The sequence below is a fragment of the Peribacillus sp. B65 genome (assembly GCF_058513295.1).
The window spans coordinates 5202383-5252382 of sequence record NZ_CP195840.1 but is presented as its reverse complement, the minus strand read 5'-3'; the positions used below and the strand labels follow the sequence as shown (position 1 = coordinate 5252382).

The following is a 50000-nucleotide window of genomic DNA, read 5'->3' as shown; positions in this document are numbered from 1 at the left end:
AAGGGCGATGTGATGAAGGAAATTGAACGATTGGAAAACGTGTCGCAAGTCATAAGGATGGTTGAATGATAAGTGCTGGCATAGATATGGAGGTAAAAACATGTTCCGAAATGTAGCAGAGTTAGTAGAACTTGCTGAAAGTAAACAGGTAAAAATCGCGGAAATCATGATTTTACAAGAAATGGAGTTCTCAGGCCTGTCGAGAGAACAGATCATCGAAAAGATGGACAGGAATTTGACAGTGATGGAACAAGCGGTGGAAAGAGGCCTGAAAGGTGTGCAATCCGTGACAGGCCTAACGGGCGGAGACGCTGTTCTTTTGCAAAATTATATCAAGTCGGGCAAGGCACTGGCAGGTAATTTATTATTGGATGCCGTCAGTAAAGCTGTTGCGACGAACGAAGTGAACGCAGCAATGGGAATGATTTGTGCCACTCCGACTGCAGGTTCTGCGGGCGTTGTGCCCGGTACATTATTTGCCGTGAAAGAAAAATTAAACCCGACCCGGGCAGAGATGATTGAATTTCTTTTCACTTCCGCTGCCTTCGGATTCGTGGTTGCAAACAACGCTTCCATTTCTGGAGCGGCTGGCGGCTGCCAAGCAGAAGTGGGCTCGGCAAGCGGAATGGCCGCAGCTGCGATAGTGGAACTGGCCGGCGGTACACCAAGCCAAGCCGCAGAAGCGATGGCAATCACATTGAAAAATATGCTTGGACTGGTTTGTGATCCAGTGGCTGGATTGGTCGAAGTTCCTTGCGTGAAACGTAACGCAATGGGTGCCTCCAACGCGATAACGGCAGCTGATATGGCGCTTGCAGGCATTACGAGCCGCATTCCATGTGACGAAGTTATCGATGCCATGTATAAAATAGGCTTGACCATGCCAGTTGCACTTCGTGAAACGGCAGAGGGCGGCCTGGCTGCGACTCCTACTGGGCGTAGATTGGCAAAGGAAATTTTCGGTTCATATAAATAAACATTCAGTCCCATTAACAACAGGTTTGTTAATGGGATTTTTAATTTGTCTTAAAAAAACAACTCCAATCCCTTAACCTGCTCAATAATAAGATTATCTTTTTGTGAATGAAAAAAGGAAATTAGAGGAAGGTGGAGGAATTTGGCGTTTATGGACACGGAGATGGAAAGAGTCGTTAAAAATTCTGAATTATCAGTGAATATGGAGCCATAGCAACTTTGTTAGTTATCAATTTCAATGATAAGATGAGTACGAAATTCACTATGGGAAGGATTGATTCTTCATTAATTTTCTCGAATTAACGTACACGTCGGCAATGGAAAAAGCGATGTTTCAGGCTCATGGAATCGGCTATGCACTATATGCTCAAAAACTGGAGCAGCGCATGATGGTTGAACAAGAACGGGAACAGGATTATCTAAAAAGCAGGCGTATATCAGACGAGATGAGAGCCAATCTTTTTTTGGGTAGTTAATTTCGAAGATATCGAATAACATAAAACGAAAAAACATGAACAAGCGAAAGAGCAATCTTAAAGATTGCTCTTTTTGTCTTGCCCTAAAGGGGTATTTTCTATTAAAAAGGAGGTGACACCAATTTTAAATAGAATGTATGTTGATGAAGAGGAGGATTGATCTTAGTGGAGAGAAGAGCATTACTGGTATCAGCATTACCGGGATATGAAGAAGAAATTGGGCGGTGGCTATGGTGTTTAGAAGATGTTCGCCGTACGCTGATAACGAAATTGACTGGAATCAGCCAAAATATACTTGATACGAAATTCGATGAAAGGCAAACGATTGGCTCGATGTTGTATCACATAGCTCTGATAGAGGCAGATTGGTTATACGAGGAGGTCCTTGTTTCGGAATGGGATTCGGAAATACGCGCGTTGTTTCCATTAGGATGTCGTGCCGAAGATGGCTCCCTAAACCACATTGAAGGACAAACATTAGAAGAACATTTCTACCGCCTCAATAATGTACGTGAAGTATTTCTTTCAAACTTTCGCACAATGGACCTAACGGATTGGCGTAAACCGAGGGTACTTGAACAATATGACGTCACGCCTGAATGGGTCGTTTACCATTTGGTTGAACATGAATCACATCATCGAGGACAGATTTTTCAGTTGCTGAAGAAATTAGAATGAATAAGAAATTAAAGAATGTGTTTTTTTAATGGCCTGCAATCCATATCAGTTTGTCGACAAATCTGCCGAATAACTGCTTGGCAGACGATCGCTGAAACGTTTGTCAAAGAAAAAAACTGTAGGCAAACTCGCTTTTCTTCGAATTTGTCTACAGTCAATATTCCTGGTCTGATTTATATCATTAATCTATTTGGTGATTGAATTTCGACTTTAAGACGCTGCTGGCATACCCAATGAATCCTCCAACAATGGCAGGAATGACCCATCCTAGTCCTGCCTCATACATAGGAAGTATTGCAGTGAAGAAATCATTGATGAATGAAATGTGTACACCTGCTCCATTTAATCCATCAAATAAACTGACGATGAATGTTAAAAGTAAGCTGCCTTGATAAACTTCAGGTCTTCCTTTAAATAAAGAATGAAGAAATGTTAGGAAAATCAAAACAATGGCCAATGGATAAATGGCTGTCATAACAGGTACGGAAATGGCAATTAACTCGGTAAGTCCAATATTGGCAATAATTGCACTGAATATGGATAAACTTATGGCAATCGTTTTGTAAGGCAGATTTGGAAATAGCTTATGGAAGTATGTCGAGCAAGATGTAATGAGTCCTACGCTTGTCGTTATGCAAGCCACTGTGATCATTAATCCTAATAATAGCCCACCATATGCTCCAAAGTAATAATCCGAGACTTTCGCCAAGACAATGCCTCCATTATCCAAGCGTCCAAGTTCCCCAACGCTTGAAGCACCCATATAAGAAAGAGCTGTATAAATGGTGGCAAGAATAACAGCCGCAATGGCAGTCGCTTTCCCACAAACAATCATTATTTGTTTTTTTGTTTTAGCCCCTTTTTCTTTGATGGCATTAATGATGATGATTCCAAAAACAAAAGATGCAAGGGTATCCATGGTTAAATAACCTTCTCTGAACCCATTGAAAAATGGTTGAACCATATAGTGCTCTGCAGGTGCTTGAAAATCTCCAATTGGATTAACGAAAGCGACTACTACCAGGATTCCAATGAATGTCAACTTGATCGGTGTTAAAACTTTCCCCACAATTTCGACAATTTTCGCAGGATTGAGCGAAAGAAGGCACGAAACTGTAAAAAAGATGATGGTGAAAATAAGTAAAGGCAATGGACCTGAATCTTCAGGTAAAAAAGGTTTTACACCGATCTCAAAAGAAACGTTTCCTGTTCTAGGCATTGCGAATAATGGACCAATGGCTAAGTAAAGAACGGTTGTGAATACAATACCAAAGACTGGATGGACACGGCTCGCTAATGATTGTAAGTCATCTTTTCCAGAAAAACCGAGTGCCAGCACACCAAGTAACGGTAATCCTACTCCTGTGACCAAAAATCCTGCATTAGCTGACCAGATATTCATACCTGCTGATTGACCAAGCATTGGCGGGAAAATTAAATTCCCTGCCCCAAAGAAAAGGGCAAATAACATGAACCCAATCACTACTATAAATGAAGATGGTACCTTATTAGACAAAATAAACCCTCCGAAAAACCAAAATTTGCTATTTTAGAAAATTATTAAATTTTCTAAAAATTATATAAACAGTAATACTAAGACCGTACAGTATTATAACTAAATTAAATTGATATTTCAATATATTTTTTGTTTTTTATTAATTACCTTGATGTTAAGTGATCCGCCCTTATCTTATTTTGAACATCTAAAGGCTGCTCATACTCATGAAATTTGAAATGTTAAAGAAATAAGGGTGCGGAAAAAAATGCTTAGCGTCGCGAACCTGCTTGAGCTCACGATAAAGATTGACGGTTTAGACGGCGGACTTTATTTTAATTTAGAGTGGAAAAATTAAGGGGTGTTTTAAATGGGAGTATTTTTTGAAAAAATACTGGGGTTGTTTTTTGAAAAACGGAAACAAAGCAAAAAAGATGTTTTATTACTAATTTTCATATTCGCGCTTCCTATAGCTAATATGGTTGGGTATATCACGGATATGGACTTATTTTGGTTAACTGACATTGTATTAATTGCAATCATTGTTCTTTCGGCATTCATATATTTTGAAGGAAAACGAAACAGGGTAAATGAACATTAAAATTTGTTTTTTTGGTGAGCGGACGATAGGTTAAATGTTGTAGTAAAGTAAAATAGTGGTGTTAAAATAACACACATGTCCACTCATTGTGTTAAATAAGGAACAATTTTAGTTGTTAAAAGTGAGTTTTATAATATCGTTCTGGTATTAATATGCTAAAGATTTTAGTGGCCTTCGCTGGATAGTTTGCGCAGAAAATATTCCTGGCTAATAAAATTGGCACGTTAAATGCAAGGATAATTAATATGAATTGTCTTAATTAAACGGGGAAAGCGAACATGTTAATTTAATTATTTATTGAAAAAGGCTTGGATAAGGAAGGTTCAGAAATGCTATTGGATGCCCGGGAGCTAGGGATTTCTATAGAAGAAATTAGAGAATTCTTGAATCGGTCGCAATCTTTGAGACCTGAATAAGGTCTGAGTTTGTAGACAAAAGGGGTTCCATCCAAATTTATAAACAATGTTGATTGGATCGGGTGTTCGAGACTGCTGCGGGAAAAGCGCGCCGAGGAGGCTCCCGGACCGCCCGCGGAAAGCGAGTGCCTGTAATGGAAATCGATTCGAGGTTTTATAAACCCAAATATAAGCTGAGAAAAACTTAATTTTCAAAGAGTTTGTCTACAGTCTGGGCTGATTATGCAGCTCTTTTTTTATGGGGCCATAGAGGCAGCTATATTGCGCAGTATGCCGGAACTATAAAAAGTGAATCGAAGCTCTAAGTTATCTCCTAACAAGGGGAGTCAGGATTTATAAAACACATTATTTCTAATTTTTCAAACTGCCTGCGGCTTGAAGTGGCAAAAAAATAACTTGTATTCAGCAGGGTTTGTATATTCTTCTTCTGTCAATTATGGTTATGGAATCAGAATTTCTGCCTTTTGTATATAACTTTACCGTTTTGTCGTGAAAGGAACTTATGAAAATGCTCGAGAAGGGTAAAATCGGAAGCCGTCAACTGACGATATTAGTGATTTTATATACGCTTGGAGATTCTATATTAGTCATTCCCTCCATTGTCGCTTCTGAAGCTAAACAAGATGGTTGGATTTCGGGTATTATAAGCGTGGTGATAGCACCGTTATTGGTTGTTTTTATATATGACGCTTTAAGGAAATGCTATCCTGATTTAACATTAGTGGAATACAGCCAAAAAATTCTGGGTAAGTGGCTGGGAATAGCAATTTCTCTTTTATTTATAAGCTACTTTTTTATAACCACAGCGACTTATCTGAGTGAAATTGGGGATTTTATGATAAGTCATATTATGCCTGATACTCCAAATCAAGTGATCATGATTCTATTTATGAGTGTCGTCCTCATGGCCGCACGTCTTGGTTTGGAACCTTTGGCCCGAAGCGCAGAAATATTTTTCCCATTTGTTGTATTACTTGTATCAACATTGATGATTCTTCTACTTCCTGAGATTAAATTTCAAAACCTGCAACCCATATGGGAGGGGGGATTGAAACCGGTTATACGGGGATCTATACCATTTATTGTTTTTCCGTTTATTGAACCGGTTGCGATTCTAATGATTCTCCCGTTCGTAAGTCAAAAAGACAGAATAAGAAAAAGCCTTTTTGTCGGTCAAGTGTTGGCTGGAAGTGTTTTGATCATTATAACCATGTTAGCACTTCTTGTACTTGGTCCAGAGTCAACAGCAAGACAAAATTATCCAATCTATATGTTGGCTAAGAAAATAAATATTGGTGATTTCATGATGCGGCTGGAAGCAATACTAGCCATAATATGGTTCATCACCATTTTTATTAGATTTAGTTTGTTTTTTTATGTGACCGTTTTAGGCTTGGCACAAACGTTTAAATTGCAAGATTATCGTCCTCTGATTTTTCCGTTTGGTATCCTTTTGATTGCCTTTACATTGATTATGACACCCAATATAGTCCATTATAGTAAATTCATTTCAGAAATCTGGCCGTTTTATGCAATGACATTCGGGTTTCTGCTTCCGGTGATATTACTAATAATCTCCAAAGTTCAGAAAAATGATGGACCAAACTAAGGGGTCTTATTTGTTAAGAAACTTGTGTAAATTTCTAGAAGGTTTTTATAGTTATCTAGAAGCTTAGGTGTTATTCCATAAAAGTGCGCAATTCTTTACTTTATCTCAGTTTTTATGAGGGTTTATAAAACCCCTCGACGCGCTTTTCCCGCAGGAGTCTCGCACACCCGATCCAATCAACTGTACTAGATTATCCTTCATGTTTTTTTACAGTTATCCTTAATGGATGGAAGAAATTCGCGACACTCCTGCCGAATAACTGGCTAGCCGAGACCCCACAGACGCTTGCGTCGAGGAGGCTTGGCAGACAGTCGGCGGAAAGGGAGCGGATTTCTGAAATCAACTGTAGACAAATTCAAAGAAAATAACTGTAGGCAAACTGCTTTCTTCGAATCTGTCTACAGTCTGGGAGTTGCTTTTGCAGCTCTTTTTCTTATGGAGCTAAAGGGGCAGCTAGTGTAACAAGAATAGGTGGATTTAATTTAATAGAGGAGGATTGAAAGAAAAGGCTAATTTGATCAAAAAGAGGATTCGATAGACAATAAAAAATAGTTTGACTTTTCTTACAACTATGTTTATATTTGGTTTAATACTAACTACCGTTAGTTAATAAAATTCTAAAAGTAGGTGTTAGAAATAAAAAGTAATTTAATGAATCATAGGTTGTAAGCGATTACACCTTGTGTTTGTAAATTTATATGAAAAGATTTTTATTTAAAACCAGGAGATGATACTTATGAAATATCCACTTACACCAGATGTAAAGCCAGAGTTTTGTACAACAGGAACCTTTATGCGTTTACCTTCTCAAATGCATGATGCAAAGCTGGCAATTGTGGGTATGCCCTTTGATACAGCAGCTTCTTTTAGGGTGGGAGCCAGGTTTGCTCCTCAAGCCATTCGCCAAGCATCCATGACCCTGTTTCCTTATCATCCTATTCATAAGGTATATCCTTTTGAACAATTGAATGCCATTGATATAGGGGATATCCCTGTTATTCCCCATAATATTCATCGAAGTTATGATCTAATGAAGGAATCCATGTTTGAATTGATGTCCAAAGGGGTCATACCTATTGGATTAGGGGGAGATCATTCTGTCACTTTAGCTAGTTTACGAGCTGCGGCAAAGGTATATGGCCCGGTAGCCATGATTCATTTTGATTCCCATACAGATACTTGGGATACATATTATGAGGAAAAATATTGGCATGGATCTCCATTTATACGTGCACACGAAGAAGGTTTGCTGCAGGCAGATAAAGTATTTCAAGTAGGAATCCGAGGTACGCTAAACCACTCTGGAGATTTACAGGCAAGTCTTGATTTAGGTTATCGTTTGATTACAACTGGTGAACTTTCCAATCGTGGATTTGAAGATGTTTTGAAAGAGATTAGAAAAACCATTGGTAACACACCTTGTTTCTTGACATTTGATATAGATTTCGTTGATCCTTCTTTTGCTCCAGGTACAGGTACACCTGAAGCAGGCGGTTTTAGCAGCTTTGAAACACTTAAAATGATTCGTGCCCTAACTGACTTTAACTTTATAGGATATGATGTGGTTGAAGTGCTGCCATCATATGATCCAAGTCAAATCACTTCACTTTTAGCAGCAACACTTGTACATGAGTTTGCCAGCCTAGCAGCATTAAGTACGAAAGAAGTCAATCAATAAAAAGCAGTCATTACATTAGATAAAGGGGGCAGCTCTTTGCGATGAAAGGATTACCCGAGCTTAAGCGTTCACTAAATACAAGATATGTTATTGTATTTGGACTTTCCTTTATGGCGCCTGTGACAGTCTTTAGCACATATGGTATCGCCATTGATCGTACCCAGGGAATGATTCCGACAGCATATATAATTGCTTTAATTGTCATGCTGTTCACTTCATATAGTTACGCAAAAATGGTTCAGGTGTATCCGACTACAGGTTCAGCTTATACCTTTGTGCAGAAAGGAATTAATTCACATCTTGGTTTTCTGGTAGGATGGGTAATTTTATTGGATTATCTTTTCAGTCCTATGATCAGTGCTTTACTTTTTGGGATTATGGTGAATGCTTACTTCCCTGGTATTCCTATCATTGCAGTTATTATTTCTTTTATTATAGGTGTGACTACCATTAATATTTTTGGGATTAAGGTTGCTGCAAATGTGAATACCTTTTTGGTGTTATTTCAATTTCTTTTTATCATTATCTTCAGCCTGCTTTGTATAAATGGACTTTTAGCAGGAAAAGGTACCGGAGAGTTGTTTTCGAAGGATCCGTTTTTTAGTCCTGACGTAAATTTTAATAATCTGCTCTCGATTGTACCTCTATTATGTTTTAGTTTTCTTGGGTTTGATGCGGTTACAACATTAGCTGAAGAAACCAAAAATCCGAAAAAAACACTTCCTAAAGCTATTTATGCTACGACATTGATCGGGGGGGTATTATTTGTTGCATCTACCTATTTTGCACAATCCATTTTCCCGAACTTCAATGCTTTTAAGAACCCTGATACAGCTATAGTGGATATCATGATTTATACCGGGGGTAATTTTCTGAATAGTTTGTTTATTTCTGTGGTAGTGACATCTGCTACTGCTTCTGCAATAGCTTCAGGAGGCAGCGGAGCTAGGATCTTATATGCAATGGGGAGAGATAATGTTCTGCCTAAGAGGGTTTTCGGATATGTTTCTCCAAAATTCCAAACGCCCATTTTCAATATCCTAATCATTGCTTGTGTTGCAATGAGTGCTGTATTTTTGGATATCGCAACAGCTACTTCTTTCATTAACTTTGGAGCCCTGTTTGCTTTTACATTCGTTAACCTTTCAGTGCTTATCCATTATTTTGTGAGGCAGAAGCAGAGATCGCCTAAAAGTATCGTTTTATATTTACTTCTTCCCTTAATAGGCACCGGTATAACTATATTGTTTATGACAAAGTTAGATATCCATTCTTTAGTATTAGGGATTACTTGGATGGCAGTAGGGTTCATATATTTATTGTACTTAACTAAAATGTTTAAGGAACGTCCTCCTGAACTGAATTTTGCAGAGCAAAAAGAAGAATTTGATGTAAAACTAGTGCAATGATCAGTTACTTTTTATTATTTTGAATGAAAAGAGGTAAACTCCATGGCTATTAAAAACGCGGATATTGTTCTTTCCAGTGATGCTATTTTTACAGGGCTTGCACAAGAGCCGACGTCTGGTGCAATTGCTATCTTAGGTGACAAAATTATGAGTGTAGGATCAAAAGCGGAGATTGAACCTTTTATAGGTAGTGAGACAAAAGTATTTAACTATGGAAATCAATTAATTATGCCTGGTTTTCATGATTTTCATCTCCACATCATGTTTAGTGCCCTAAGTTTAAATAGTGTAAATTTATTTGAAGCCAGGTCAGCTCATGAAGTAGCTGCAAAAGTACGGGGATTTTCTAAAGACTGTTCTGAGGAAGAATGGATTATTGGTATGCAATGGGACGCAGGTTATTGGCATGATAAACAAGAGCCCCATTATAAAATACTTGATGCTGTTATTCCAGATCGTCCTGTTGTTCTTTTTCATGCTGAGGGTCATTATACATGGGTGAACAGTAAGGCCATGGATTTAGCAGGAGTTACTGAGGATATACGTGATCCGGATTTTGGTCGCTATGAAAGAGATAAGAATGGTTTACTTACTGGGATTTTATATGAAGAAGCCCAGCAAATCGTTTTAAAAGAGGCATTACGGTTAACACAAGATAAAAAAGAAATGATACTAAAAAAGTATTTAAGATTGTTATCGCAATATGGGATTACTTCTGTAAACGATTTGTTTGCTCCAATAGATGACTTCCTTCAAGACTATGACCTTTTCGAGAAATTAGATAAGCAAGGAGGATTAACGACTAGATTTCATATCACTCCTGAATTAGATGGCAATTTGGATAAAGCCCAAAAGCTGAGAAATAAATATGAATCAAAGAAACTTCAATTTTCAGGATTAAAGCAATTTGTTGATGGAACAGTCACGGGTCATACCGCTTACTTCCTGAAACCTTACTCCGATCAAGTGGATATCTGTGGTCATCCAGCTCTAAATCCAGAAGTATTGATTGATCGAGTTGTTAAAGCAGATGAATTTGGATTTAGAATCCGGTTTCACGCTATTGGAGATGCGGCAATTCGTTTAGCTTTAGACGCTTTTGAAGAAGCAGTACGTAAGAATGGAAAAAGAGACTCAAGGCATACAATAGAACATATTGAAGTAATCGATTCGGATGACATTGAACGTTTTTCCAAACTAGGGGTCATTGCCTCGATGCAGCCTGATCACATGGCTGCTTCATCAAGAGAGGTATATTCTTCAATTATAGGTCCTGAAAGGGAAAAAAATGTTTTCCTGACGAAGTCGCTTTTAAATTCAGGTGCATCTTTAGCATTAGGAACAGACTTTCCGGTTTCCATCTCATTAAATCCAATGCGGCAAATATATACTGCCATTACAAGAGTTGATAGCAGTGGAGATCCAAAAAATACATGGCATCCTGAACAAAAGCTCACTTTGGCAGAGGCATTGCAAGCATATACATATGGCTCAGCCTATGGGAGTTTCAGGGAGGATGAGCTAGGTACAATAGAAGAGGGAAAACTTGCTGATCTTGTGGTTTTAGACAGAAATCTTTTCGATATTCCAGAAAGTGAAGTGCTCAAAGCTAAAGTGGAACTTACAATAAACGATGGGGAAATTGTGTATAAAAGTGAAGAAACATCTTTATCCAGCATATTCTAATTCTCTAATCATTTAGAGAAACAGAGGTATCAAATATTTAGTTTAAAAAGGGAAATGAGTTTATAATGATATTAACTAACGTTAGATAGTTTGGGGGATCATTATGACAAAAAATGAAATTAAAAACATTTCCTTAACGCTTTTTACCAAGTATGGATACGAGGGAACCGCTTTATCGGAAATTGCCAAGAGGGTAGGAATACAAAAACCCTCAATCTATAACCATTTCAAAAATAAGGATGACCTTTTCTTGTGTCTGTTTGAAGAAATACTAGAAGAGCATATAAACCAGGTCGAACAATTTGTCGAAGAAATAAATACACTCTCTTCTGAAGAAAAGTTAAAGCATATCCTTCTTGATACTTGTAACTATTATAAAAACCATGAAGATAAAGCAACTTTTTTAAAGAGGGCAATGATTTTCCCGCCGGAGCATTTGAAGCACATATTAAATGATAAATTCCTTAGATCTGAAGAATCATTTTCCGCTATCTTACATGATATCTTTGTCGAAGGAATTGACAAAAAAGAAATACGCCAAGGGACAATCGAGAACTTAATCATGTCCTATCTCTGTTTGATTGATGGGATATTCATGGAATTTTCTTATTATGGAAAAGAGAATATGGAACCTAGAATTCAGAATATATGGGAAAATTTTTGGTATGGACTAAGTGGATGATACGTTCAAACAGTTCATGCTCTAAAAGCTATCTAATAGGAATACATTATTTGCTCATATAGAGTAAGTGAGTTTGTCGACAAAAGGGATTCCATCTAAACAAAGTTGATTGGATCGGGTGTTCGAGACCCCTGCGGAAAAAGCGTATTCAGGGGAGACACCGCAATGCGCATAGGCGCCGGGGAGGCTCCCGGAACGCCCGCGGAAAGCGAGTGCCTGGAGTGGAAATCAACGTTCATATTCTAACACTCCCTCAAAAAAATGTAGGCAATCCTAATTAATATCAAATTTGTCTACAGTCTGCCTTGCTCATACCGAGTATGTTTTTTAAATATAATAAAAGCTATGTGAATATAAGGTTTCACATAGCTTTATTATTATTTTTGGTTATGTGATTAGCATGGTCGCCATCTACACGTAAATCTTATTTTTAATCTGAAGCTAGGAATACCTGCCAAAAATCCTGCTTTAAAGTAAACTTACAATTCCTTTGACTTAATCCTTTTAATTAACTCTTCAAACCAATATATTGTGTGATCAGTCCTGGTCGAAAAATAGCTACCCAAAAATTCACGAATATTCTCGTTGCCATTAGGTTCTGACTCGAAATTCCCTAGCTGCTCCCAAATAGCCTTGATGGACTTTACTTTTTTTTCTAGTATTTCCACTACTTTGTCCCGATCTACATACTTGATGTTGGCTAAACCTACAATCATATCCTTAATTTCATCCGCACTTTCAAATAATTTATAGATTTTCTTTGGTAGTTCTTCGCGACCCTTAGCCGTAATCGCAAATACTTGTTTATCAGGCCGATGTTCTTCTTTTATGACTTCAACTGGTTCGACTAAACCTTGTTTTACTAATGATTCAAAATGGTAGTACAGTTTACTTTCAGTTAACCCACCCAGGCGATCCAACGGAATGGGTTCTGAAAGCTGTTTTTTTAATTTATAAGGATAGTTTTTATCCTCCATCAGCTTGCTCAATATAAAAATTTGAATAGACATTTACTACGCTCCTTTAAGAAGTACTATCTCCTTATTGTAGCAAAAACTAAGCTGAGATTTCTGCCGCTTTCTTTTCAACTTCTGTTTCAGAAACCTGTACTGGCATTGGTTTTTGTAAAAACGCGACAATAGCCATATTAATTAACATTGCAACGGCACCTACCGCAGCCATTGACCAAATATATGGACTTGGACTGATGCTGCCAAATAGGTTTGCAAAGTATGCTTGCACCGAGTAATACATCGGTGAAATGTGGCTCATCCATTCATACGGTAAATGCATCATATCACGTGTGATAGTGGCACCATTAGCTATTGTTTGCATTAATAAAATCGGTAAGTTTAAAATCATGCCGCCTTCACCAAATAAGAAGATTAAAATCGCAGTGAAATTAAAACATACCATATAGTTTAGTATTTGTTGACCTACTATACCGAAGAATAGGTCACCGCTCGGCTTGTCAATTAAATATGCTACACCTACAGCGATGATTGATGAAACCACTGCAATCAATAATGCAGCCATTTGCACATAAGTGAATAACCGTGTTTTGCTTGCTTTTCCCCGGCTGGCTCTAAATGCACCCACTAATTGCATCGCCCCGATCATCGCCCCTACATAACCGGCCATTGTTAAGAACATAGGCAGCATATTATGATTCATGCCATCCGGTATTTCGTTGATTGTAACGACATTTCCTACATAGGATTTCTCAATCTTTTCGGCTAATTCAGCGGCTTGCTTTTCTGGTACATTAAAGTTCATCAATACGCCCTGAGCTGTTTGTTGCGAGAATTGTGTGCTTAACTGACTGTTAATTTCAGTTACGATCGCATTCATGGTAGAAGAAACGACCGTTGCCCCTGCCTCATTGATTGTAAAATCGATGCTTGATGACGCTTCACCTTTTTGTATATTCTCAGAGAAGGTTTTTGGGATGTGAACGACTAATGCTAAATCATTGTGCTCCAAATCCTTTAAGGCTTGTTTATTGGTTATATCCGTCTCGATTTCTTTAAAGGGTAAATTTTCTTGTAAATTTTCGGCGATCATCGCTCCATTTTTACCAGCATCATCATTGATGATGGCGATCGGTAATTTATCGACATTTCCTGGAATGGCTGTATACCCAGGCAAGAAGATGCCTAGCATGGCAACTGCATAGAAAATCCCCATAAAGATTGCCGCTGTTGCACCTCTTGTTTTTAAGAATGCAGTAAATTTCATATGTTGAATCCATCCTTTTAATTTCAGTATTTTACTCAATTTTGAGTACTCTAATTAGAGTAGTTTAAATTGAAGTACTTTGAATTTTATTTTATTTTATATAAAAAGTCAATTGAAAAATTTTATGTATATGAAAAAACTCGCAACAAAGCAGAACGTCAAAACTTCTGCTTTGTTGCGAGTAACTATTAGGGAGGGAGGCATTTTGATTCCTTCGGCACTTCTCTGACTAGCATATATGACAACGTTTTAGATACTCATTTTCTCAGTGTCATTAAACCTGTTTAATACAACTTCAACAAATGCCTCTACTGCTGGAGACAGCCATTTCTTCTTTTTTATCAGCATATAGGAATAAATGGGATCGAGATTTTCTGAATGATTAAGTATTTTCAGCTTGCCGCTCTCCACTTCATCTTTCACTGTAATATAAGGCAATACCGAAAATCCAAGTCCGCTCATGACAATCTGTTTGATTGCTTCAATACTCCATAACTCCATGGTTTGAAAGATATCCATTTCATGCTTTATTAAATATTTTTCAAACATGGTCCGATAACTGCAGCCTTCTTCATTTGTGATGAAGAAATGGTTGGTATTTGTGCCGATATTTTTATATGCATCAAAATGATCAGGACCGTCAGGACTGCTCACAAGAACGATTCTCTCCTCAATTAAAGAATAATGAATGCATTTTTCCAGTTTAATTTCCGGATAGACCATTAAAGCGACATCAACCCGCCCACTTATTAAATCGATTTGGTTTTGGCCACATGGACCGTTGGTTAATATGATTTTGACATTGGGATGTTTCAAGGAAAAATCCCTTATGATTGGACCTAACCTGGAGATTGTTAAAGACTCTGGTGCTGCCACTTTTAAAACACCTTTAACTTCATTGGTGCAACGCATGTTCTTGATCTGTTCGTGAGTGGAAAGTAAATCTTCCGCTAACGGTATTAAGTCTCTGCCTAGAGTAGTAAGCTGCAAATTTCTATTTGTATAAGTGAAAATTTCCCCGCCAATCTCATGCTCGAGCGCCTGAATATGTGAAGTTATCGTGGATTGAGTGTAACCCAACTTAGAAGCTGCCCTTGTATAACTTCCTATTTCAACAATAGTCTGAAACGTTTTAAGGTGTCTAATTTCCATATCTTTCTCCTTAAGTTGGATCATGTATCGAAAAAAATGATAATGAATTTTTTAATTTCAATTTTATTTATAGTTATAGTCATCTTACAATAAAGACTGTTCGTTAGGAAATAGTGAATGAAGGTGAGATTATGAGTATAGTAGCGTTTCTTTCATATGTGATGATTACTTCGATTACGCCGGGTCCAAGTAACATCTTATTGATGAATGAAGCAAGGAGGTTTGGCTTCTTTGGGTCTTGGAGGTTCACTAGCGGCATCATGGCAGGATTTGCAGTATTAGGGATCATGAGCGGAGTATTTACAACAAGCCTCTACAATTGGATACCTATCGTGGAGCCATATTTTAAAATGGCCGGTGCCGCATATCTTCTTTACTTAGCTTGGCAGATTAGTTTGCCCAAAGGTTCAAAGAAGGAATCCAGAGATGTGCAGTCTTCTTTTATATCAGGCTTCATTCTTCAAATCATCAATGTTAAAAGCATTTTGTTCTATTTAACCGTGTTGAGTGTGTTTATTTTACCGTTTAATGAGTCGCTTAAATTCGTTGCTATATATTTAGCTTTAACGATTTTTCTGGGATGGATGGCATTGCTTCTGTGGTCTGGATTCGGCTCGCTTTTTAAAGATTTTTTTGCTAAACATGATAAGTCCTTTCGGTTAATTATGTGTCTATTATTGATTTACTCTGCCGGTACAATTTATCTGTGATTAATCAAAAAGTAGCTGTCTTTAAGTTCTTAGCTTGCTTAAAAACGATAAGCTTTAAAAAAAATAAGCAATCTTAATTTATGAACAATGACATTAATGCGGTCTTTTTTTCATACGATATTTTTGGGGTGAAAAAATGGCAAGAGTAAGTTACCGGAGCTCAGATGTCGACTTAATGGCAAGGATGATGAGAGCAGAAGCCGAAGGTGAAGGAAAACAAGGGATGTTATATGTTGGAAATGTAATTGTTAATCGTCTTAAAGCGAATTGTATAGACTTTATAGATTTAAGAACAATTCCACAGGTCATTTATCAAGTACAAGGAGGAAATTATTCTTTTGAAGCAGTTCAAAAAGGTAATGTATTTTATCAAAGAGCAAGATCTGCTGAAAAAAGATTAGCAAAACAGAATTTGGATTATTGGAGGGAACACCCAGGGAAATATGCCCTTTGGTATTTTAATCCATATGCCCCGTGTCCTCCAACATGGTACGATCAACCTTTTGCTGGTCAATTTAAAAATCATTGTTATTATGAACCAAAACCTGGAACATGTGAAAGTGTTTATACCGGAGGTTGACTGGGAGCTATTATTTCATTTCAAGGAGCTGATCAGCAGCTCCTTTTTTTTATTCAACAATCGGGCATTTCAAAAAGGTAATATGGATTATATGGTAAAATATAGTAAAAAAACGGATTATTGTTTGGGGGACTTTTAGTGGAGGCTATAATATTTTTTGTTTATTTTACTGTTGGGTTATTCATTCTCTATATAGTTATTGAAACAGCAGTAAGAAAAGGAATTAACAATTCAATTATCGGTCAATTTCTTGAAAAAAAATATGGGGTTAAAGAAGATAAAAAGTCTTTTCTTGATGATGATTTAGATAATGAAAATAAAACGGATCATTAAAATAAGGGAGGTTGCTACGGTAACCTTTTTTTAGTGGGAATCTTTTAAAAATAAATTCAAAAAGAAAACAATGATCTTACTCAAACAGACGCCAGTTTGTGGAAAAGCACACCTATTCAGTGTCTTTCCGAGGGCGACTAAATTCTCCGTAGTAGACCTTCCGCTTTTCTCGTTCGGATTCAATATTTTCGATGAAAGCCGTTTTTACTTCCTCCAGTAACAACCCCTTTAATTTCCGAAGCTTTATTGGTCCCACTCCTGGTAACTTATCAGGTATAAGAACTTCGAAATTCCCCTGCCGTTTATAAAAACGAACGCTGCCAAGCCCCGTCCTTTCGACTTCCCCCAAGGTATATGCGAATTCAAATCGTTGCTGAATGAATGAAGATAACTCAGGCAGCCCTAAACCTTCATAGAGGGGAGGGAATTCATGATAAACTGGAGGTTCTTTGAATGATATTGAAGAGATCTTCAAATTGATACCCCTCCTTTGGTGGAATAATGACAGACATACATTGCCTATATTATTGTGCTATGGGCCGTTTTTTTAAACATCCTTACAGTGATGGTGCTTTCCTGTAACCAGGAAAAATGCAGATTTTTATTAATGAAAATATTTTATAATCTAGAAGAATTTTACAGGAATCGAGATAGTTATCAATCTTTTAAATTAATTGGGGCTAAAGTTCAATATGTAATGACAATAAATCTTCAGCAAACGTGCGCGATTCTTTAATAGGATCGCTTTTTTCATTGAACTAACGGGACACCTCAATAAGAAGTCTACGGTATTAAAAATAGATAAAACGATAAAACTTTAAATGGAAGGTTATTAGATGGTACATAAGTTGAAGGGGGCTAAATGATGACCGAATTAAATGGGAAAGTAATTATAGTAACAGGTGGGGGCAGCGGAATCGGAAAGGAGACTGCATTGCAGCTATCAACAAAAGGTGCATCCGTAGTAATTGCAGATTATAATGAAAATTCTGCTAAGGAAGTGGTTGCTGAGATAGAAGCCGCATCTGGTATGGCAGCTTCCTATAAAGTTGATGTATCAAAAGGTGATGAAGTTAGTGCTCTTATTGATTGGACAGTAGAAAGATTCAGTACTTTAAACGGGATCTTTAACAATGCTGGAATTGGTCTGGTAAAGCCTTTCTTGGAGATGGATCCAGAATCATATCATCGGGTCATTGATGTTGACCAACACAGTGTATATTATGGGATGTATTTTGGAGCTAAAAAGATGGTTGAATTAAATGTAAAAGGAACTATCGTTAATACAGCATCAATTTATGGAACAATGGCAGCAGTTGGCAGCTTTAATTATAACGCAGCTAAGGCAGCTGTGGTCATGATGTCTAAATCCGGGGCATTAGAGTTAGCTGAACATGGTATCCGAGTCGTAGGAGTTGCTCCAGGATTCATCGATACGCCAATACTTGGTGACAATGAAGAAGTGAAAAATGCTCTAGCTGCACAGCATATGCGGGAAAAGCTCATCCAACCGAAGCAAGTAGCTAGCGTAGTTACGTTCTTGTTTAGTGAAGGGGCCAGTGCAATTAATGGTCAAACAATCCCTGTTGACGATGGTTTCCTAAGCTTCAAATCTAAATAAGAATTCTTAAAAAAAGACTTAACGGTGTAAATTTTTTACGCCGTATTTTTATGTGAATTAGCTTTTAACCTTCAATTGAGAAGCAAACCTAAGATTTTTTAGATCTTAGAAGAGAAGGTTAAAGGAATGTAACCTTCCTTTAAGTTGTTGTTGAAATCCGAATAATTCTAGAGCAGTCGCGAGATTGTGATTCGGTACTTAACGTTTATATCCTTTGAATAAATTACTCCTGTAAAAGCCAGATTATTAACATAGGAAATATAAGTGATATAAATGAGGGTCCTGTATGAACCAAGCTGGTGTGAATGAAAAGTATAAGGTAGAGCCATTTTATGTGTTTTTTTTACTGCATTCCATGCAAACTGGGTTAGGTGTGTTAAATTTTCAAAGAGATTTAGCCAAGACGACGGGAACCGATGGCTGGATCTCCATACTCCTAGCCGGACTGATTGTTCATATATTAATTTGGCTTATATATAAGATTTTCAGTATTGTTCCTGGTGATATCATTTCTGCTAATAATCATGCATTTGGTAAATGGATCGGAAATATCTTTAGTCTCTTATTCATTCTGTACTTTTTCGCCCTTGGAATGACGGTCATAATCGGCTATATAAATGTTATTCATGTTTGGATGTTTGAAGAGATACCTTCTTGGGCATTTGCTTTGGTTTTCCTGATCCTGATTTATTATATATGTACGGGAGGTTTCCGAACCATTACGGGTATAGCCTTTTTAACCGTAATCGTTTCATACTGGCTATTATTTGTACCATTATATGGTTTTAAATACGCAGATTTCAATGGTTTTCTTCCTATTTTCGATCATACTTTAATGGAAATAATGAAAGGAACTAGAAGTACTTCATTATCAATGCTTGGTTTTGAAATGATCCTGATGTTTTATCCATTCATCAAAAATCCTGAAACATCACAAAAATATGCTCATGGAGGAGCCTTGGCCACTACGTTATTGATCCTATTACTTTATTTTGTTTCGACAGTCTTCTATTCACAGAAACAGTTGGTCCTTACCCTATGGCCAACACTCTCATTGACCAGTGTCATTGAATTCCCCTTTATTCAACGTTTCGAATACATAACTGTTTCTTGGTGGGCCATCGTCATCATTCCCAACATGGTCATTCCTTTGTGGGCTGCCAGCAGGGGTGTCAAGCGCTTATTCAACGTCCAGCAAATGTATCCCTTATGGGTAATGTCCATAATCATATTGCTTGTCAGTATATTTTTTTTCGATGTCGATTCCTTATATGTATTAAATAAAATAATCAATCCATACAGCGTGGGCTTCCTTGTTTTATACTTGCCGCTTCTTTTTGTATTAATAAGCATAAAAAAATCGAGAAAACGTTTATGACAAATTATCATTTATATAAATATATTACTCAGACTGTAGACAAACTTGAAAAAAAGAGAGTTTGCCCGCAGTTTTTTATTTTAAAAACCGTTCCAGGTGATTTCAGAAATCCGCTCCCTTTCCGCCGACTGTCTGCCAAGCCGCATCAAAGCAAGCGTCTATTTTTAAATGAGCTATTACAGAACTTCTATCAGCTTAGTTTGGGGTTAAATTCACAATATCTTATGGAGTTAACGGCAGGTTAGTAACCCAGTATCTTCACATTTACATCCAATATTTATGGCACTATTCTGATCTTTTCAGAAAAAAGCAATTACTCATTTTTGTATATTAATTTGAAAGTATTTAATAAAAAAAAGCCAGGAAACCCTGCCTATATATTTATCTTTTTATGAAATACTTCATATAGGAGAAGGCAGCATAAAAGGGTCATCTTTTTTAATTCGTTAATGATATCCCTTCTAAAACCTGATCCCAAATGGCATTATTACTGGGATCATTACGAGGAACTCGTACAAAGCATATCCCATCATGTGGCCAGTTCATGTCTGTAACTCCTTTTAAACCATCTACCGGCTGCATAAACAATAGGTTAAACTTACCCGTTGTAAGTTGAGATAAAATAGATTGTAATTCAATAATATCTTCATAGTTCGCCGTTGACCACTCATATCTGATGAATAAAGTATTTTTACTTTGTTCGATTTTTGTAAGGAAGTTTTGGATGCGATGATTCAGCTTATTTTTAAATGCTGGATATTGAACAATCCAATCTTGGTTTGGTTTCTTCGGAAAATCATGAACGGAATCAATCTTATATTGGCTATCATGAATAAAATGGGCTTTTGATGGTTGAGTACCCCCTGGTTCAAGAACAACATTTCCTTCATCAACAAAATGAGCGAGTATATTTTTCTCATGCATATTTTCTAACTCCATATATCCCTCGAATTTATTCTTTAATAATCTATTTACTTCAGGGAGAAAACCAGACTGAACCCAATCCAAGGGAAATGAATTCCTTCTTAAATCATGCCTCTTTGTATGGAGGGCAGGACCACACCAGCTGCCCAAACCAGCGATCAATTCATATGATCCTTTTATGTCCAATAAATTCAAATAATCACTCCTCTGCTTTTTAATATTCTATATCAGAGCAATTCTATTTGATTGGACAATTAAAAAATGTGTGTAAAAAAAGATGTCAACATAAGAAAAGTTTATAACTTTAAATCTCTCTGTTTAAAAGGTTTCCACGGAAGCCTTTATTCATTGTTGAACCAGAGGAGTAAGATACCAAACTTTTCTTTTATCGAAAGCAAGTTAGTAAATTCTTGTACTTAAAGCATAGGGTGCGTTACTGAAGATCGGTGCTGTCTTTAAGGCAGCTTTTTCTTATGGCTCTAACGGGGAAGGATAGTTGAAGAGTGCTCTTTGACCTTTCTTCAACAATTGGGACAGTTTGTTAAAGAAGGATATTTTCTGTTGTTAGAGAATTAAGATTTAAGAATACAGGATATTGCAAAATAACAGGAACATAGGAGGTATGAAATATGAAAATCCACAGAATAGATCATGTAGGTGTAATCGTAAATGATCTCTCTGCTGCTAAAGAGTTTTTTCTCGATTTTGGACTTGAAGTGCAAGGGGAATGGGAGATGGAAGGAGAATTGATGGATAAGATGAGTGGGCTTAATGACGTTAAAGTAGCATGTGTAGGATTGGGGAAGCCAGACGGTCAGGCATGGATAGAGCTAATTAAATTTTATACGCCGTCAGATGAAAAAGATAGTCAGCAACCTTTTGCAAATACCCTGGGTATCCGGCATATTGCATTTGCTGTTGAAGATATTGAAGCACTTGTTGCCAAATTGAAAAAGAAAGGTACGGAAATCTTTAGTGAGATACAACAATATGAAGATAGTTATAAGTTATGCTACTGTCGTGGACCAGAGGGAATTATTTTAGAGTTGGCGGAGCAAATCAAATGAATTAAGGGTAATTAATAGTTGTTGGGTCAATTGTGGATTTAGAATAAAGTCACGATGCTTTGCCCCTTTAGATGTTATCAAAAGGATTATTTTTATAGTGAAAGGAAAAGTACATCTGAATTAAAAGTGGATAGGTAATTGTTGAGTGACAATAGAGTTGTTCCGCAATCGGGCAATTATATTGAATAAGAGGTTAGATAAAACTCCACATTTTTATGCAGCAACCAGGCTTTTTCAGAAGCCAAAAACGTTGATGTGAAAAAATGTATAAAATCATGCATGAATGATAAAAAACGAACAGGTGCCAAACCCTTTAACTGTATGGGATTTACATTACTTTGTTTACTGGATATAAAAAAAGCCACCTTCAAAATGGTGGCTTGTGATATTTGTCATTCTTGTTTTATAAATAAAGAACCTGCTGTATCAAAGTCATTGATGGTATACCCTCTGTTAATTTTCATGAACAGCAATTCTTCCAATTACTTAGGAAACTTTATAAATAATAACACCACTAATCCTGAGATATATTAATAACAGCAATAATGCAACAATGCATATCGTTCCGATCAAAGCTAAAACATTAAGGATTTTATTTGCTTTTGTACTAAACAGCTTACAAAATACAATATAAACTCCAACTCCAATAATTCCACCTAATGTATTTCCCATAAAGTCAGTTATATCGCTAGCTCCTATAGCAAAGCTGAATTGCAATACTTCAAATAACAAACTAACTCCTGCTATTACTGCAATCTTATTCAAGAAAGACCAATTTGGTTTTAGCATACTGATATAAATTCCAAATGGGATAAATGCAAGTACATTATAGATTATTTCATTAAAATCTATTTGATTATTAACATTAGCTGACCCAGCAAAAGGGATTAAGTTGATTTCCCTAAAATCCGGCAAGCCTTGAAATGAAAATTGCATTTTAAAGACTATAATCCAGGTTAATGCAAATAAATATACGGCCAACAAGCCAGCAGTTATTTTTTTTTGATTTTTTTTTGATTCTTCCATATAAATCCTCAATTCCTAATTCTTTTTCAAATTTATAATCTAAGCTATATCCTACTTACTTTACACTATGCTATCATCTCCGGAAATTTTAGCTATTTTTTCTGATAATTTTATTTCACTATTAAGTAATTGGTATCCGGTTGTTAATTCTTTGTGTGTAAATAGATTTATGTTTTGATTTCTGCTCTTCTTCATTTTTAGTCTCCTCCTTGATGTAATTTGTTTATAGGATAGGAAAAACTTTTAAAATAAAAAGTGGGGTAAATATAAAATTTTTCTTAAATTTATACTTGGATTTTATTATTAATCTTCTTAGGAATCCGCCATTGGTAATTGTGTCTTTAAAATGAAATTGCGATGTTTGTAAGAAAGATGCAAATTTTTGATAAAGTAATGATACTTTATCTTTTCAATCAAAGATTTCTAAATGAGTTTTGATTAAAAAATTATGCCAGATTGCGAAGGAAGAATTGCTGACTTTACAAAAGTGAACCGAAAAGAAGGCGCTTTTGAGTGGAGCTATTATTTGGAATTTAATGCATACGATTGGAACCAATGCCCATTTCAAACGTAAGTAATGTAAAAGACTTAAGGTTGGGAGGCATAAGTATGAGGCAGCTTTATATAAAGCAGAAGGTATTCAGTCTTAGCGGGAAATTTACAGTAAAGGATCAGCAGGAGAAGGATATATATTACGTGGAGGGAAGTTTTATGCAAGTTCCAAAGACTTTCTCCATTATGAATACAGCAAGGGATGAAGTAGCTCTCATTACGAAAAAGGTGTTCAGCTTTTTACCAAAGTTTTTGGTTGAGGTGAATGGTCGAGAGGTATTAACAATAAAGAAGGAATTTTCCTTCTTTAAAGCACGTTATACAATTGATGCGGCAGGCATTGAAGTACATGGTAATTGGTGGGATATGGATTTTCAAATTTTACAGAATGGTAAAATCGTAGGCAAAGTGGGCAAGGAGTGGTTCACTTGGGGGGATAGCTACAAGGTTCAAATAATAGATGAAGAGATGGAAACCATTATTATCGCACTCGTTGTTGCTATTGATTGTGTGAGGGCTGATCAAGCAGCTGCTTCCTCAGCAGCGTCGATTTAAAGTGGAAAAATCATGGCTTGAATAGGTGCGGTGAAACGTATCATAAATAAATGACAAGGCCATTTGGTACCAAGGTTTTATATTCGTTATTCAGTAATCGAGCGCGATTCTTGAATAAGGTTCGCTTTTCTTATAGAACTAACAGGCTGAAGATCGGAGCTGTCTTTAAGGCAGCTTTTTCTTGTTGAACTACCGGGGCAGGTTAGTGAAATAAGATATACTTGTAAAACTTAAGAATTCTTAAGATTTTTGTCGAGTTTTTCTTCAGGTTTGTTTTTTATGATTTGATTATGAATCACAAACCTAGAGGAGTAAGTACATGAAAAATGATTTTTCTTTTATATATCAATATATTGTCAATCCTAAAACTGTCGGAGCAATCCTGCCTAGTTCAAGATACCTTAGCAATAAAATGATAAAAGAAATTAACTTTAAGGATGCAAAATACATTGTGGAATATGGCCCAGGTACTGGAGTGTTTACAGAAAAGATCCTTGCACTAAGAAACCAAAGTACAATTGTTGTTTTAATTGAAAACAATAGGGAATTCTATTATTTACTTAAAAAAAAATTCTGGAATGAAAAGAACTTTATTGTTATACATGGTTCAGCTGAACATGTTCAACACTATTTAAATGAATATAAAATTCCTTATGCAGACTATATTATTTCTGGTTTGCCGTTTGCGAGTTTACCTCAGAATGTATCAAACAAGATATTATCAAGCACTTTGAACGTATTAAAAACAGGTGGGGAGTTTGTAACATTCCAATACACCAAGGTTAAAATACCATTATTGAAAAAGTACTTTTCAAAAATCACTTTAAAAAGAGAATATAGAAATATCCCTCCAGCTTATATTCTTAGGTGTGAACCACGAGAAAAAAACAAGGAGACATTAGATGCAATCTAACATACTTATAATTGATGATGATAAAGAGATAAGGAACCTTATTGGAATTTATTTAGAAAATGAAGGTATGGTAACGGAAAAGTTTGAAGACGCTATTGAAGCCATGAAATTTCTGCAAAAAAATGAAGTCGATTTGATCATTTTAGACATTATGCTGCCTAAAATGGATGGAATACAAGCTTGTATGAAAATTAGAGAAGAAAGAAACATGCCTATTATTATGCTTTCGGCAAAGTCTGAAGATATGGATAAAATACAAGGTCTTATGTCAGGAGCTGATGATTATTTATCAAAACCCTTTAATCCTTTGGAATTAATTGCTAGAGTAAAGTCTCAACTAAGAAGAACGAATAAATATAATACTGATTTAAGCGCTAGTAAAAATGTTATTGAAATAGCAGAACTAAAAATAAATGTGGATACGAGACAAGTTTATGTGCAAAACCAAGAGGTTAGGCTGACTCCTAAGGAATTTGACATTTTAGAGTTGCTTGCACGAAACAAAGGGATTGTACTTAGCGTACAAAAGATATATGAAGTGGTCTGGAAAGAGGAATTTCTAAAATCGGATAATAATGTGATGGTCCATATTACAAAAATAAGGGATAAAATTGAACAGGACCCTAAACGACCCATATATGTCAAAACAGTTTGGGGGGTAGGCTATAAAATATGAAGATTGTTAAGTTTCCAAATAAATTATCCTTTCAATTACTTGGTGCAATTACACTCAGTCTACTTGTATCTATACTCGTTTTAATTCCTGTTGCGCGTTTTATAGGCTACTTTTTGGAAAATAAGGCCCCTAATAATCTTAGTATATCTGTATATTACTCATTAGCCATCTTCATTTTTTTATTTTCAATTTTAACGTTTATAGGAACCTTTATAATTTTAATAAGAAAAAAATTAGGTTATCTTAAATTGATCTCACTAAGTATTCAAAAACTCGCAAATGGAGAAATGGGGCTAATAATTGATTTGAAAGGTAAAAATGAATTGACCCAGCTTGCGGATAACATAAATTACATGTCTAAAGAGTTACATGACAAATTTGAAAAAGAGAGACAATTAGAGCAAGAAAAGAACGAACTCATCACTAATGTATCTCATGATTTACGGACACCATTAACCTCCATTATTGGTTATTTAGATCTGTTAAAAAGGAAACAATACACAAACCAAAAGCAGTTACAGGAATACTTAGAAATAACATACCAAAAATCACATAGACTTAAATTATTAATTGATGAGTTATTTGAATATACTCGACTATCCAATCAGGAATTTAAGTTAAATAAAACCGTTGTGGATATTCGAGATTTAATAGAGCAAGTAATAGGTGAATATATTCCCATTTTAGAGAGAGAACAGTTAAGCATTAATAAATCAATCGAAGATACATATATTCCAGTATTAATGGACGTAGAGAGGTTGGTTCGGGTATTCGACAATCTTATTAGTAACGCCATAAAATATAGTGATAAACCTTCAGAAGTATATATTAGCCTTCACAAGGAAGAAAACTTCGCCTTTTTTGAAATCTTAAATAAAGTGGAAAATCCTCCGAGTCATGACATAAACAAGGTATTTGATCGGTTTTTTATGGGGGATAAAGCGAGAATGGGTAATGATGGTACTGGACTGGGACTTTCCATATCCAAAAGAATCGTTGAATTACACGATGGGATAATATCTGCCGACTACAAAGAAGATCACACGATTGTCTTTAAAGTGGAATTACCTTTATGTTATAACATTTAATACAGTATCATCTTAAGAAATCTTAATATTTATATGAAGTGTTTCTTTATTATTTTCTCTTACAATTACCCTAGTTAACATTCAGGGGAGTGAGGAAAACTGAAAAAAAAATATGCTATTATTGCCATTTGGCTATTATCCTTTTTTGCTTTAGCATACTTTGATTTATTACCAACTGATATAAATACAATTAAACACTTTTTTTCTGAAAATCAAAAATATGCACTGGTTATATTTTTTGGATTTTGGATAATTCGCTTATTATTTCTTATACCTGGGACACCTTTAATGATTCTTGGTGGGGTATACTTTGGTCCAATAGAAGGGGCAATGTTATCTACAATTGGATTAGTAATGAGTGCAACCCTTATATATTTCTTTTCAAGTAAAGTTTCTGAAAAAAAAGTAAAAAACTTCATGGATAATAGGCATAAAGATATAAGCATTCTTTTAAAAACTTATAATTATAAGCTTCTGGGTTTGGGAATGATTTGTCCGATAGTTCCAACAGACGTGTTATGTTTCTTATCGGTTGCTAATGGAATTAAATATTCTACTTATATTTTAACTATAGTAATTGCAAATGCACCTTTGAGACTTTTATATAGTTATATTGGTGTTAGTTTTACAAAATCTACTGTTGGGTTAATTTTAACTTTTGTATCAATAGCAATGATATTTATTGTATCGATAAAAATGTGGAACACTTTAAAAAAAACAAATACAGGCCTACCACTAAAATAAAAACTAATTTCTAAACAGTTGCTCTATAGGCAGCTGTTTTCTTGTTACTAACGGAGGAGCTTCACTGTAATATTTGAGCAGAAAATCAAGCTTGTGAAGTAACGTACTTAAACTAACGGGTGCGATCGGAGCTGTTTCTAAAGCAGCTTTTTCGTGTTTAATTGTTTTGTGATTTGAGCCATAGTTAATAATTGTTTTTCCAATTTGTAACCCTCCTATCTAGGGAATGGAATATTATATTAACTTCTCCGGCAGTTCTGCAATAACCTACCATCCTTAGGAACGTCTTTATGTACTGTTAATCATTTGGTAACAACTTTTGATTTGGATAGATCATCTTGTTCAATTAACCTGCTTCATCTATAGTAGATGGATATAAAAGGTGTAGAGGTGAAGAGATGGCATTGCGGCTATTACGGTATTTTATTTTTTTCTTGGATTAACTTTCTTTGGATTAGGGAATGCGATTGCGGTGAATGTTCAATCCTTGGGGCTGCATCCTTGGGAGGTTTTAAACGTCGCTCTGTTCGAGTGGTTCGGTTTCACAATTGGGACGTGGAGTGTCATGTGTGGTTTAGTACTTGTGTTGATCGTCTTTGTCGTGGATAGGAAGTATATTAATATTGGTACGTTTCTAAATGCCTTGTCAATCGGCCCGATCATGGATTTCTTTTTGCATCTCAACATTCTTCCTCATGAAACGGAGCAATGGTGGTTGAATATACTCATATTGTTGACGGGTATCATCATAACCGGAATTGGCGGAGGAATTTATGTGGCTGCGGGAATTGGGGCAGGTCCCAGGGATGGTTTCATGCTTTCCGTTTCGTAAAAAACTGGGTTATCGGTCAGTTGGGCAAGAATCGTTGTCGAGAGCCTCATCTTGATTATCGGGTTCATCCTTGGAGGTCCAGTGTTTATTATGACGTTTGCATATACCTTTATTCAAAGCCCGATCTTTCAGTTTTCCATGAAGCTGATGCGTTCCTTTATCGCTAGTTTGGAGCAGAAGCGAAAGGAACAATTTGAGATTCCGTTATAATTGGAAGGAGGATGTCCTTTGTTCACCTCCTTTTCGTGTTCTATTCCACTAATGGGTGCTTTACCTGAAAATCGGAGCTGTCTTTAAGGCAGCTTTTTCTTAATGAACTAACGGGGCAGGTTAGTTGAAGAAGAAACTGTTATAATTTGGAGATAGGTAGTGGATGAAAGAATATGCGAGGAAATGGGAAACAATTTAGTGAATAAAAAAATGGGTCTATTAGGATTATTGGGGTTATTATTTATGTTCGGTATTTACATTTCACAATGGAATCTTTTTACTATTGGGTGTATCACGATATTAATATTAATCATTTTCTTTACATTAATCGGAATTTACACTCTCTTTAGCTGGTTTTTTTGATCCCTGGAATCTGCGAGGTATTTATAGTTGTTGTTCTCCCTAACGCGTGCGTTGGCAGGAAATCGGAGCTGTCTTTAAGGCAGCTTTTTCTTTATGCAACTATAGGGGCAGGTTGGGGAGAAGGAAATTTCGGTAAGATAGCGAATTATGCAATAAAATGAAGCTAAAGGTGATTAGCTATGACCACAAATGATGTGCAATATCTACGCTCAGGATTAAGAGTCAGGTGTGAGAAGGATGTAAATCCATCAGTAAGACGAACTTTGTTTAAGCTTTGCGGTTTGGTTACGTACATATATGGAATTTCCTATAAGGGTTGTTGTATATCTAAAACGGATTCTCAACTTAAAACCAGAGATACAAGAGAACTGGCAAGTGCTACTTTTTTTGCACCTTATGATAAAACTGTTGAACCTTACATAAGAATTGCAACAGGAGATTATGAAGAATTAGTTTCAGAAAGGAAAAAAATTTATGGGCAATTTTACGCAGCACGGCTCATGAGATAATCCATTATCAACAATGGCTAGAAAATAAGGAAATGGATGAGAAAGAAGCAGAAAACAGAAGCGAAGAATTATTGGATAGTTACTATGAATTTTTGTGATTTGATATTATTTTTTGAATAAACAGGTCCATTAGTTGAGATATAGAGTTGCCATGTGGTGGCTTTTTTCTTTATGGAACTAACGGGGCATGATAGTTGCACGAGGCTTAATTATTTTCGTTGCAGAATATATGCTCATAAATAGTTCAGGTTGAGGAGATTAGAACTATAAAAGTTGTGAGTTGAGTTTAGCTGTAATTGCAATTAGTTCAGTAGTAATAGCTTTGAGAATGGGCAATGTAGCTAATTACTTGTATGACTTAGTTATCAGGAAATCGCTAATCTTTTCTCATCCTGCTAGGCCATTTTCTTTTTAACTAACAGGTGCTTTAGTTCGTAAAAATATAAAAGGAGAGTACATATTATTCATGGTTAATATGTGCTCTCCTTTAATATTAAGGCTTTTATAATTTTGGTCTTGATAATTGAAGTTCAGTTATAAAATCTCCATCTTCGAAGGGTTGCTCTGTTTTGTGTAATAGCGTTGGGAAGATAAACAAAGTTACCATCATAAAAAATTGTCGCACTAAAAATCAATATTCTCTTAGGTAGATAATGTAAAATCAAAGGGAAGGTGTTATTGATTCGAAGCACAAAGGAACAGGTACCAATGGTGGTACCCTAGTGATATAGCTTATTTCATTTAACTTCTTACAATTGTATTTTCTTCTTTGCATGCTTTAATGACTTCTAACCAATGATTCGGTTTTTGTCCTTTAAACTTCTCTTTCAAATTGAATGTAGCTAATCTTTCTAATTTGTTTTTTGCTGCCTTAGACATGACTGAATTAAGATTAGAAGCTTCTAACATTTGGATAGAACCATCTAGTTCAATTGATCTTCTTAATGCATGAATAGACGTTCCCGTTACTAATCGATTCATGGTTTCTTTAAAGCTCTTGCTATCCATAGTTTCACTTATCGAATCTAAAACCAATTCTTCTATATTAAATTCATGGGCGGCCTCTAACAACTCTAAATAAAGCGCGGCTACTCCCTTCATATAAATACTACGGACTAGTTTTATAGCAGAAGCGTCGCCAGGATTCTCACTCACCTTAGTTATATCCATGCCGTATGGAGTCATTAAGGCGATAAGCCGATCTACTCCGTTACCACTTGCTGAAATAGGAACTTTATGTTTATAAACTGGTAAGGGTCCTAACATTGCTGCGTCGACAAAAAATGCTTTTTTTTCTTGTATGTTTTTGTTAATATTTTGTTTTACTACAGGAGTCGAAGCCGATACATCAACGTAAATACAATCTTTCTTCAGATGAAGTTTTAACACTTCGCTAACCTCATAAGCTTTATCAGCTGGTACTGCTACCATGACTACATCAACTTCATTTAATACGCCCTCGGGATCGGAACGAAGCTCCACTTGCGCTTGTTTAGCCCGTTCTTTTATTTGCGGACCGAAAGTAGGATGGTCTAACATGACATCATGAGCGAGGATCTTTTCTAAACCTTCTTGTTTTAATCCAACGGATAATTCAAAGGCTGCTTCTCCAAATCCAATAAAACCTAATTTCATTCTAAAGTTCTCCCTTCTTTTTATAGTCCATACGCTTTTATTTGTTCTCTCAACCAAGGAGGTTCAATGCTTCCTTCTGGTTTACCTTGCTTGCGGGTTGTTTCATAAGCTGTAATGGTTTCTATGCGCGTTTTCTCATAATCTAGTTTTTTCTCTGCCTTAGAAAGAGCCACTTCAATCTTGTCTCTTGGAACCACAATAACACCATCATCATCACCAATGATCAAATCTCCTGGAATTACAGATACCCCTCCACAAGAAATAGGTTTATGAAGCTCACCAGGACCATCTTTAAGAGGACCGTTTGGAATAAATCCTTTTGCAAAAATAGGGAATTTTAATTGGCTAAGTGTTTCTTTATCACGAACTAATCCATCAATGATGACTCCTTCAAGTCCAATGGCTTTCGCAGCTCCTGCCATCAATTCTCCAAGGTAGGCGTTTGAAGTATGTCCTTTTCCATCCGCAACTAATACATAACCTTCTTTCCCATCATAGATAGCTTGATGAAGGAACAAATTATCTCCAGGTCTTAAGCTTACTGTTAGAGCAGTACCAACTACTTTCATACCTGGTGCTACAGGCTTTATTTTATAATCCATAGAACCTGTACATCCCATCGCATCTGATATAAGTGTAGTGTTAAGACGTTTTGCTCTTTCGATAATTTCTTCCGACAATAACGGTGCTAAGTTACTCAATGACATGCACTCCTTTTACTTTTTTATGTTTCCAATAACTAAACAATTAGCTACTAAATGTAACTTGTTATCTTTGATGTACTATCAACTAAGATAACGCTTTCAAAAATTACATAATTTTTAGTGTATTTCCTGTCTCTTCAACACTTTGTCACGTTATTTTACTAAGTTTATTGACAAAAAAAGAGTTGTAGGTCATTGGAAAATCCACTATTTTTGTTAACTTCAGTTTCAAAGTAATAAATATTACTAAAACTTGTTTGGGGGTAATATTTATTACTAATAACTTAAATGTATACTAACAGCGTTATTTATTAAAGTAAACCCTTTTTTAAAATGACATTGAAAAGAAACTGAATTTTAAGAAGAAAAAGGGCTTAAGAACAAAGAAAGCGAATTAGATTGTTAACTTGAAAGGTTCAATCACCTTTATTAGCTCATTTATTCCGAAGTTCTAAAAGAAATTAATTTTATTTACTACTTATGAAGTAATCATGCATAACGTTTATGGATACGTTCTAGAAGTTTCAGGTAAGGAAATTATTAATACTCTTATTTAAGGGACTCCTTTTTACATTAATAAATAAAAATGCTAAAATTCAATTAAATATCGTAATAAATACTTTATTGGAATAAAATAAAATAAAATTTACACTATAATATGTTCAATTGGAGCGAATCTTATGGAAAACCCAATAATAAAATTAAAAAACAAGATATCAGAATTAACAGAAACACAACAAAGAGTTGCGGACTATATTATTAAAAATCCTGTGGATGTCGCTTTTTTAACCGTTGATCAGTTGGCTGGAATTGTAGGAACTAGTACTACCACCATTATGAGATTGACTTTTAGTCTGAATTATTCGGGATATACTGAATTTCAAAAAGGACTTCAGGAACTTTTACGTAATAGAGCAGCTCCTCAAATTAGATTAGAGGCAAATTTGAAAGATTTAAATGAAAGTGATTTGTGGATTCGCTCTGCAGAAAGTCAACTCGATAATATTCAATCTACAGTAGAGATGATTTCCACGGAGAGTTTAAATAAAACGATGGAAATGATTGTGTCTGCAGATCGAATATTTTGTACCAGTGTGAGAAGTGGATTACCAGTGGCACAACATTTAACTTTTGGACTTAATCGTCTACTTGGAAACTGTGAATTGATTGTTGCTGATTTAAGCGATTGGGTTGACAAAGGAATTAATTTTACTTCGAAGGATTTAGTCATCGCAACCTCTTTTCCAAGATACGCTAGAAGAATTGTTGAATTCGCGATGGTAGCTAAAGACAATAAGGCACAAATTATTTCTATTACTGATAGTTATTCTTCTCCTCTAGTTAAGTATTCGGATTTAGTATTGCCATGTAATTCTAGTAGTATCGCTTTTCATAATTCACCAATAGCATCTATGCTTGTAGCAGATTATCTTGTAAGCGCCATAGCCATTAATTATCCTGAAAAAACCAAAAATCGTCTTGATGAAATTAATTCAATTCTTACCAAAATGAATTATCACTATAGTGATTAAATTTAAAAGATGATAGGAGCAAGGATTCAATTGAACCCTTGCTCCTATCATCTTTTTATTTCTTCTTAACCAGATATCCTACTCACCATCATCTACTCTCTGCTTGATAAAAAAAGGTTTACTTTCAATAAGCATCCATGATAGTATGCTTTTAATAGTTAAAAATATTACAACATAAACTATAAAGGTAAAAAATATTACTACGAAAAAGGACGTTAATTCTTAGAGATATAGTTAGTTTTCTCCAATTTATGGTTTTGTTAAAAATATCACCAGTATATGCCTGAATTTTTTTACAAAAGAAATTATTATAATATGCTGAATGACTATTGGAATCTAAGAATCATCGAATATTGCTTTATTTTTAAAATTAAAGGTTTTTGAAAACGTTATCTTTTTGAGTTTTTTGTTTACAGATAATAAATGATCTTTATGTTACTTTAACTATTAGAAAAATTTCTTACATGTAATGAGCACTCTTTAATTAAAGTGGTGATTCATAAAAAAATTTTAAATGAAAAAGAGGTGTAATTAAGTGAATAATTTAAAACTGTAAAAATCAGATCAGACTATTAAAAGAGCAAGATACCAGCGTATTGGTAATATTATCTTAACGGATCTAATGATCAATTGGATGTATAATTACTAGTACTTCAAGATATGGTTCATAGCAACAATTACAGGGGAATTCAATAATGTCAGTTTTGTAAACCCTTACAATGAAGTGGTGTTAAGAGTCCATTAAGCAGTGCTAACTTAAATTATAGAAAATTTTCATATATGATTCGAAATAACGTATTCAACATGTATTCTAAAAAGTCAGGGAAGATAAAGAGGGGGCATACTATGTTAACATTTCTGGGATTTGCCATGATTGTGGTCTTTATGTATTTAATCATGAGTAAGCGCTTATCAGCATTCAGTGCACTTACGGTTGTTCCAATAATTTTTGCGCTAATTGCAGGATTTACGGATTTAGGACCGATGATGTTAAAAGGTCTAGAGACTATAGCTCCTACTGCTATTATGATTATTTTTGCCATTCTTTATTTTGGTGTATTAATTGATACAGGATTATTTGATCCACTAGTATCAAAAATTTTAAAAATGGTAGGCGGTGACCCATTAAAAATTGTGCTGGGCACTGCGATTTTATCATTGGTAGTTGCTTTAGATGGTGATGGTACTATTACCTACCTTATTGTAGTAACAGCTTTTCTTCCTTTATATAATAAACTGGGTATGAATAAACTCATTTTGGCCTGCATTCCTGCGTTAGCGATGGGGGTTATGAACTTGTTACCGTGGGGTGGACCAGCTGCCCAAGCTACGGCGGCGGTAAAAGTGGATATAATAGACTTGCTTTTGCCAATCATTCCTTCTATGATTGCGGGTGTGTTATGGATTTTAGGAGTGGCATACTTCTTGGGTCGACGTGAGCGTAAGAGATTAGGAGTTATCAATATTGAAGCTAGCTTTAATGAAGAAGAACTTGCTGCTGCACTTGAGGTAGGAATGGACTCATCAATAAAACGACCTAAATTATTTTGGTTTAACCTAGGCCTTACGATTTTAGTATTGGCAGCTTTACTTACGGGCTTCCTACCGTTGCCTGCGTTATTCATGCTCGGCTTTGCCATCGTTATGATTGTAAATTATCCAAACTTGCAGGACCAGAAGGATCGCTTACACGCACATGCAGGTAATATATTAACTGTTGTCTCCATGATATTTGCAGCAGGTGTATTTACTGGGATTATAGATGGTACTGGCATGGTTAGCGCGATGGCAGATACCCTAATAGCAGTTATTCCAGACTCTCTCGGACCAAAATTAACAGTCATTGTTGCACTTATAAGCATGCCATTTACATTTTTCATGGCGAATGCTCCCTTTTATTTCGGGATTATTCCGATTATGGCAGAAACAGCTGCCAACTTCGGTATCCATCCGATGGAAGTTGGACAAGCTTCTTTATTAGGACAACCCTTGCACTTGTTAAGTCCACTCCAAGGTTCTATCTATATATTAATGGGGCTTCTTGGTATAGAAATAGGTGATCATATTCGCTTTACAGCCAAGTATGCGGTAGGTACAGCATTAGTTATGATAATTGTTGGTGTTTTGTTCGGAGTACTATCCATTTAATCATATAAACATAATAAATTGCAGAGAGCTAGTAATTCAAAATAGCTCTCTCTTTTATTGGTCTAGAATTACTTATTATTGTAACTATTTTATTTCACTCTTATTTATAAAGTACTAAAGTTGATTTTACTTTTTAATTAACTTCTAATGCACCAGGATTAAGCAGCGTACAAAAGCTTTAAAAGAAGTCCAGGATGCTTAGTAGGCCTTGGTATAGCAATGGGTAATGCAGATGAATAATTAATTTTTTTTGCTGACCTTTACAAAAAAAACAGTGAATACGGTATAGCTTTTATATAGAAAAAGTAATTGGAATTTTGTACTTAAACTAACGGGTGCCTAAGTTCAGTAACAGGGGTTGTTTCGGCAGCCTTTTTCTTATGGAACTAACGGGGCAGGTTAGTTGAATTAAAGGGGAAAAAAGAATGCAATAGTTTTCATTTTACTTAAAAGCTGTAAGTTATTATAACTAAGCATTTATATTACATAAATAATGACATGACTGTAGGCTATTTTTCATACAATATTTTTGGGGTGAAAAAATGACAAGAGCAAACTACCGAAGTTCAGACGTTGACTTAATGGCAAGGATGATGAGAGCAGAAGCCGAAGGTGAAGGACAACTAGGAATGTTATATGTTGGAAATGTAATTGTGAATCGTCTTGTAGCTAATTGTTTAGACTTTAAAGGTTTAAGAACAATTCCACAAGTCATTTATCAAGTACAAGGAGGAAATTATTCTTTTGAAGCTGTTCAAAAAGGGAATGTATTTTATCAAAGAGCGAGAGGTATTGAAAGAAGATTAGCAGAACAGAATTTGAAGCACTGGAGACAGCATCCGGCTAGATATGCACTTTGGTATTTTAATCCATATGCTCCATGCCCTCCAACATGGTATGATCAGCCACATACTGGTCAATTTAAAGACCATTGTTTTTATGAACCAAAACCTGGAACATGTGATAGTGTTTATAGAGGTTAAGCTTACTCTTTGAGTAAGCTTTTTTACATATTTAAAATATTTATACAATATAAAACTTTTAGTAATAGTTTTTATCTAAAAAAGTAAGATTGTGAATTATTGTACTTCAGCTAACGGGTGCGTTAGCTGAAGATCGGAGTTTTCTTAAGGCAGTTCCTTTTCTATGCAACAAACGGGGCAGGTTAGTTCCATAAGCGTTGTGTACTCGAAATACGAAGGCTTAGTTTATTTATTTTTACCCAACTTCTCGTTACCCGTTTAAAGTTACCCGTAATTTTAGCTAACAATAACTGTAGTTCTGTTATATTATTTTCAACTTCATTGATTCTTTCTATTAGACGAAGAGCCTCCCTATCCTTTAAAAATTTAATTTGTTTACCTTTGTAATAGATTACTACTGTTCCTTTTTTCGTTATTCGATAAGTAAATGGTTCTTCACTTAATCTGTTTCGTTTGTCTATATCGCTCACTACACCGTCTCCCTACTTATTATAGTTCAAAGATTATATTCAAAAAAGGCAGTTAATTCTCCTGTTTTCTTTAAATATTTTTATTCACAGTCTGTGTCAAATCTGTGATAAGTCTTATAGAACTAACGGGTGTGTTCGTTAATTAGTGAGCTGTGGCGATTGGCCATTTTCTTATGGAGCTAATGTAAGCAGGGTAGTTTTAATTAGCTATAAAAAATGTCATTAATATTTCAAAATAGATGCATATCCGTTTCGGATCTATTCATTAGTTCATATCCTATTAATACTAGGGAGGAGATGAATAGATTGGCATCTAATGATGAATTGATTTGTCAAAAGTTTGCTAGGATTATCGGCGGCCAAGAAGGATTTGCGGGTGGCAAATGTGTGGCAACCATAAATCGAAATGAAATAAAAGTAAAAATTTTAGGGGAACGTTTTAGTGTAACCTCTTCTTTCTCATATGAATCCAGAGATAATCAGACCGGACGAGCATTGTGCCTAGGCAGGGTAGCACTCTTGCAAAAAGAAGTCGGGAATTTTGTTGCTTCCATTCTTAAACAAGGAATAATAGTTTCATCCGTACACAATGAGTGGCTATTCGATAATCCGAATTTGGTTTACGTTAATATCGAAGCTGTTGATGATCCATTAGTTTTTGCAAGGAAAGTCAGAAAAGCATTAAGGAACTAATGGATTTCCCACTAATGGTAAAACGGAGCTGTCATAAAAGCAGCTATAAACTGATCACGGTAAAAACCGAGTTTTGTTGAACTAAAGGTGCGTTAACTGAAGATCGGAGCTGTCTTTAAGGCAGCTTTTTCTTATGCAACCATCGGGCAGATTAGTGGAAGAAGGTATTTATTGTTCAGCTAAAGAATAGTATTCGGTAAAGGTTGATTTTAAGGAATAAACTAACTTAATACAGGAGGGGAAAATGGTTGATAATAGTTATGAGAAACAACATCTCAAAAAACTTAGGACTTTTACTTATATCACGATAGCATTAATATTTTCAATGATATTTCTATTTATTAGCATTTTTCTTTTGTATTTTCCTATGATAGGCATTTTAGACCTTGTGTACTTTACACCAAAAATAGCAATTTTCGCATTCTTGATTTCTTGTGTATTTTCTGTTTTAGCTATAAAAAATCTCTTTGGTAAGATATTGTTAGTATTAAACATATTTCTAATGCTATTTATGATTTTTTATGGACCATAACTAGATACAATTAAATGAGGACTACACATTTTAGATATCTAATATGTGTAGTCCTTTTCCTATCAATTGTGGAAAATGTTTGTTTTTTGAAGGTGATTCTCTTATTTTGTTGTATTTTTATTAATTGATGGATTAATAAAAATACAACAAACGGAGGGAAATCACATGTTTAACAATTGGAAAAAAACACTGATGGCTGGAGTGATCAGCTTATCCTTGCTAGGTACTGGGTACGCCAGTCACGACCTGATCTCCTCGCAAAACGTCTCGGCTGAACCGGCAGCTAAAAATGCACCAGGGCATTTGAAAAAAGTGGAGTCTTCCCAGCTTGATGAAATTATCAAACGTGGATACATCAGGGTAGGAATGACCGGGGACTACAAACCCTTTACCTATTTGAACCCGGAAACAAATGAGTATGAAGGCTTTGACGTGGACGCTGCCAAAGAGCTTGGCAAAGACCTTGGTGTGGAGGTGAAATTTGTCGCTACCACATGGCCTGCGATGATGAAAGACTTGCAAGCGGACAAATTTGATATTGCTGTGGGCGGTGTGACTCGCAACACAGCCAGACAAAAAAGCGCTTATGTATCCCAAGGTTACCTTTCATTCGGTAAGGTGCCTTTGATTCGCAAGGAAGATAAAGACAAGTATCTTACCATTGAAGATATTAACAAGCCTTCTGTACGCATTGGCGTAAATCCAGGCGGAACAAACGAAGAATTTGTCCGTCAGTATCTAAGCAATGCTAACGTAACGGTTGTAGAAAACAATCTTGATATCCCACATCTTGTTGCAGAAGGTACGTATGATGTTATGATCACAGACACAGTAGAAGCAATGCTGTATGCAAAAGATGATCCAAGATTGTATGCGGCTCAAACTGACAAGCCTTTCACAAACAGTGAAAAAGGTTATATGATCCCAAGAGGCGATTTCATTTATGCAAGCTACTTAGAAATGTGGATGGATGAAATGAAGCTCCAAGGGAAATTTGATGCTCTCTACAAAAAGTGGATGGAATAGAATCTGCCCTTAAAACTGCCGTGTAGGGAAGCATTTTTTCGCTAACAGGTGTGCTATAGTTTGGTTAGAAGTGAATTAGAAGTTTTTTACGGTTTATAAAACTATAAGCTTGTCTTAGTATTACTCTGTGGACATTACGCCCGGTCACCCCAATTTCCATAGCACATTAGAAATAATGTCACAAAAGTCTTAAATAGGTTAACATTCTTTAATTCCCACCGGTGTTTGTACCTTAAAAAAAGGCCATCATTTGATGGCCTTTTAAATGTAAAAAACATCCTTAATTAACTAAAGGGGCAGGCTAACTCATTAATTTTCAAGTAGAAAAATAAAAAACCACTCAGAGTGTTTTTTAATCGCGCATTGCTCCTGCCTCTCGGGAAGTCATTGCACCTTGTCCTTCGCTTACATCTTTTTGAATTTGTTGTTTTACTTTTTGTGCATCTGATCCGGCAAATTCCGGTTTCATAATTGAACCCAAGTTTCCTTTAGCTGGTTGATTTTGTTGCATACAAGTCCTCCTCAATTTATTGTTTGACAATCTTATTATTTACAAAAAAGTTCAAGAGTACTATTTGAAATTTGTTTAACAATTGGGCCCGATTGTTGAAGAAACAGAAGCAAATTACTTTTGCAAAAATAGCCCTGAAAACGAGTAACATCTCTCGGAAACTCAAGTGATGCTCTACATACTTCATCGTATTATTTTGTGGAATTGAAGGGAATAGCAGTTCCTTTTCTTATGCAGTTAAAGGGGCAGTGACTTCAAACAATTAAGTTATTCAAATAGGTATTTTTTTGTTGAAAAACAATACTTTTAGTGTAAAATTACACTAAAAGGAGAATTTAGTATATATGGAAAAAGAAGACTTCATCAATTTAATATCAGAAAAAATGAAACTTGTTCGAACAGAACAAAGTTTTTCTCAGGATAAGATGTCTGAAATTCTAGGGATTTCAAAAAAAACACTAGTTCAAATTGAAAAAAGAAGAACAGAAGCCAATTGGACCACCGTTGTTGCCTTTTGTGCTTTGTTTAATCATAGCCAATTATTGATATCATCAATTGGTGACAATCCAGTTGATTTTGTTCAGTTAATTGCTAGCAAAAATGGTGGTACGCCTAAAGAAAAAACAATGGGTGGTAAGATATGGTGGAAAGAAATAGAGTCTAGAGGGGATTTTCGTTTGCAACAAAATTTGATTAGTAACCATTACCGCATATTGGATCAATATGATTATCGTTGGCATAGTTCTTTTGATAAAGAAGAGAGTTTAAGTCGTTTAAATGAATTACAGGATATGGGGAATATCGAGATAGACAAAGGTATAGGGATATTTGAAGAATAAGATTTTGCTTGTTCTATTGATAATAAGTTTAGGAGTGAATTTTTATATATTCGGAAAATGGTTTCTGACTGAACAAAGGTATGAACCATCCTCTGAAGAAAAGGTTATTTTAAGTGAAATGGTTCAAAAAACGGTTGAGAGTGAAAAGTATAAAAAGATAGCAGAAAAAGAGAATATCATTGCTATTGATGCAAACATGGATAAAAATAAAGGTGGAATATTCCCCTACTATTTTGGAGTAAGTGTCCGTACTGACATACAAACCTATCTGTTTGCTTGCAGTAATGAACAATGCTCAGAAATGGAAAGCGCAGGAACGACTTATTCTCGATATACAGAAGAAGTACCCAGAATTCCATTTAAAAAATAGAGAAAAGCCAAAAAATAACTGAAATAAAAGAAAGCCTACATCCTTTAATAGCAAGGGTCGTAGGCTTATTTTATTCTTATAGTTGTTTAATTTACATAAAGTCGTACCGATTTAAAAAAAGTTTAACCGTTTTTCTTATGAAACTATAGGGGCAGGTTAGTTCAAGAAACAAAAAGGGGTTCTACCTAAATCTTAAAACAAACAAGACTAGATTATACTTAATGTTTTTTTTACTATAATCCTTATTGGATTGAAGAAATTTGCGACACTCCTGCCGAATTACTGGCTAGCCGAGACACCGCAGCCGCTCGCGGCGAGGAGGCTTGGCAGGCAGTCGGCGGAAAGGGAGCGATTTCTGAAATCAACTGGAACGTTTTTTAAATAAAAAACTTCAGTCAATCTCGCTTTTCTTCGAATTGGTCTACAGTCTGAAACCATTCTATAATGAATGGTTTTTATCTTTATCATAATTTGGTGATGTACTGGAGTGTGTTAATATGCGGTCTAATACTTTTTTAGTAAATGGCATAAAGAAATTAAGTATTAGCCCCCCTAAACAAACGGTTAATAAAGTTCCAACGCCAATTGGTCCATTTGAAATCATTGCCAATATCAAGAATAGGAGGTAAATGAATGTTCTCGAAAGGAATATATTTGTTCTAGTTAATTCTTGTATGATTAATGTTAATCGGTCAACTGGGATCGGTGCAAAATTTGTGTGTAAATATGTTGCAGTTCCTAATCCTATAACAACTAAGCCGATTCCAAAACAAACAACTTTGCTGTACCATAGTTCAGGTGTTATCAAATTGTGGAATAAAAAAAGCCACATATCAATACCGATACCAGTTATAAATGCTGTTAACAATCCCAATACTTCTGGTCTTTGTCTTTTTAAAAATGAATTACTGCATATCAATATTAAACCTATTATTATTTCCCAACTTCCCACAGTAAGCCCCACATTTATGGACAGTCCCACCAAAAGTGCATCAAAAGGTGAAGTTCCAAGGTCTGATTGTATAGTGAAAGAAATACCAAGGGTTAATATTATAATTCCCAATACATAAAAAACATATTTCACTTTACTTGGCCCCTCCATCATATTTTTTTGTTGCAAACGCAACAAAGCTGAGTTAAATTAAATATATGTTATTTTTATTGCATTTGCAACAAAAATACGCACTAATGGGTTAATTATGAAGGAAATTCTTCGTGGAATTGGAATGATAGCAAGGGCATTAGATTCCATAAGTAATATTGAAATTATCGTTGCATTAGAGGGATTTTCCAAAAGAGAAGTAGAAACCTTTTCAATCTTCTTCAAAGAGTTAGAAGAAATATAGAAAAAGACTGGGAATTTGTAAAAAAGGGAAACAAGAGAAATTATTGATTATATAAAGGAGCGATATATTTAAATGACTATAAAAAAGTGTACCCTTGAAGATACACGAAAACTTCAAGAAATTAGTTATGAAACATTTAATGAGACATTTAAGCATCAGAATTCTCCCGAGAATATGAACGCCTATTTGGAAAGGGCATTTAACTTAAAACAATTAGAAAAAGAATTATCCAATATTTCTTCACAATTCTTTTTTGTTTATTTTGATAATGAAGTCGCTGGATATTTAAAGGTCAATACCAATGATGCTCAGACTGAAGAAATGGGTGATGAATCACTTGAAATCGAGCGGATTTATATAAAGAACAAATTTCAAAAACTTGGGCTTGGTAAATACCTGTTAAATAAAGCTATGGAAATCGCAATGGAACGTAATAAAAAGAAAATCTGGCTGGGCGTATGGGAAAAAAATGAAAATGCTATTGGCTTTTATCAGAAAATTGGGTTTGTACAAACTGGGGCCCATTCTTTTTATATGGGTGATGAAGAACAAACGGACTTTATAATGACCAAAACACTCATATAATTTATCTTGAAAGGTACATCATTGATAAATAATGAAGGAAATCCAAATTCAAACAAATGGCAGAACTTATGGATAAGAGATTTAAAAAATCACATATAGCCCACTTTTATTTAACCCGCAGGTTCAATAATTTTGGATGGTACTGCACGAACGGTTAAAAACCAATTGGAACTCATTATTCACTTTATTATTTACCCGAATTACATGACGGATTCATGCTACTGCCGGTTTTATTCGGAGTATATTTCTTCATTCTGATCTCATACTAAAGATAAGAAGGAGGGGTATACATGGCAAAACGAACAAAGAAAAATGATGCAGATCAAAAAAACAAACAAGGGTTTGATTCAAGCAAAACTGATTCTGAATTCTCTAAGGAATTCGGCAGTGCAAATGCTAATCAAGCACATAAAAATAAAGCAAAAAAAGAAAAAGCATCTAAAAATCAAGGTGAGTGGAAAGGCATGCATTGATGCCTGCTCGAGTACGCTTATCGTGCTTCAAACTTTTTACTTAACTTTATGTAAAGGAGCTTATTTAGATGACTCAATCCAAGCGACAGCAAGAACGCCAATGGAAAGATCGTAAACAATCTCAGAATCCACATGGTAAGGTCCCTTCATTTGAACAATTAGCTGAAGATACGGGCAAAAATGAATCTGAAACTAAGTAAAACGGTTCTCTTTTCGTTACCTAAAAGGCCATAATCATCAATGATTATGGTCTTTTTAGGTTTATATATACGAGCTGGCTTTTTTTTAGGTAATAGAATGATTCGTATGTCATCCCCTTAAGTAGATACTGTAAAAGACAAAGACTACATAAAAATGCGGATTATTACAAAACCTTTTAGTAAGGAGTTTTTTGGAAGGGGGGAAAGATCAGATATATGTTTTCGTTACGGGGAGATGCTCATAAAATTTATCTTCAATTAAAAAAAGCCTCAATCAAAGACCGAACTTTCAAAAGTATGAAGAAACTAATGGAAGTGGAAGAAATTCAAAATTTTTATAGTTCGATTGATAGCGATACGTTAAAAAAAGTTTATTATTGTATGATAAAAGAGAAAAACGGATCGGGGATCATTCCTATTATAATATCCTCTGGGCCTTGGCTTTTTCTTCTGTTTTCAAATCAATTGCAAGATTTCCTTTTTAAAGATGGGAGTTTGCTTTGGGTCGTCTTTAGTATAATATATATTTCGATTCTTTCCATAAGTGTGTTTCTTCACTTTCATGAAAGATCATGGTCTTTTGTTCATATTGAAATCATTCAAGAAATTTTACATGATCGAAAAGGGATAAGGGAAAAGGCATGAGGTTCCCTCAATGGGAGTTTTGCGGGAAAAACATATACTTTCTCACTGTTTTCTGGTGTATTATTAGCACGAAATATTATAGCAAAAATGAGGCATCGAAACCTTTTATGAATAGTGATTATTTTTCTGCATATTCAATCTTAATCCCATTTACTCTTTCATCCAACTCGTAAGTTCGGATGTTTTTTTTATACAGGGGCTTGTACAATTTGATAGTTGATTGGTACGTAGGGCACCCGCTCCAATCAACTTTGTTTTAACTTTTAGAAAGAACCCTTTTGTCTACAAACTGCGCGATTCTTAAAGAAGAATCGCTTTTCTTATTGAGCTTACGGGGCAGATTACTTTAACAAAAGTAATGTAATATATAATAAAAAAGCGTGTAGTAGAGGAGTCAGAAAATAATATGGAATGTCATTGTGAACAAAAAGAAACAAGTGAGTTAAAAGTTGAGGGTGATGTTGGGGCGGACCGTATATGGTGCAATCAATGTGGTTGTAACTTGGAAATAGAGGACATTCCGATTTCAAATAAGTTAAGTAGAGAATTGATTGAATGGGTAAATATGTATGGTGAATGGATTGATTGGGATGAAGATAAATTGCTTCATAATGGGATTGAACTTGAAGAAGAACACAATAAACAAGGATTAAATTTAACAGAGAAAGTTAAGAAAGAACTTGAAGGGAAATATAGAATTAAATTTTCACCTTCGACAATGGCAAGAATGTATGCCAATAAAAATCATTAATCCTCATTCCGCTAACAGGTGAGTTAGATGAATATCGGAGCTGTCTTAAGGCAGCTTTTTTATATGCAACTATCGCGGGAGGTTAGTTCATGAAGGACAAATGAAAGTTTATATCGAAATTATTTAAGTAAGAGATTAATTAAATGTAAAAGAGGTAGAACAATGGCTGTTTCAATCAACCCCATTTCCAAAGATGAAAAGCATATTCTTCAGAATTTATATTCCCTTTATTTACATGACCTTTCGGAGTTTACCGAGGGTTTAGACATATCAACAGATGGTTCATTTGAATTTGATTCATTTGAATTAATTTGGAAGAAGGAAGGATTAACACCATATTTTTTGAAAAAAGATATGAAAATTGTCGGGTTTTTATTACTGTTAGAAAGGCCGTTTTTAAATAAGGACTATGATTACAGCATTAATGATATTTTTATTTTAAAAAAATATAGAAGAAAAGGTGCTGCAATTTCATTATTAAAGGAATTGTTTAAACAAAAAAAAGGTAGTTACTTTGTTGTTCAATTAGCCAAGAATATCCCTGCTGTTATATTTTGGAGAAAGATTTTTAGTGAGCTAAATATAGATTTTGAAGAAAAAAAGAAAATTGTCGATAATGAAGAATGTTTGGTTCAATCCTTTCAAATTTAAACAAATATTAAACAACGGGTGCATTAGTTGAAAATCGGAGCTGTCTTTAAGGCAGCCTTTTCTTTAGGGAACTAAGATTAAAAAGTGATCTTAAGATCTTAATATATTCAATTGATATAAAAAAGGTTCAGGTTAGCACAACCTAAACCCAAAATATTATTGAAGCGTATTTAGATTTTGTGCCCTTAAGTAACTTACAACTACCTCTCCAATTTGTCTGCCTAACCTTAAGCCTTCATTGTTATCCACGTTAAAATGTACGCCAGCATACAAACGAGATTGAGCACTTTCTTCCATTATTTTTTTTATTTCTGAAGACTCTTGAGGGAAGAAATAACTTAATACTGTCTCTGCACATCCCGCCACAGTTGCGTGTGCAGAAGGGTAAGCGGGAAAACGAGGGGTAAATAACACAGTAGACAGATTTCTGCCATATTGATTTGGACGTGCAACATCCCAAAGATATTTAAGAAACCACGTGATAACAAAGGTATCATTCATAGCCGAGTGGAAATAACTCTGAACCCTTGCAACACTCGGTGATCCCAGCATATACTTTTCAGCTAAATTGAAAATTAGAGTGGTAATTTTCGCCGTTAATTCACCTGTTCCCCAATATTGTGCGATGCTTATTTGCTGGGATGTCAATGACTTTAATGTATCTTCTACAATGAATAACTCTGTTACCCAATCAATATCTAGAGGATTTTTAATTCGCCAAATGATTCGTTGATGAAAGGGGTCCAGGAACTCATTGTCTCTTCCTCTTGAAATAAAAAACATTGGCCAATTTCCTGCCTCTGGAGAACCTTTAGGTGTGTTACTTTCCCCTGGGTAAGGAAATTCTGTCCATCTTCTATAACTTGTTCTCATAAAGACCACCCCCTAATAAATGTTCTCCTTGTTCCTTATGATTAAGAGTAATGAAATATGACCATATAACTTTTTGATCCCTTATCAGAGAGAAATATCAGGGGGTTGAGCCAATTTATGCCTTTATAGCTGATTCTCCCAGCTTTACAACATAAATTAAGATTTCAAAGTTTTATTTGAAAAACTTCCAAATATTCGAAGGTATTTTAATGATCATATCCTGAAATAATAAAAAAAAAGCAGGAGAAATAATATGAACAGCAAAAAAAGTTATAAAGGATTTATCGCTATTTTTATATCTGTCTTAATGTTGAGTCACTCGGTCTATGCGAATGAATGGGAAGATAAAGAAGTACCTATAAACTTTAAAACTGAGATATTACCTTGGGAGATAGTAAACAACACTATTCCTAATAAAACGACTTTCACCATTATAGACATTGAAACGGGATTATCATTTAAGGTTCAACGAAGAGCAGGTAGTCATCATGTCGATGCTCAGCCACTAACCAAGGATGATACTCAGATTATGAAGAAAATTTATCATAATCAATGGAGCTGGAAAAGAAGAGCGATTATTGTATTAATTAATAATCAAATGATCGCTGCCTCTATGAATGGAATGCCACATGGTGCCGGTTCTCTTCAAAATGGTTTTCCAGGCCACTTCTGTGTTCATTTCTATGGAAGTTTAACGCATCGTTTAAAAAACGAAGATTCCGCTCATAAATTGATGATACTGAAAGCGGCCGGTAAGCTTGATGAATATTTAGGCACGATAAGTCCTTACGAACTTATCCATATTTTTACCATTGCCATAAATCAAGGAGATCGAAAATTATTATCAATGACCTTATCAAATTCGGATCATTCCAAACGTTTCATTAAACTAGCTGAAAATATTACATATTTTGGGGTTGAAGATTTTTCAAGACAACCACTTGAAGACGCAAACGGGTTAATATTCGTGGATGTACCGGTTCAAGTGAAGGTTTATAAAGAGAAAAAAGGGAGTGAAAGCAAAATCATCCATTTTATGATCCGGAGGGAGAGTTTGACTGATCGTTGGTTCATTGATCAAGTGGCGATCTATGAAGCCTTAAAATGAGATTTGTGAAGATACGGAAAAATAAATTCCAATCCATTGTGGGGGTGCATTCTATGCAATTAACATGGATTGCCGGACTTTTACTATTCGTTCAACCTGTGAATATTTCTGAAAGCTTATCGGTAACCCACCAAGGACAAACGATTGCCAGTGTCAACCATGCTGATATTACATTGCCCTTACTGGATGTTCCTATCATGGACGTGGATAAATACAATCAATTTGTCGAAAAAATAGATCGACAAGTGTACCAAAAACCTGTAGATGCCACAATAGACAAACAAGGTAATATTCTTCCTGGGCGGGTAGGTTACAAGCTATACCATCAAGCATTTAAAGAGCAATTTTATTCCTTTTTGTACAGTAGTAAAGCATATAAACTAGAAGTACCTTTGCTTGCTATTCATCCAAAAGTTGACAGCGAATTACTTGCAGAGATTCATGAAAAAAAGATAGGTGAATATAGAACTTATTTTAATGTGAACAACAAAAATCGTACAAATAATATCTCGCTTGCTACAGAAGCCATTAATAATTATGTCGTGTTTCCTGGAGAGGTATTTTCTTTTAATCAAGCCGTTGGCAAGAGATCAGTAAATAAAGGATATATGCTCGCTCGAGTTATCGTTAAAGGAGAGTTTTCTGAAGGGATTGGTGGAGGGATATGTCAGGTGTCATCCACCCTGTTTAATGCTATCGACAATGCAGGATTGCAAACTATTCAACGCTATTCCCATACTAGGAGCGTCCCGTATGTTCCACCTGGCCGCGATGCTACAGTAAGCTGGTATGGTCCTGATTTTAGTTTTAAAAACACATACAATCAACCTATTCTAATCCGAGCTACAACCCAAGGGGGAATGGTAAGTATCATGGTTTACTCTTCAGATATGATAAATTATAAGACACGAAAAGTTCCCGCTGCTTCAAATCAGAAATCAAAAGAACAGATTTACCGTTCCTAAAAGTACACTTTTACGAACGGTTACTTTTTTATAAAATCATCTACTATAATATTTCTGAAAAATTTCATTTTCAATCCAACAATATGGACGGAATACGCAATAGCCTTTCCGTTGTATAATTTCTGAGCCTTCCCCTTGCAGCTAATCTTCGGAGCTATAAATGAATTTCACCAACAATTATATCCTGATACTAGCTATAGAATTGTTTCCTGTCTGCAGGAGTGACAAACTCCATTATGCCGGCTGGCTTTATCCGGTTATTTTCTTCAATTCCTAGAAGCAAACCAATTTTGTCTATTCTTAATCCGGTTATTAATGCATTGGTATATTGAAAATTAATAACCGTATCAAGACCTAAATTATAAAAAAACTTAATAAATAAAGGAGAGCACATATTAGCCATGTATAATATGTACTCTCCTTTTCTTTTTATTTAACTAACGCAACTGTTAGTTTAAGTAGCTTTTGTAGAGTTGACACAATATGTACGGTGAACATTAATACTCCTTAAGAATAGTAATAAAATAAATGAATGTGGTACCCTATTGACTAGTAATATTATCCAAATGAGGATTAAAGAGGATGAACGACGACCAATGCCCTAACTGTAACTCAAACAATATTAAGAAAGGAGCTCTTGGAACCGGGTTTAAATTTGTTCAAATGTTTTCCTATGATAATTTAAGGAATAAACCTTCCAAGATTATTTCTCATCGGTAACTAGAGAGTGGAGGCCCGTTCATATGGGTGAATTATTATCGTTAGTATTAGATTTTTTATTCGTTGCATCAATGTCATTGCATAATAGTAAGAAACATACGGACAAACACATAAAATTTTAAAAGAATACGATTGGTTTACGGCTTTGTATTACAATCCTAAATACACTAGGCTTTTTAATTACGACAAACAAATTAGAGGTAAATAACAACCAAGGGAGAGATAAGTATTTTTTTATACGTTTATGAAGCAGGAATAATTCTAGCAATGATTGTATTCGGACTCGCTTATGTATTTGTAAAAGGGATAGAGGATAGAACGCAACTCTTACTTCAATTTTCGCTAGGCATATTGATTTTAGTGTTTTCCTTATCTGTGATTGGTGGGTTTGAGGGAATGCCGTATGCTGTGTTGAGCCTTGGAGTATTCACACTGGCGATTCTATACTTTTTCTTAAAGAAATATGTTATAGGAAAGAAAATACTCTTTATAGGGGTTCCACTCATCGTCGTTATTCATATATTCATTGGGTTCATCAATCAAGTGGACTACTGGGTAGTGGATAAAGAAAGACTGACGGATGATGAAACCGGGGATTATATTGAAAAAATCGAGAAAGATACATCGATTGTCGGTTACAAAAAGTTTAATGGAGGTGAAGGGGAGGACTTTTTACTAATATCATTGGGTGGTGAAAGAAAGGGAAATACCATTGAAGTGTTGGAAGTGAAAGACGATAGTGAGAAGACTATCATTCGCATTCGGACATCTTATAATAAAAATCCTGAGCCTAATCCGTATATAGCTGTAGCACTTACTCGTATTAAATCAAAGGTAGTCATTTTGGATACGGATGGAACAAATTATGGGGATGGTATATTTGATTAAACCTTTATAATTTGTTCATACTTGGATGGTTCCTTTTTCTTATGGAACTAACGGGGCAGGTTAGTTGTATAAAGAAAATTAAAATTTGGTGGTAAAATTAGTTGATTATGTAGATTAGGGAGAATATTGAATAAATGAGTAATTGGTTATACATTCTTTATGCTGTAATTTTAGGA

General features: G+C 35.3%; 53 protein-coding genes and 3 pseudogenes. 41 read left to right on the top strand and 15 right to left on the bottom strand.

Features of this window, described 5'->3' with window-relative positions:
- The first annotated feature begins 100 nt into the window (after window positions 1–100).
- From sdaAA to ACSR9O_RS25735, 3 genes are all read left to right on the top strand, one after another.
- Window positions 101–976: an L-serine ammonia-lyase, iron-sulfur-dependent, subunit alpha gene (gene sdaAA, locus ACSR9O_RS25745; RefSeq protein ID WP_230177759.1), complete on the top strand. Its 876-nt coding sequence runs from the start codon at window positions 101–103 to the stop codon at window positions 974–976.
- A 316-nt stretch (window positions 977–1292) separates the two neighbouring features.
- Complete coding sequence (locus tag ACSR9O_RS25740) at window positions 1293–1451, top strand: YuzK family famiily protein (protein WP_230177757.1); 159 nt, start codon at window positions 1293–1295, stop codon at window positions 1449–1451.
- Window positions 1452–1616: 165 nt separating this feature from the next.
- Entirely contained in the window at window positions 1617–2129 is a 513-nt protein-coding gene (locus tag ACSR9O_RS25735) for a DinB family protein (protein WP_491725318.1), read from the top strand.
- Between the two features lie 181 nt (window positions 2130–2310).
- On the opposite strand, the gene brnQ is transcribed toward ACSR9O_RS25735, so the two are convergent.
- Window positions 2311–3645 (bottom strand): branched-chain amino acid transport system II carrier protein, encoded by a 1335-nt coding sequence (gene brnQ, locus ACSR9O_RS25730; protein WP_101224771.1) that lies wholly within the window; start codon window positions 3643–3645, stop codon window positions 2311–2313.
- 349 nt (window positions 3646–3994) lie between these two features.
- On the opposite strand from brnQ, the gene ACSR9O_RS25725 reads away from it, so the two are divergent.
- The 7 genes from ACSR9O_RS25725 (at window position 3995) to ACSR9O_RS25695 (ending at window position 11705) form a co-directional block, all read left to right on the top strand.
- Entirely contained in the window at window positions 3995–4225 is a 231-nt protein-coding gene (locus ACSR9O_RS25725; protein ID WP_491725317.1) for a hypothetical protein, read from the top strand.
- A gap of 308 nt (window positions 4226–4533) precedes the next feature.
- A complete protein-coding gene (gene sinI, locus ACSR9O_RS25720) occupies window positions 4534–4641 on the top strand; it encodes a DNA-binding anti-repressor SinI (RefSeq protein ID WP_491725316.1) in 108 nt (35 codons plus the stop codon).
- 502 nt (window positions 4642–5143) lie between these two features.
- Complete coding sequence (locus ACSR9O_RS25715) at window positions 5144–6250, top strand: GerAB/ArcD/ProY family transporter (RefSeq protein ID WP_491725315.1); 1107 nt, start codon at window positions 5144–5146, stop codon at window positions 6248–6250.
- Window positions 6251–6986: 736 nt separating this feature from the next.
- Window positions 6987–7928 (top strand): agmatinase, encoded by a 942-nt coding sequence (gene speB / locus ACSR9O_RS25710; RefSeq protein ID WP_491725314.1) that lies wholly within the window; start codon window positions 6987–6989, stop codon window positions 7926–7928.
- A 41-nt stretch (window positions 7929–7969) separates the two neighbouring features.
- Complete coding sequence (locus ACSR9O_RS25705; RefSeq protein WP_230177753.1) at window positions 7970–9337, top strand: APC family permease; 1368 nt, start codon at window positions 7970–7972, stop codon at window positions 9335–9337.
- Window positions 9338–9379: 42 nt separating this feature from the next.
- Window positions 9380–11023 carry an amidohydrolase gene (locus ACSR9O_RS25700; RefSeq protein WP_491725313.1) on the top strand — a complete coding sequence of 548 codons (1644 nt, stop codon included), beginning with the start codon at window positions 9380–9382 and terminating at the stop codon, window positions 11021–11023.
- A 103-nt stretch (window positions 11024–11126) separates the two neighbouring features.
- The gene (locus ACSR9O_RS25695; RefSeq protein ID WP_101224765.1) at window positions 11127–11705 is read left to right on the top strand and encodes a TetR/AcrR family transcriptional regulator; all 579 of its coding nucleotides are present in this window, start codon (window positions 11127–11129) and stop codon (window positions 11703–11705) included.
- Between the two features lie 479 nt (window positions 11706–12184).
- Here the strand turns inward: ACSR9O_RS25695 and ACSR9O_RS25690 are convergent, their stop codons facing one another.
- The 3 genes from ACSR9O_RS25690 to ACSR9O_RS25680 all read right to left on the bottom strand — a co-directional run bounded on the left by ACSR9O_RS25690 (window position 12185) and on the right by ACSR9O_RS25680 (window position 15095).
- Window positions 12185–12715: a PadR family transcriptional regulator gene (locus ACSR9O_RS25690; protein ID WP_230177750.1), complete on the bottom strand. Its 531-nt coding sequence runs from the start codon at window positions 12713–12715 to the stop codon at window positions 12185–12187.
- 46 nt (window positions 12716–12761) lie between these two features.
- Complete coding sequence (locus ACSR9O_RS25685) at window positions 12762–13943, bottom strand: YhgE/Pip domain-containing protein (protein WP_230177749.1); 1182 nt, start codon at window positions 13941–13943, stop codon at window positions 12762–12764.
- 249 nt (window positions 13944–14192) lie between these two features.
- Window positions 14193–15095 (bottom strand): LysR family transcriptional regulator, encoded by a 903-nt coding sequence (locus ACSR9O_RS25680; RefSeq protein ID WP_230177748.1) that lies wholly within the window; start codon window positions 15093–15095, stop codon window positions 14193–14195.
- A 131-nt stretch (window positions 15096–15226) separates the two neighbouring features.
- Between ACSR9O_RS25680 and ACSR9O_RS25675 the strand changes: the two genes are divergently transcribed.
- The 3 genes from ACSR9O_RS25675 (at window position 15227) to ACSR9O_RS25665 (ending at window position 16718) form a co-directional block, all read left to right on the top strand.
- Window positions 15227–15805 carry a LysE family transporter gene (locus ACSR9O_RS25675; protein ID WP_230177747.1) on the top strand — a complete coding sequence of 193 codons (579 nt, stop codon included), beginning with the start codon at window positions 15227–15229 and terminating at the stop codon, window positions 15803–15805.
- 136 nt (window positions 15806–15941) lie between these two features.
- Entirely contained in the window at window positions 15942–16385 is a 444-nt protein-coding gene (locus ACSR9O_RS25670; protein ID WP_101224760.1) for a cell wall hydrolase, read from the top strand.
- Window positions 16386–16523: 138 nt separating this feature from the next.
- Window positions 16524–16718, top strand: a complete 195-nt coding sequence (locus ACSR9O_RS25665; RefSeq protein ID WP_101224759.1) for a hypothetical protein — start codon at window positions 16524–16526, stop codon at window positions 16716–16718.
- A gap of 112 nt (window positions 16719–16830) precedes the next feature.
- Here the strand turns inward: ACSR9O_RS25665 and ACSR9O_RS25660 are convergent, their stop codons facing one another.
- Window positions 16831–17193, bottom strand: a complete 363-nt coding sequence (locus tag ACSR9O_RS25660; RefSeq protein WP_491725312.1) for a hypothetical protein — start codon at window positions 17191–17193, stop codon at window positions 16831–16833.
- A gap of 390 nt (window positions 17194–17583) precedes the next feature.
- Here ACSR9O_RS25660 and ACSR9O_RS25655 point away from each other — a divergent pair, with 390 nt between their 5' ends.
- On the top strand, window positions 17584–18339 hold the full coding sequence (locus ACSR9O_RS25655; protein WP_491725311.1) for an SDR family NAD(P)-dependent oxidoreductase: 756 nt from the start codon (window positions 17584–17586) through the stop codon (window positions 18337–18339).
- 286 nt (window positions 18340–18625) lie between these two features.
- The gene (locus ACSR9O_RS25650; protein ID WP_491725310.1) at window positions 18626–19717 is read left to right on the top strand and encodes a GerAB/ArcD/ProY family transporter; all 1092 of its coding nucleotides are present in this window, start codon (window positions 18626–18628) and stop codon (window positions 19715–19717) included.
- Between the two features lie 438 nt (window positions 19718–20155).
- On the opposite strand, the gene ACSR9O_RS25645 is transcribed toward ACSR9O_RS25650, so the two are convergent.
- Window positions 20156–20791 carry a DUF1796 family putative cysteine peptidase gene (locus tag ACSR9O_RS25645; protein WP_230177957.1) on the bottom strand — a complete coding sequence of 212 codons (636 nt, stop codon included), beginning with the start codon at window positions 20789–20791 and terminating at the stop codon, window positions 20156–20158.
- A gap of 479 nt (window positions 20792–21270) precedes the next feature.
- Between ACSR9O_RS25645 and ACSR9O_RS25640 the strand changes: the two genes are divergently transcribed.
- Window positions 21271–21708 (top strand): VOC family protein, encoded by a 438-nt coding sequence (locus tag ACSR9O_RS25640; RefSeq protein WP_101224754.1) that lies wholly within the window; start codon window positions 21271–21273, stop codon window positions 21706–21708.
- 486 nt (window positions 21709–22194) lie between these two features.
- Here ACSR9O_RS25640 and ACSR9O_RS25635 read toward each other — a convergent pair whose 3' ends face one another.
- Window positions 22195–22734, bottom strand: coding sequence for a VanZ family protein (locus tag ACSR9O_RS25635; RefSeq protein WP_402940267.1), 540 nt, complete (start codon window positions 22732–22734; stop codon window positions 22195–22197).
- Between the two features lie 60 nt (window positions 22735–22794).
- Complete coding sequence (locus ACSR9O_RS25630; RefSeq protein ID WP_491725309.1) at window positions 22795–22929, bottom strand: hypothetical protein; 135 nt, start codon at window positions 22927–22929, stop codon at window positions 22795–22797.
- Window positions 22930–23343: 414 nt separating this feature from the next.
- Here ACSR9O_RS25630 and ACSR9O_RS25625 point away from each other — a divergent pair, with 414 nt between their 5' ends.
- From ACSR9O_RS25625 to ACSR9O_RS25595, 7 genes and pseudogenes are all read left to right on the top strand, one after another.
- Window positions 23344–23841, top strand: a complete 498-nt coding sequence (locus ACSR9O_RS25625) for an LURP-one-related/scramblase family protein (protein WP_491725308.1) — start codon at window positions 23344–23346, stop codon at window positions 23839–23841.
- A 319-nt stretch (window positions 23842–24160) separates the two neighbouring features.
- The gene (locus ACSR9O_RS25620; protein ID WP_230177734.1) at window positions 24161–24754 is read left to right on the top strand and encodes a class I SAM-dependent methyltransferase; all 594 of its coding nucleotides are present in this window, start codon (window positions 24161–24163) and stop codon (window positions 24752–24754) included.
- Window positions 24744–25430, top strand: coding sequence for a response regulator transcription factor (locus ACSR9O_RS25615; protein WP_230177733.1), 687 nt, complete (start codon window positions 24744–24746; stop codon window positions 25428–25430). Before ACSR9O_RS25620 ends, ACSR9O_RS25615 begins: the two co-directional genes overlap by 11 nt.
- Window positions 25427–26518 carry a HAMP domain-containing sensor histidine kinase gene (locus ACSR9O_RS25610; protein WP_491725307.1) on the top strand — a complete coding sequence of 364 codons (1092 nt, stop codon included), beginning with the start codon at window positions 25427–25429 and terminating at the stop codon, window positions 26516–26518. Before ACSR9O_RS25615 ends, ACSR9O_RS25610 begins: the two co-directional genes overlap by 4 nt.
- A gap of 99 nt (window positions 26519–26617) precedes the next feature.
- Window positions 26618–27262: a TVP38/TMEM64 family protein gene (locus ACSR9O_RS25605; RefSeq protein ID WP_491725511.1), complete on the top strand. Its 645-nt coding sequence runs from the start codon at window positions 26618–26620 to the stop codon at window positions 27260–27262.
- A 398-nt stretch (window positions 27263–27660) separates the two neighbouring features.
- Window positions 27661–28304, top strand: a pseudogene (locus ACSR9O_RS25600) (YczE/YyaS/YitT family protein).
- 542 nt (window positions 28305–28846) lie between these two features.
- Window positions 28847–29176, top strand: coding sequence for a hypothetical protein (locus tag ACSR9O_RS25595; protein ID WP_260356623.1), 330 nt, complete (start codon window positions 28847–28849; stop codon window positions 29174–29176).
- Window positions 29177–29917: 741 nt separating this feature from the next.
- Here ACSR9O_RS25595 and ACSR9O_RS25590 read toward each other — a convergent pair.
- Together ACSR9O_RS25590 and ACSR9O_RS25585 are read right to left on the bottom strand one after the other, a co-directional pair.
- Window positions 29918–30811 carry a prephenate dehydrogenase/arogenate dehydrogenase family protein gene (locus tag ACSR9O_RS25590; protein ID WP_491725306.1) on the bottom strand — a complete coding sequence of 298 codons (894 nt, stop codon included), beginning with the start codon at window positions 30809–30811 and terminating at the stop codon, window positions 29918–29920.
- Window positions 30812–30831: 20 nt separating this feature from the next.
- Window positions 30832–31512, bottom strand: coding sequence for an RraA family protein (locus ACSR9O_RS25585; RefSeq protein ID WP_101224748.1), 681 nt, complete (start codon window positions 31510–31512; stop codon window positions 30832–30834).
- Between the two features lie 683 nt (window positions 31513–32195).
- On the opposite strand from ACSR9O_RS25585, the gene ACSR9O_RS25580 reads away from it, so the two are divergent.
- From ACSR9O_RS25580 to ACSR9O_RS25570, 3 genes are all read left to right on the top strand, one after another.
- Window positions 32196–33047, top strand: coding sequence for a MurR/RpiR family transcriptional regulator (locus tag ACSR9O_RS25580; protein ID WP_101225846.1), 852 nt, complete (start codon window positions 32196–32198; stop codon window positions 33045–33047).
- Between the two features lie 846 nt (window positions 33048–33893).
- Window positions 33894–35195: a CitMHS family transporter gene (locus ACSR9O_RS25575; protein WP_101225785.1), complete on the top strand. Its 1302-nt coding sequence runs from the start codon at window positions 33894–33896 to the stop codon at window positions 35193–35195.
- 542 nt (window positions 35196–35737) lie between these two features.
- Window positions 35738–36178, top strand: a complete 441-nt coding sequence (locus ACSR9O_RS25570; RefSeq protein ID WP_402940348.1) for a cell wall hydrolase — start codon at window positions 35738–35740, stop codon at window positions 36176–36178.
- Window positions 36179–36360: 182 nt separating this feature from the next.
- On the opposite strand, the gene ACSR9O_RS25565 is transcribed toward ACSR9O_RS25570, so the two are convergent.
- Window positions 36361–36648, bottom strand: a complete 288-nt coding sequence (locus ACSR9O_RS25565; protein ID WP_260356627.1) for a hypothetical protein — start codon at window positions 36646–36648, stop codon at window positions 36361–36363.
- Window positions 36649–36954: 306 nt separating this feature from the next.
- Here ACSR9O_RS25565 and ACSR9O_RS25560 point away from each other — a divergent pair, with 306 nt between their 5' ends.
- Window positions 36955–37341, top strand: a complete 387-nt coding sequence (locus ACSR9O_RS25560; RefSeq protein WP_101225786.1) for a DUF1259 domain-containing protein — start codon at window positions 36955–36957, stop codon at window positions 37339–37341.
- 697 nt (window positions 37342–38038) lie between these two features.
- Window positions 38039–38899: a transporter substrate-binding domain-containing protein gene (locus ACSR9O_RS25555; protein ID WP_491725305.1), complete on the top strand. Its 861-nt coding sequence runs from the start codon at window positions 38039–38041 to the stop codon at window positions 38897–38899.
- 352 nt (window positions 38900–39251) lie between these two features.
- On the opposite strand, the gene ACSR9O_RS25550 is transcribed toward ACSR9O_RS25555, so the two are convergent.
- On the bottom strand, window positions 39252–39410 hold the full coding sequence (locus tag ACSR9O_RS25550) for a hypothetical protein (RefSeq protein WP_202190661.1): 159 nt from the start codon (window positions 39408–39410) through the stop codon (window positions 39252–39254).
- Between the two features lie 344 nt (window positions 39411–39754).
- Between ACSR9O_RS25550 and ACSR9O_RS25545 the strand changes: the two genes are divergently transcribed.
- A complete protein-coding gene (locus tag ACSR9O_RS25545; protein WP_491725304.1) occupies window positions 39755–40249 on the top strand; it encodes a helix-turn-helix transcriptional regulator in 495 nt (164 codons plus the stop codon).
- A 34-nt stretch (window positions 40250–40283) separates the two neighbouring features.
- Window positions 40284–40619, top strand: a complete 336-nt coding sequence (locus ACSR9O_RS25540) for a hypothetical protein (protein WP_491725303.1) — start codon at window positions 40284–40286, stop codon at window positions 40617–40619.
- 439 nt (window positions 40620–41058) lie between these two features.
- Here the strand turns inward: ACSR9O_RS25540 and ACSR9O_RS25535 are convergent, their stop codons facing one another.
- Window positions 41059–41703: a YczE/YyaS/YitT family protein gene (locus ACSR9O_RS25535; RefSeq protein WP_491725302.1), complete on the bottom strand. Its 645-nt coding sequence runs from the start codon at window positions 41701–41703 to the stop codon at window positions 41059–41061.
- 115 nt (window positions 41704–41818) lie between these two features.
- On the opposite strand from ACSR9O_RS25535, the pseudogene ACSR9O_RS25530 reads away from it, so the two are divergent.
- The 8 genes and pseudogenes from ACSR9O_RS25530 to ACSR9O_RS25495 all read left to right on the top strand — a co-directional run.
- Window positions 41819–41884: pseudogene (locus ACSR9O_RS25530) on the top strand (MarR family transcriptional regulator); the annotation flags it as partial.
- 6 nt (window positions 41885–41890) lie between these two features.
- Window positions 41891–42012: pseudogene (locus ACSR9O_RS25525) on the top strand (MarR family transcriptional regulator); the annotation flags it as partial.
- Window positions 42013–42037: 25 nt separating this feature from the next.
- A complete protein-coding gene (paiA, locus tag ACSR9O_RS25520) occupies window positions 42038–42550 on the top strand; it encodes a spermidine/spermine N(1)-acetyltransferase (protein ID WP_491725301.1) in 513 nt (170 codons plus the stop codon).
- A 290-nt stretch (window positions 42551–42840) separates the two neighbouring features.
- Complete coding sequence (locus ACSR9O_RS25515; RefSeq protein WP_034310968.1) at window positions 42841–43023, top strand: hypothetical protein; 183 nt, start codon at window positions 42841–42843, stop codon at window positions 43021–43023.
- A 68-nt stretch (window positions 43024–43091) separates the two neighbouring features.
- Window positions 43092–43223 carry a DUF6254 family protein gene (locus ACSR9O_RS25510; protein WP_221408526.1) on the top strand — a complete coding sequence of 44 codons (132 nt, stop codon included), beginning with the start codon at window positions 43092–43094 and terminating at the stop codon, window positions 43221–43223.
- Between the two features lie 309 nt (window positions 43224–43532).
- On the top strand, window positions 43533–43868 hold the full coding sequence (locus ACSR9O_RS25505) for a hypothetical protein (RefSeq protein ID WP_491725300.1): 336 nt from the start codon (window positions 43533–43535) through the stop codon (window positions 43866–43868).
- A gap of 406 nt (window positions 43869–44274) precedes the next feature.
- Window positions 44275–44619, top strand: coding sequence for an immunity protein CdiI family protein (locus ACSR9O_RS25500; RefSeq protein ID WP_491725299.1), 345 nt, complete (start codon window positions 44275–44277; stop codon window positions 44617–44619).
- A 162-nt stretch (window positions 44620–44781) separates the two neighbouring features.
- Window positions 44782–45270 carry a GNAT family N-acetyltransferase gene (locus tag ACSR9O_RS25495; protein ID WP_459735344.1) on the top strand — a complete coding sequence of 163 codons (489 nt, stop codon included), beginning with the start codon at window positions 44782–44784 and terminating at the stop codon, window positions 45268–45270.
- Window positions 45271–45426: 156 nt separating this feature from the next.
- Here ACSR9O_RS25495 and ACSR9O_RS25490 read toward each other — a convergent pair whose 3' ends face one another.
- Window positions 45427–46143 carry a vanadium-dependent haloperoxidase gene (locus ACSR9O_RS25490; protein ID WP_491725298.1) on the bottom strand — a complete coding sequence of 239 codons (717 nt, stop codon included), beginning with the start codon at window positions 46141–46143 and terminating at the stop codon, window positions 45427–45429.
- A 253-nt stretch (window positions 46144–46396) separates the two neighbouring features.
- On the opposite strand from ACSR9O_RS25490, the gene ACSR9O_RS25485 reads away from it, so the two are divergent.
- Both ACSR9O_RS25485 and ACSR9O_RS25480 read left to right on the top strand, forming a co-directional pair.
- Window positions 46397–47251, top strand: a complete 855-nt coding sequence (locus tag ACSR9O_RS25485; protein WP_260356637.1) for a hypothetical protein — start codon at window positions 46397–46399, stop codon at window positions 47249–47251.
- Window positions 47252–47304: 53 nt separating this feature from the next.
- The gene (locus ACSR9O_RS25480) at window positions 47305–48216 is read left to right on the top strand and encodes a VanW family protein (protein ID WP_491725297.1); all 912 of its coding nucleotides are present in this window, start codon (window positions 47305–47307) and stop codon (window positions 48214–48216) included.
- Between the two features lie 190 nt (window positions 48217–48406).
- Here ACSR9O_RS25480 and ACSR9O_RS25475 read toward each other — a convergent pair whose 3' ends face one another.
- Complete coding sequence (locus ACSR9O_RS25475; RefSeq protein WP_260356639.1) at window positions 48407–48619, bottom strand: hypothetical protein; 213 nt, start codon at window positions 48617–48619, stop codon at window positions 48407–48409.
- Window positions 48620–49203: 584 nt separating this feature from the next.
- Between ACSR9O_RS25475 and ACSR9O_RS25470 the strand changes: the two genes are divergently transcribed.
- Window positions 49204–49824: a hypothetical protein gene (locus ACSR9O_RS25470; RefSeq protein WP_230177713.1), complete on the top strand. Its 621-nt coding sequence runs from the start codon at window positions 49204–49206 to the stop codon at window positions 49822–49824.
- Window positions 49825–50000: the final 176 nt, after the last annotated feature.

Coding starts and splice junctions, on each gene's coding strand:
- sdaAA (WP_230177759.1), top strand. CDS start 101: ATGTTCCGAAATGTAGCAGAGTTAGTAGAACTTGCTGAAAGTAAACAG.
- ACSR9O_RS25740 (WP_230177757.1), top strand. CDS start 1,293: ATGGAAAAAGCGATGTTTCAGGCTCATGGAATCGGCTATGCACTATAT.
- ACSR9O_RS25725 (WP_491725317.1), top strand. CDS start 3,995: ATGGGAGTATTTTTTGAAAAAATACTGGGGTTGTTTTTTGAAAAACGG.
- ACSR9O_RS25715 (WP_491725315.1), top strand. CDS start 5,144: ATGAAAATGCTCGAGAAGGGTAAAATCGGAAGCCGTCAACTGACGATA.
- speB (WP_491725314.1), top strand. CDS start 6,987: ATGAAATATCCACTTACACCAGATGTAAAGCCAGAGTTTTGTACAACA.
- ACSR9O_RS25705 (WP_230177753.1), top strand. CDS start 7,970: ATGAAAGGATTACCCGAGCTTAAGCGTTCACTAAATACAAGATATGTT.
- ACSR9O_RS25700 (WP_491725313.1), top strand. CDS start 9,380: ATGGCTATTAAAAACGCGGATATTGTTCTTTCCAGTGATGCTATTTTT.
- ACSR9O_RS25695 (WP_101224765.1), top strand. CDS start 11,127: ATGACAAAAAATGAAATTAAAAACATTTCCTTAACGCTTTTTACCAAG.
- ACSR9O_RS25690 (WP_230177750.1), bottom strand. CDS start 12,715: ATGTCTATTCAAATTTTTATATTGAGCAAGCTGATGGAGGATAAAAAC.
- ACSR9O_RS25685 (WP_230177749.1), bottom strand. CDS start 13,943: ATGAAATTTACTGCATTCTTAAAAACAAGAGGTGCAACAGCGGCAATC.
- ACSR9O_RS25680 (WP_230177748.1), bottom strand. CDS start 15,095: ATGGAAATTAGACACCTTAAAACGTTTCAGACTATTGTTGAAATAGGA.
- ACSR9O_RS25675 (WP_230177747.1), top strand. CDS start 15,227: ATGAGTATAGTAGCGTTTCTTTCATATGTGATGATTACTTCGATTACG.
- ACSR9O_RS25670 (WP_101224760.1), top strand. CDS start 15,942: ATGGCAAGAGTAAGTTACCGGAGCTCAGATGTCGACTTAATGGCAAGG.
- ACSR9O_RS25655 (WP_491725311.1), top strand. CDS start 17,584: ATGACCGAATTAAATGGGAAAGTAATTATAGTAACAGGTGGGGGCAGC.
- ACSR9O_RS25650 (WP_491725310.1), top strand. CDS start 18,626: ATGAACCAAGCTGGTGTGAATGAAAAGTATAAGGTAGAGCCATTTTAT.
- ACSR9O_RS25640 (WP_101224754.1), top strand. CDS start 21,271: ATGAAAATCCACAGAATAGATCATGTAGGTGTAATCGTAAATGATCTC.
- ACSR9O_RS25635 (WP_402940267.1), bottom strand. CDS start 22,734: ATGGAAGAATCAAAAAAAAATCAAAAAAAAATAACTGCTGGCTTGTTG.
- ACSR9O_RS25630 (WP_491725309.1), bottom strand. CDS start 22,929: ATGAAGAAGAGCAGAAATCAAAACATAAATCTATTTACACACAAAGAA.
- ACSR9O_RS25625 (WP_491725308.1), top strand. CDS start 23,344: ATGAGGCAGCTTTATATAAAGCAGAAGGTATTCAGTCTTAGCGGGAAA.
- ACSR9O_RS25620 (WP_230177734.1), top strand. CDS start 24,161: ATGAAAAATGATTTTTCTTTTATATATCAATATATTGTCAATCCTAAA.
- ACSR9O_RS25615 (WP_230177733.1), top strand. CDS start 24,744: ATGCAATCTAACATACTTATAATTGATGATGATAAAGAGATAAGGAAC.
- ACSR9O_RS25610 (WP_491725307.1), top strand. CDS start 25,427: ATGAAGATTGTTAAGTTTCCAAATAAATTATCCTTTCAATTACTTGGT.
- ACSR9O_RS25595 (WP_260356623.1), top strand. CDS start 28,847: ATGACCACAAATGATGTGCAATATCTACGCTCAGGATTAAGAGTCAGG.
- ACSR9O_RS25590 (WP_491725306.1), bottom strand. CDS start 30,811: ATGAAATTAGGTTTTATTGGATTTGGAGAAGCAGCCTTTGAATTATCC.
- ACSR9O_RS25580 (WP_101225846.1), top strand. CDS start 32,196: ATGGAAAACCCAATAATAAAATTAAAAAACAAGATATCAGAATTAACA.
- ACSR9O_RS25575 (WP_101225785.1), top strand. CDS start 33,894: ATGTTAACATTTCTGGGATTTGCCATGATTGTGGTCTTTATGTATTTA.
- ACSR9O_RS25570 (WP_402940348.1), top strand. CDS start 35,738: ATGACAAGAGCAAACTACCGAAGTTCAGACGTTGACTTAATGGCAAGG.
- ACSR9O_RS25555 (WP_491725305.1), top strand. CDS start 38,039: ATGTTTAACAATTGGAAAAAAACACTGATGGCTGGAGTGATCAGCTTA.
- ACSR9O_RS25550 (WP_202190661.1), bottom strand. CDS start 39,410: ATGCAACAAAATCAACCAGCTAAAGGAAACTTGGGTTCAATTATGAAA.
- ACSR9O_RS25545 (WP_491725304.1), top strand. CDS start 39,755: ATGGAAAAAGAAGACTTCATCAATTTAATATCAGAAAAAATGAAACTT.
- paiA (WP_491725301.1), top strand. CDS start 42,038: ATGACTATAAAAAAGTGTACCCTTGAAGATACACGAAAACTTCAAGAA.
- ACSR9O_RS25515 (WP_034310968.1), top strand. CDS start 42,841: ATGGCAAAACGAACAAAGAAAAATGATGCAGATCAAAAAAACAAACAA.
- ACSR9O_RS25510 (WP_221408526.1), top strand. CDS start 43,092: ATGACTCAATCCAAGCGACAGCAAGAACGCCAATGGAAAGATCGTAAA.
- ACSR9O_RS25505 (WP_491725300.1), top strand. CDS start 43,533: ATGGAAGTGGAAGAAATTCAAAATTTTTATAGTTCGATTGATAGCGAT.
- ACSR9O_RS25500 (WP_491725299.1), top strand. CDS start 44,275: ATGGAATGTCATTGTGAACAAAAAGAAACAAGTGAGTTAAAAGTTGAG.
- ACSR9O_RS25495 (WP_459735344.1), top strand. CDS start 44,782: ATGGCTGTTTCAATCAACCCCATTTCCAAAGATGAAAAGCATATTCTT.
- ACSR9O_RS25490 (WP_491725298.1), bottom strand. CDS start 46,143: ATGAGAACAAGTTATAGAAGATGGACAGAATTTCCTTACCCAGGGGAA.
- ACSR9O_RS25485 (WP_260356637.1), top strand. CDS start 46,397: ATGAACAGCAAAAAAAGTTATAAAGGATTTATCGCTATTTTTATATCT.
- ACSR9O_RS25480 (WP_491725297.1), top strand. CDS start 47,305: ATGCAATTAACATGGATTGCCGGACTTTTACTATTCGTTCAACCTGTG.
- ACSR9O_RS25475 (WP_260356639.1), bottom strand. CDS start 48,619: ATGGCTAATATGTGCTCTCCTTTATTTATTAAGTTTTTTTATAATTTA.
- ACSR9O_RS25470 (WP_230177713.1), top strand. CDS start 49,204: ATGATTGTATTCGGACTCGCTTATGTATTTGTAAAAGGGATAGAGGAT.